Raw genomic sequence first — 56,512 nt, forward strand, 5'->3', positions numbered from 1 at the left:
GAGGTGAGCGGACAGGCCGGCTTCACCGAGCTGCTGGCCAAGGCCAAGGACAGTGACCTGCAGGCGTTCGCGCACGCGGACATTCCGTTCGAGCGGCTCGTCGAGCTGCTCAACCCGGAGCGGTCCACCGCGCGGCACCCGCTGTTCCAGGTGGCGCTGTCGTTCGAGAACCTGCCCGACAGCTCCTTCGAACTGCCCGCGCTGCGGGCCGCGGCGGTCGACTTCGAGAACGAGATCGCGAAGTTCGACCTCATGCTCACCCTGACCGAGGCCCCGGCCGACGCGGACGCGGGCATGTACGCCGAATTCGGTTACGCCCGTGACCTGTTCGACCAGGCCACCGTCGAGGGCTTCGCGGAGCGGTTCCTCCGCCTGCTCGGTGAGATCATCACCGCGCCGCGTACCGCGGTCGGCGACCTGGAGATCCTGGCCGCCGACGAGCGCGCCGATCTGATCTCCCGCACGGGCGGTCCGGCCATCGAACCGCGCGTGCTGCCCCAGCTGCTGGCCGAGGCCGTCGCCAACAACCCGGTCGGCGAGGCGGTCGTGTTCCAGGGCCAGGCCCTGGGCTACGCCGAACTCGATGCGGCCTCCTCGCGCCTGGCGCGCGTGCTGATCGAGCGCGGTGCCGGACCGGAAACCCGTGTCGCCGTGGCCATCCGGCGCTCCTTCGAATCGGTGCTGGCCATCTGGGCCGTCGCCAAGTCGGGTGCGGCCTTCGTGCCGGTCGATCCGTCCTACCCGGCGGACCGCATCGCGCACATGGTCAACGACTCCGGCGCGGTGCTCGGCCTCACGGTCGACGCCGAGCTCGAGGGGCTGCCGCCGGTCAAGAGCCTGGCGGGCTGGATCTCGCTCGACGATCCCATGGTGCAGGCCGAGATCGCCTCGCACTTCGCCGAACCGGTCACCGACGCGGAGCGGTGGGCCCCGGTCCGGCCGGACCACGTGGCCTACGTGATCTACACCTCGGGTACCACGGGCATGCCGAAGGGCGTCGTGGTGACGCACTCCGGCCTCGCCAACTTCGCGACCGAGCAGATCGTGCGCTACCACCTCGACTCCGGTTCGCGGGCACTGCATTTCGCCTCGCCGTCGTTCGACGCGTCGGTGCTGGAGTACCTGCTCGCCATCGGCGCGGGAGGCACCCTCGTGGTGGTCCCGCCGGGCGTCTACGGCGGCGAGGAACTGGCCGAGCTGATCAGGCGCGAGCGGGCCACGCACGCCTTCATCACCCCGGCCGCGCTCGCCACCCTCGACCCGAAGGGTCTGGACTCGCTGCGGGTGCTCGTCGCCGGTGGTGAGGCCGTGCCGGCCGACCTGGTCGAGAAGTGGGCGGTGCCCATCGGAGAGGGAACGCAGCAGAACCGCACGATTCGTGCGTTCCACAACGGCTACGGCCCGACCGAGACCACGATCATGACCAATATCAGCGATGCGCTGGTGCCGGGTGATCTGGTCACCATCGGCGGTCCGATCCGCGGTATGCAGGCCCTCATCCTGGACGCGCGCCTGCGTCCGGTGCCGGTGGGCGTCGCGGGTGAGCTGTACCTGTCGGGTATCCAGCTCTCGCGCGGCTACCACGACCGCCCGGGCCTGTCGGCCGAGCGGTTCGTCGCCAACCCGTTCGCGGCCGGCGAGCGCATGTACCGCTCCGGTGACGTGGTCCGCTGGACCCCCACCGGCGAGGTGGAATACGTGGGCCGCAACGACTTCCAGGTGAAGGTGCGCGGCTTCCGCATCGAGCTCGGTGAGATCGACGCCGCGCTGGCCTCGCACGAGACGGTCGACTTCGCGGTCACCGTCGGCCACAAGACCGAGGCCGGGGCCACCATCCTGGCGGCCTACGTGCTGCCGGTGGCGGGCCGGACCATCGACATCCCGGCGCTGACCGAGCATGTCGCGGGCCGACTGCCGGAATACATGGTGCCGACGGCCATCACGATCCTGGACGCCATCCCGCTGACCCCGGTCGGCAAGCTGGATCGCCGGGCGCTGCCCGAGCCGGTGTTCACCGCGCGGGACTTCCGCGCCCCGGTCACCGAACTGGAAGCCGCCATCGCCGAGGTCTTCGCCGACGTGCTCGGCGTCGAACAGGTCGGTGCGGACGACTCGTTCTTCGCACTCGGCGGCGACTCGATTCTGTCCATCCAGCTCGTCTCGCGGGCCAAGGCGCGCGGCATCGTGTTCTCGCCGCGCGACGTGTTCGAGAAGCGAACCGTCGCGGGGCTGGCCGAGGTCGCCACGCTGGGCGGGGACACGGCGCAGGAGAAGCTGGCGGAACTGCCGGGCGGCGGGGTCGGCGACATTCCGCTGACGCCGATCATGCACGCGATCCTGTCGAGTGGGTCGTCCTACGAACGGTTCTCGCAGACCATGCCGTTGCGACTGCCGGACGGCATCACGCGGGCGGTGCTGGTCGGGGCCATCGGTGCGCTGTTCGACCACCACGATGTGCTGCGGTCGCGGCTCCGTGGCAGTGCCCATCCGAAGAATGCTTCGGAGGGATTCGAATTCGAGGCGCTGCCGCGCGGGGCCGTCGACGTCGACGCGCTGGTGCACCGGGTCGAGCTGGCCGCCGACATCTCCGACGAGGAGCTGACCCGGGTCGGCAGCATCGAATTCGATGCGGCGCTGGGACGTCTGGATCCGGCGAATGCCGCCATGGTGCAGTTCGTCTGGTTCGCCTTCGCCCCCGAGGGCTCCGACGAGGCGCGCGTCCGCCGGGACGTGCTGCTCATCGTCGCGCACCACATGGTGGTCGACGGCGTCTCCTGGCGCATCCTGATCCCGGACCTGGGCCTGGCCTGGTCGCAGGTGGCGTTCGAGCAGCCGCTGGCGCTGCCCGAGACCGGCACCTCCATGCGGCGCTGGGCGCACGCCCTGGTCGAGGAGTCGCGTAGCGAGGCGCGGGTCGCGGAACTGCCGTTCTGGCAGCGGATTACCGAGACTCCGGATCCGCTGCTCGGGGCGCGGGCGTTCGACCCGAAGGTCGACACCTTCGCCACCGTCGAGCGGATCGAGGTCACGGTGCCGGCATCGGTCACCGAGGCCGTGCTCACCGCCGTCCCGGGCCTGTACCGGGGTGGCGTCAACGACGGTCTGCTGTCGGCGCTGGCCCTGGCGGTCGCGCGCTGGCGCGGGGAGACCACCGGCGGCTCGGCGCTGATCAAGCTCGAGGGCCACGGCCGTGAAGAGGACATCGTTCCGGGCGCGGATCTTTCGCGCACGGTCGGCTGGTTCACCGCCGCCTTCCCGGTGCGACTGGACCTGAACGACGCGGATCTCGCCGATGCCTTCGAGGGCGGAAACGCCCTGGGCGACATCGTGAAGTCGGTCAAGGAACAGTTGCTGGAACTGCCCGACAAGGGTCTCGGCTGGGGTCTGCTGCGCTACCTCAACCCCGAAACCGCCACGCAGCTGCGCGATGTCGGCCAGATCAGCTTCAACTACCTGGGCCGGATGTCCGCGGGCGAGGTGCCCGAGGGCATGGCCGAACTGGGCTGGGTGCCGGTCGACGACCTGGGCCGCCTCGACGGCGACATGGACGCCGACATGCCCGCCAACGCCACCCTCGACATCAACGCCATCGTCACCGACGGCGCGGACGGCCCGCAGCTGGGCGCGGCCTTCTCCTACCCGCGCGGGCTGCTCGAGCGCGAACGGGTACAGGAGTTCGCCGACCTGTTCGTGGCGGCGCTGACCGCGCTGGCCGCACACGCCAAGCGGCCGGAGGCGGGCGGCTTCACGCCGTCCGACCTGCCGCTGGTGCGGGTGGAGCAGTCCGATATCGAGGTGTGGGAGCGGACGTACCCGGCGCTGTCCGACGTGTGGCCGCTCTCGCCGCTGCAGTCGGGTCTGCTGTTCCACGCGCTGCTCACCCAGAACACGGTGGACGTCTACACCATTCAGACCGTGCTCGACCTGAGCGGCGTGGTGGACGTGGATCGGCTGAAGGTGGCCGCGCAGGCCATTCTGGACCGGTACCCGAGCCTGCGGACCGCGTTCGTCACCGACGCGGACGGCCAGGCGCACCAGGTGGTGCTGGACCACGTCGAAGCGCCGTTCACCGTCATCGATCTCACGGATCTGCCTGAGGCCGAACGCAATCCGCGCATGCGGGAGATGATCGAGGCCGATCGCGCCGATCACTTCGATCTGTCCGCGGCGCCGCTCATGCGGTTCAACGTGTTCCGGATCAGCGACGACCTGGTGCACCTGGTCATCACCACCCACCACATCCTGGTGGACGGCTGGTCCATGCCGCTGCTCATGCAGGACCTGCTGGTGCTGTACGCGGTGCGCGGCGACATGTCGGTGCTGCCGCGGGTGGCGTCGTTCCGGAACTACCTGGCCTGGCTGGCCGGACGGAACCGGGACGAATCGCTCGCCGCCTGGCAGCGCGCCCTCGCCGGGGTGAGCGAGCCGACCCAGCTCGCGCCCGCCGCGACCCGCGACGAGAACTATGAAATCGGCCGCTACACACTGGATATCGACGCCGACCGCACCCGCGCGCTCACCAAGCGCGCCGGGGAACTCAATGTCACGCTGAACACGCTGATCCAGACCTCCTGGGCGGTGCTGATCGGCCGCCTGACCGGGCGCAGTGACGTGGTGTTCGGCGCGACCGTCTCCGGTCGCCCGGGTGATCTACCCGGTGTCGAGTCCATGGTGGGTCTGTTCATCAACACGGTGCCGGTGCGCATCCGGGTCGATGACCGGTTGACCATCGCGGGGCTGCTGCAGCGGGTTCAGCACGATCAGGCCGATCTGCTCGAACACCACCACATCGGGCTCACCGAGATTCAGCGATTGGCCGGCGCCGGAGCGGAATTCGACACCATCATGGCGTTCGAGTCCTACCCGGTGGACAAGGATGCCATCGCCGCGGCCAGCTCCATCGACGGCATGTCCGTCAGCGGTGTGGGCATCAACGACAACACCCACTACCCGATGAGCCTGGTCATCATGGCGGGCGAGACCATCGACATCTCCATGCGCTACCTGGGCAGCCGGTTCACCGCCGACGAGGTCGCCATCCTCGCCGCGCGCTTCAACCGCATCCTGGACGCGCTCGTCGGAGACGCCGAGGGTCTGGTCGGCGACATCGACATCCTCGATGCCACCGAACGCGCCCGCATCCTCGCCGAAAGCGCCGTCACCCCCGCCGATTCCGCGGTGGACGCGGCGCGCGTCGGCACCGCGACCGTGGCCAATGTGCTGGCCGAGGTCGTCGAAGAGGACCCGCAGGCCCCCGCCCTGCTGTCCGATGGCCAGGAGATCGCATACGCAGTCCTGGACCGCCGCAGCTCCCAGCTGGCCCGCCTGCTCATCGAGCGCGGCGCTGGCCCCGGCGACGTCGTCGCCGTGGCCCTCCCGCACACGGTCGACGCGGTGGTCGCGGTCTGGGCCATCCACAAGGCCGGTGCCGCGGTGCTCTTTGCCGACGCCCTCTCCTTCGGCGACATCCTCGCCGCCGGAGCCGGTTTCGGCATCGCCCAGGAACCGGCCGCCAGCTCGGTCCGCTGGCTGGTCCCGTCGGACCCGAGTATCCAGTCCGACCTGGCCACCCGCCCCGCGCACCCGGTCTCCTACACCGACCGCGTCCGCCCCCTGTCCGAATCCGACCCCGCCTTCGTCTACCGCGACGCCGACACCTGGGCCACCCTCACCCAGTCCGAGGCCCTCGATCGCGCAGCCACCCTGCGCGCCGACAACGACGTCGACTACGAGTCCACGACGTACACCACCGCCTCCACCGGCCGGCCCGCGATCAACGAATTCCTCGCCTCCGCCACCGCAGGCGCCCTCTCCGTCCTCCCCAGCGGCAACACCCCCGCCGACCTGGAAGACGGCGAGGTCACCCACTGGTTCACAACCCCGGGCGACCCGAGAGACGAAGCAGGCGAAGATATCCGCCTCATCGACTGACCCGGCCCCGCCGGTGACGAACGCCCCGTTCGTCACCGGCGTCGGCGCCCAACACGGCGACGTCTATATCTCCCTCACCCGCAACCCCACCCCCGCATACAAACGCGTCCCCGAAACCCGGTTCGACCAGCCGGTCAGCTGAACGCCGGTGTGGCGGTGCGGCCGCTCTTCGCCATCTCGACCGCGGTGAGCAGCAGGATGAAGGCCAGAACGGCTGCGGCAGTGCGAATGTCGTGGAACGTCTCCCAACGGTTCAGCTGGTCTTCGTAATTGGCGGGCAGCGAGCCGATGTGCCAGGTCTTGATGCGCTCGTTGATGGGTACATTGCCGAAACGGGTGACCAGGAGGCTGGTGAGTGCGGCGCCCCCGGCGATGGCCGCGACGATTCGCGCCCGTCCCCGTCCGGTGTAGGCGAAGACGAGGCTGGTGACCGCTCCCAGTCCCATGAGGGCCTGCATGAACGGCGCGTTCATGGCCATCAGCGCGACGCGGAAGGTCAGGTGCACATCCATCGGCACGGCTCGGAAGGTCGGGGACACAGCGACGCGCGCATAGGTGAAGGCTCCGGCGAGGATTCCCGTGCTGACCAGGGCGGTATTGCGAACGAGCACGGTGGTGACGGTGGAGCGGGACATAACGTTCCTCCAATTAGATTCATTTGAATCAGTTGCAAATGAATCTATCATAGGGTGGGTGGTATGCAACCGCCTCAGTCGCCAGCGAACCTCGCCCAGCTCGGCCTGCTGCTGCGGCAGGCTCACCGGCGCGCGTCCGCCGAGTTGGCGGCCGCGCTGGCCCCGATGTCGTTGTCCGGCAGGCATTTCGGTGTGCTGCTCATGCTGGAGCGGCATGGCGTATCCACACAGAAGGACCTGATCGCGGCGCTGGGCAGCGACAAGGCGGGAATGGTCCGAACGGTCGACGACCTGGACCGGCGCGGATTCGTGGAACGCTCGCAGTCGGCCACCGACCGCCGCGTCTATGACTTGACGCTCACGCCCGAGGGCAAGGCGGCGCTGGCCGAAGCGAAGAAATTGTCCGGGGTCGCGACCCGTACGGTCTTCGGTGACCTGGACGCGCAACAGGTCAACGAGCTGTCGGGCCTGCTGTCCCGAATCATCAACGCGCCCTAGGGGACTCGAACCGCTTCGGACCGCCCAGTATGCGGTGAGGATCCGAGCATTCAATTGTGGGACACGCCGAGCGTCGGGCACGCGGGCGAAACGGACAGTTCACTGGAACTCGAAATACGCACTCGGGCAGGGCGATACGTTGCTGCAGTGCCGTCCATCCGCCATGAGGTTCCGCTGCAATTGCTGCGTCACAGACCCGAGGTGGCACCCCGGATCGCCCGCAACGTGCTCGTCGAACGGATCGCCGGCAAGGTCGCCACACCCGTCGAAACCGGGCATCCCGATTTCGTGTTCCGAGCACGAACCTACTGGCCCGGCATGTTACCGGCGATCACCACAGTCGCCGAAGCGGACCAATGGCCGGAGTTGGCGCTGCTGTCGGCACCGGGTCACCTCGGCGACACCGAGCGCCGCCGCGTCCTCGCCATGGCACTCGAGGCCATGCAACACCTCGAGCCCGACCTGCGCGTCCACTACCATGACTACATCAGCAAATGCGTACCTTCCCGGTACCGGAAGGAGTGGGAGGAGCTCGTGGCCATCGCAATCGAGAACTACCACTGGGAGAGCGACTTCGCCCGCGAACACCAGGCCATCGGCCGCGCCGAAGCCTTGGCCGAATCGGTGTTGCGGATTCTCGAGCGGCGTGGGCTATCCATCGACGCCGCCGTTCGCGCGCGCATCGTCGGTTGTTCCGATCCCGATCTGCTGGCGCATTGGCTGGATCGGACGCTCGAAGTGGATTCCGCCGAGCAGATCTTCGACTGAGAATTTCGCGCGGTGCCTCGGCCCTCGGTCGGGCTGGGATCGTATCGGATGATGCTGTCGAGGTCGCTGACTTACCCCGGTCATGCCTCGAATTCGGTGCTGCGAGGCAAGGGTTTTCGATCAAACGTCTTGCGTCGGCCGCTGGTCTCGCAGTGGTCGGTGCAGTGTTCGACGCCGACGATCAGCTTGTGTCGCCCCACCCACCTGTCCAAACATTTGTCAAGAACTGCGGCGGGCGGGCTCGCCGACCCGGTGCCGAGCCGAGCCCAGGCATCGGATGCGGACCGAGTGGGCGGTCACGGGTCGGTGCGGCCCGAGGAATAACGAATTGTCGTGATGTGGAGGACCCCTCTTTATCGGAAAACTCGATGTCATGAGCGACACCGACATCCGCCCCTTCCGCATCGACATCCCGCAGGCCGACCTCGACGACCTGAACCAGCGCCTGACTCGCACCCGGTGGATCGACGAGGTCCCGGGCACGGGCTGGGAACGCGGCGTCCCCAACTCCTACCTGCGTGAACTCGCCACCTACTGGGCCGAGAAGTTCGACTGGCGCGCCACCGAAGCCACGCTGAACGCCTACCCGCAGTTCTCCACCATCGTCGACGGGCAGCACCTGCACTTCCTCCACATCCGCTCCGAACGGGAGGACGCCACCCCGCTGCTGCTCATCCACGGCTGGCCCGGCACCCCCGCCGACTTCCTGGACATGATCGGCCCGCTGACCGATCCGGCCGCCCACGGCGAGGCCGGCGCCCCGGCCTTCCACCTGGTCATCCCGACCCTGCCCGGGCACGGCTTCTCCGGTCCGCTGACCGAAACCGGTTGGAACGATGGGAAAGTCGCCGCCGCGCTGGCCGAGCTCATGACCCGGCTCGGGTATGAGCGGTTCGGGGTGCACGGCGGCGACCACGGCGCATTCGTGGCGCCGCGCGTGGCCCGCGATTTCAGCGACCGGGTGATCGGGGTGCACGTCAACGCGCTGGTCACGTTCCCCACCGGCGACCCGGCCGACATGGCCGCGCTCACCGAGGCGGAACAGCAGCGATTGGCGGCGATGAAGCAGTTCCAGGACGACGGCTCCGCCTACATGAACCTGGCCGGGTCGCGGCCGGACACGATCGCGCAGCTGCTCGCGGATTCGCCTGCGGGACAGCTGGGTTGGATCGTGGAGAAGTACAAGGAATGGACCGACGCCGGCCGCGAGCTGCCCGAGGACGCGATCGACCGGGACAAGATCCTGACCACCGTCGCGATCTACTGGCTCACCGACACCGCCCGCAGCGTCGCCAACTACTACTACGAACGCTTTCACGACTACACGATGTTCGCCCCGAAGCCCAAGGGCACGGTCCCGACCGGCGTCGCGGTGTTCACCACCGCCGACTTCGCCATCCGCCGCTTCGCGGAGAAGGCCCACAACATCGTGCACTGGTCGGAGTTCTACTCCGGCGGCCACTTCCCCGCCCTGGAAGTCCCCGACCTGCTCACCGGCGACATCCGAGAATTCTTCGCCGCCCTCACCCGCTGATCGGAGCGCGCCCACAACTCGCCGGTAACGAACGAACAAATGCTCGCCACCGGCGAGTCGCCGTCGGGATATGGATCGCCGGATGAAACCGGACCTCTACGCCGACGGCGGGATCCCGAACTTCTGGCGGATCGAGACCAATCGCTTCGAGGGGCAGTTGTCCAGCGAAGAACTCCCGGTCCTGCTCGCGTACGCGCTCACCGAAAGCGGCGAATACGAGTTGGTCGCTCGTTGCCCGGCCGGCCGGGTTGCCGCTCTGAACCTCCCTTTCGACATCGCCTTCGACCCCGCGTCGCTCCGGCCGTAGCACACCGTAATGCGCGAGCGCCCGATTCGAGCGCCCGGTTGCGGTGTCGTGCGGGTTGAGCGATATGTCTGGCAGAGCAGCATGCTTATCGTGGAAGGGCGGTAGGCGGGGGCTCCGAGGAGGGCATATGACTGTCGATGGGCGACCGGCGCTCGAGCTGGACGGGCTCTACAAGAAGTTCGGTGGGCCCTGGGTGGTCGAGGGGGTGAGTCTGGCGGTGCCGCCCGGGTCGTTCTTCGGGTTGGTGGGGCCGAACGGGGCGGGGAAGACGACGACCTTGTCGATGGCTGTGGGGTTGTTGCGGCCGGATCATGGGGCTGCCCGGATTTTCGGGCATGAAGTGTGGGCCGATCCGGTGCAAGCGAAGACCGTGGTGGGGGTGCTGCCGGATGGGTTGGCGTTGCCGGAGCGGCTCACCGGGCGGGAGTTGTTGAACTTCACCGGGTTGCTGCGCGGGATCGACAAGGCGACCGTGGTCGGGCGGGCGGACGAGCTGCTGCACGTGCTCGAGCTGGACGGCGCGGAAAACACCGTGGTGGTCGATTATTCGGCGGGTATGCGGAAGAAGATCGGCCTCGCCACCGCTCTGCTGCACGCACCGAAACTGCTGGTGCTGGACGAGCCGTTCGAGGCGGTGGATCCGGTGTCGGCGGGGACCATTCGAACGATCCTGCATCGGTTCGTGGCCGCGGGCGGATCGGTGGTGCTGTCGAGTCATGTGATGGCACTGGTGGAGTCGATCTGCGACCGGATCGCCGTGATCAACCGGGGGCGGGTGGTGGCGGGCGGGACACTCACCGAGGTGCGGGGCGAGGGCACGCTGGAGGAGGCCTTCGTGCGGCTGGTGGGCGGACACGTGGGCGGCGAGGACGGGTTGTCGTGGTTGGCGTCCTGATCCGCATGCGGTTGCGCATCACCGCGCGGCACATGCGGGAAGGCCGTGCGGCGCTGAACTTCTGGACCGGCAGCATCTTCGGCCTGGTCGCCGCGGCGGCCACCGCGCTGATCATCGCCAGGGCGCACGAGACCGTGCACGGGGGAGTGACGGTGGCGGCGGCGATCTTTGCGGCCTGGACCCTCGGCTGGATCTGCGGCCCGGTGCTCACCGGCAGCAGCGACGAGACCCTGCAACCCGAGCAATTCCGCCTGCTGCCCTTGACAACTCGGCAACTGGCCTACGGGCTCGGCGCGGCGGCCTTCGTCGGGCCCGCCCCCATCGTCAACCTGATCGCCTTCGGCGGTCTGGTCCTGCTCGCTGCACCGATCGGCCTGGGCGCCACCGCGATCGCGGCTCTTGGCGCGGTCCTGCAACTGGTGTTCGTGGTCCTGCTGTCGCGGGTCGTGGTGGCCTGGCTCGGCGCGGCCATGCGGTCCCGGCGCGGCAAGGATCTGGGTGTGCTCCTCGCCGCCCTCATCGGCCTGGCGTATTACCCGCTGAACCTGCTGGTTTCGGCCGTCGGCCCGAAACTGGAGGGCGACCGCAGCGGCCTGTCGGTGACGCTGCGCGCGGTCCCGTCGGGCTGGGCACCCTACGCCGTCGAGGCCGCGGCCCGCGGCAATTACCCGCTCGCCCTGCTGTCCCTGCTCGGCCTGGCGCTGCTGTCGCTGATCCTGTGGCAGTCCTGGGCGGTCCTGCTGGAACGCCGCCTCACCACCCCCGCCGCACCCGCCGGCCAGGTGGTCGACACCGGCGGCGGTCTGCTCGACCGTTTCATCCCCGCCAATGCGATCGGCGCCGTGGTCGCCAAGGAACTGCGCACCTGGTGGCGCGACGGCCGTCGCCGCGCCGCCCTGCTGCCGCTGCTGCTCGTCGGTTTCGTGCTGCCGATCTTCCTGTCGCTCCGCACCGGCGGTAGCGGAACCATCCCGTTCTCGGGCGCTTTCGTGGTGTGGCTGGCCACCATGTCCAGCGCCAACCTGTACGGATTCGACGGCACCGCGATCTGGCAAACGCTGGTGACGCCCGGCGCGCCACGCGCGGATGTGCGCGGCCGCGCCTACGCCTGGCTGCTCCTGGTCACCCCGCCGTCGCTGCTCGCCACCCTCATCCTGCCCGGCGCGCTCGGCCGGCCGTACCTGTACGTCTGGGCGCTGTCGACGCTGCCGGTGCTGGTCGGCGTCGGTGTCGGGGCCGTGGTGTTCCTGTCCACGCATGCCGCCTTCGCCCTGCCGCCACAGCGCGGCAACCCGTTCGCGGGCTCGGGCAATCCCGGTTGCCTGAAGCTCCTCATGCAGCTCGCGGTGGGCCTGGTGCAGTTGCTGACGGCCGCCCCGGTGCTCGCGATACTGGGAATCGGTGTGGCACTCCACAACTCGCTGGTTCAGTGGGCGGCACTGCCGATCGGCGTACTGCTCGGCGGGGTGGTCGCCGTACTCGGAATCCGCTGGGCGACCACCCGGTTGGAGGCCCGTGGACCCGAGCTGCTCGCGGCGGTAAAACCGCGCTGAACAGCGCATTCGTCTCTCCCGAAGACCATTCGACCCGGCCGTGCTCCGACGCGCCACTCGCGTGGTGCTCGAACTATTCGGGAGACGGCGAAAGTGGATCGAATCCTGTATTGGAACGCGGTGGCACTGGAGTCGGACCGCATGGCGCACACCGAGATCAGTGCGGAATATTGCGTCAGCAACAAGATATCGAAAATGTTCCGCGTGTCAACTATCCGCACTGAAAACGTCTGGTCTAGGCTGCTCACCGTGGACCCCAAGCATCTCTTCGATGACCCCCGGCTGACCGCGGTCGGCCTGCTGTACGAGGCTCACGACGGCCTCATCGCCCGGCTCGAGGAGACCTGGAAGCGCAATGGCCTGTCGGGACTCGACCTGAATGCCCTCATGCGCCTGAGCCGTTCACCCGGCCGCAAGCTGCGCATGACGGATCTGGCCACCCAGACCAGCCTGTCCACCTCCGGCGTCACCAGGCTGGTGGATCGCCTGGAGCGCAATGGGTTCGTCCGCCGCGAGGCCGATCCCGCCGACCGGCGCAGCTCCCACGCGGTGCTCACCGCCGCCGGAGCCACCCGCGTGGCGCGCGTGCTGCCCGCGTACCTCGACGGCGTGGACCGCTGGTTCACCGGCCTGCTCGGCCCCGAGCAACTCGACCAGCTCACCGCGAGCCTGCGCATCATTCGCGACGCCACCAATCCCGACGCGACGTACGTCTCGGAATGAGCGTGGAAATAGAGGCCATCGCCGCCGTTCTGCCCGCCTAGCCGGTAGTTTTCGTACCGCAGGGTGTCTTTTTCAGCGGGTAGGAAGTGAGAGCGGGTATGACGACGGAACGTGCGCTGGTCCTCGGCGGCGGCGGGGTGGCCGGAATCTCCTGGGCCATCGGCATTCTCGCCGGGCTGGCAGATGCGGGCGCCGACGTGACCGGGGCGGATCTGCTGCTCGGCACCTCCGCCGGGTCCAATGTGGCCGCCCAGGTGGGCAGCGGGGTCGAACTCGCGGAACTGGTGCGGCGGCAGGTGGATCCGGCGGTGCAGAGCCGCGAGATCGTGCCCTCGATGGAGAAGTTCGCCGGGCTCTGGGGGACGCTGGCCGCCATCATCGAGGAACTGCAGGTGGATTCGGTCGAACGCCGGCAGCGCATCGGCGCGCTCGCGCTGCGGGCGGAGTCGGTCCCGGAGCCGGAACGGCGGGCCGTCATCGAGACCCGGCTGCCCGTGCACGAATGGTCCGACAGGGATGTCCGGATCACCGCGGTGAACGCCGAGACGGGCGAGCTGCGGATCTTCGACAAGGATTCCGGTGTCGCACTGGTCGACGCGGTGACCGCCAGCTCCGCGGTGCCCATGGTGTGGCCCTGCGCCACCGTCGACGGCGCGCGCTACACCGATGGCGGCGTCCGGACGTCGGTGAACGCCGATCTCGCCACCGGCTACGCCCGGGTGCTGGTGATCGCGCCCATGCCGGACGCGGAACTCGAGGCCCAGGTGGCGGGCCTGGTCGCGGCCGGCGCCCGGGTCGAGGTGATCGCCCCGGACGAGGCGGCCACCGCGGCCTTCGGCCTCAACCCGCTCGACACCGCCACCCGCGTCCCGTCACTGGAAGCCGGTCGCGCGCAGGGCAAGGCGGACGCGGACCGCGTCCTGGCGCTCTGGCGGAACTGACGGACCGTCAGCTCACGGCGCCGGCCGCCAGCGCCGCCCGCCAGCCGCCGTATTCGCTGATGTCCTCGGCGGATTCGGCGGCAGCGCCGGTGCAGCCGAACCCGGTGTGCCAGGTGCCGTCGGCGAGTTCGACGGCACCCAGCTGCATGGGGGCGGGCAAGGCCGCGAGGAAGCGGCCCAGGGCCGCGGGCGAGAGCAGCCAGCGTTCCCCCGCCACCGCGACACCGGATTCCCTTGCGGGGACTCGGGTTACGGCCGGTTTGGGCGGCACCGTGTCCAGTGCGCCCAGGCGATAGTGCGGAGCGGTCTCGACCGGGCCGCACCACCGCGCGCCCAGGTCGGTCAGCTGAGCTTCGAGAGGCTGGCCGCGCAGGTGCGCGCCGAAGACGACCAGATCGTGCGCGGCCGCGACCATCGCCGGCCAGCACGACTCGCCGGGGTCGAGTGGGGCGCCGGTGATCAGGGCGGCGATATCGAGCGCGACGGCGTCTTCGAAGGCGCGGGCCAGCACGGTCACGCCGAAATGCGGCTCGTCCGTGGGGATCGCGACCGCGCAGAGGTCGAAGAGATTGCAGAAGTTGGTGTAGGTGCCGAGCCGGGCATTGACGGCGATGGGATCGGCGGCGACCTCGGCCATGGTCGGGTGGGCCGGTGCGGTCGGGGTCAGCAGCGCGTCCGCGCCCGCGAGGCTCGCCATGGCGGTGGCGCGCAGGTGCTCGAGCGCGGCCAGATCGGTGACCAGCCGATGCGCGGGTAGCTCGCGGGCGGCACCGATGATGGATCCGACCATGGGATCGGCCGATTCGGGATGGGCGTCGATGAATTCGCCTACCGCCGCATAGCGTTCGGCGACCAGCGCGCCGTCGTACAGCAGTCTGGCGGCGGCCAGGAAAGGCTCCGGATCGACTTCCACGATGGTCGCGCCCCGATCGCGCAGTGCCGCGACGGTCCGCTCGAAGGCGCTGTGCCACTGCGGATCCAGATCCGGCAGCGCACTGAACACCGCGATCACCGGCTGCGGCGGCGCAGCCAGCCGGGCGTCGGCGGGCCACGGCCGGCCCGGCGCACCCGCGGCCATGACGCCCATCGCCCGATTGGCCAGGCGCAGATCGGCGGCGAAGATCGTCACACAGTCATAGGAGCGACAGGCGGGGACGATGCCCTCGGTGGAGATCACGCCGACGGTGGGCTTGATACCGGCCAGGCCGTGGAACGCGGCCGGCACGCGCCCGGACCCGGCCGTATCGGTGCCGATGGCGATCTCCGCCTCCCCGGTCGCGACCGCGACCGCCGACCCGGAACTCGAACCGCCCGAAACATATCCGGGCCGCAGCGCGTTCTCGACGACGCCGTAGGGCGAGCGGGTACCGACCAATCCGGTGGCGAACTGGTCGAGATTGGTCTTCCCGACCACGACCGCACCGGCCGCGCGCAACGCGGCGACCGCGGGCGCGTCCCGATCCGGCGTATACGCGAAGTCGGGACAGGCGGCGGTCGTCGGCAGGCCCGCGACATCCACATTGTCCTTGACGGCGAGCCGCAGTCCAGCCAGACCGCCTGCGGCGGTGGCGAGTTCGGCGTCCACGTCGGCGTCTCGGCGGCGGTGGATCCACACGGTCATGGGGTCTCCTGGATCTGGATGGGGCGAACGGGCCTCGGGCTCAGGGTGCTTCGGCGAGTTCGCCCGCCTCGCGCCAGGAATTGCGTTCGGCGGCGAAGGCATCGGCCTGCCGGGCGCGGAACTCGTCGATGGATGCGGCATTGTCCGACAGGAACTTCCGATAGTCGACGAGACGGAACTCGCCGTCCTCGGCCAGCAGCTCGCCGCGGCCCGCAGCGGTGTCGGCGCGCAGGTCGAGGAGTTCCGCGGCGCTCACGGGATACCAGCTGATGCGGTCGAAATACCGCAGCAGCCATGGGTCTTCGCCGATGCCGCTGGAGCGGTGGTTCCATACCTGCGTGGTCCGCCCGACGAGCTGATAGCCGCCGGGACCCTCCATGCCGTAGATGCAGAGATAGGCGCCGCCGATGCCGACCGCGTTCTCCGGCGTCCAGGTGCGGGCCGGGTTGTATTTGGTGGTGACCAGCCGATGCCGTGGATCGGTCGGGGTGGCCACGGGCGCGCCCAGGTACACGTCGCCCAGGCCGAGGACCAGGTATTCGGCCGCGAACACGGTGTCGAAAACCGCCTCCACGGAGGCCAGTCCATTCATCCGGCGGATGAACTCGATATTCCACGGGCACCACGGGGCATCTGCGCGGACGCCGTGCGTATAGCGGGTGATGGCCTCGCGGGTGGACGGATCGTCCCAGGACAGTGGGAGCCGCACGGTGCGGCTGGGGACCACCAGCTCATCGGCGGGCGGCAGCTCGGCCTCCACCTCGGCGAGCAGCCCCAGCAGGGTGCGGGTGGGCAGTCGGCCGGGATCATGGCGTACCTGCAGGGATCGCACGCCCGGGGTGAGTTCGGTGACCCCCGGTTCGGATCGTTCCAGCAGCGCCTGGTGCAGGGCGTGCACGCGGGCGCGCAGCTCCAGATCCAGTGTCATATCCCCGTATTCGACGAGCAGGCCGTCATTGCCCGCACGCCGATAGGTGACCGCGGCGTCCGCGCCGTCGCGGCGGGCCAGGACACCGTCGTCACCGTCGCCGCCCGTGGACAGCACGACCGGCCAGGCGGCCCGGCGCTCGGCCCCGAGCTCCCGCAGCGAGGCCGCGTGGTCGGCGCGGACCGGGACGAAGCGCACGCGGTCGCCGGGCGTGAGCTGGCCCAGCTTCCAGCGCTCGGCCGCCACCACGGTGACCGGGCAGACGAAGCCGCCCAGGCTGGGCCCGTCCGGGCCGAGCAGGATCGGGGTGTCGCCGGTGAAGTCCAGCGCACCAACGGAATACGCGGTGTCGTGGATGTTGGACGGGTGCAGTCCAGCCTCGCCGCCGTCCCGCCGCGCCCACCGGGGTTTCGGGCCGATGAGCCGCACCCCGGTCCGATCGGAGTTGAAATGCACCTCGTAGTCGGTGCCGATGATGGTGTCGAAATCGTTGCGGGTGAAGAACTCCGGCGCTCCGTGCGGTCCCTCGGTGACCGCCAGCTCCCAGCGCCGGGTCAGCACGGGCTGATCGTCGCCGGTCACCCCGGCCGTCACCCGCCCGGGCGCGCCGAGCGCGAACTCATCGCCCGCCGCCAATGCCCGGCCGGTGCCGCCGCCGAACTTGCCGAGGGTGAAAGTCGCACGGCTGCCCAGGTATTCGGGCACCTCGATACCGCCGGCCACCAGCAGGTAGCACCGCATTCCGGGACCGCGCACCATGCCGATGTCCAGCACGCCGCCCGCCGGAACCAGCACACTGCGCCATTGCCGCACCGCGCGGCCGTTCACGGTCGCGGGCACCGGTGCACCGGTGACGCACACCCAGGTGGCGGCGTCGAAGCGCAGGGCCGGTCCGCCCAGGGTGCACTCCAGCCCGGCCGCGCCCTCCGGATTGCCGAGCGCCCGATTGCCCAGCCGGAACGACAGGTCGTCCATCGGGCCGGACGGCGGCACCCCGACATGCCAGTAGCCCACGCGGCCCGGCCAATCCTGCACGGTCGTCTGCATTCCCGGCCGGATCACCTGGAATGTCGCGGTGGGGGACGAATGCTCGGGTGCGGTGAGGTCCGGCAGCACGGCGGTCATCGGGTCCCTACCATGCGCACCGGCGTGGGATCGAAGCCATTGCAGGGGTTGTTGATCTGCGGGCAGTTGGAGACCAGCACCAGGGTGTCGATCTCGGCGAGCAGCGTGATCTTCTTGCCCGGCGCGGAGAGCCCGTCCACGATGCCGAGCGTGCCGTCCGCCTCGACCGGAACGTTCATGAACCAGTTGATGTTCGAGACCAGATCACGCTTGCCCAGCCCCCACTTCAGGCCCTCGGCCAGGAAGTTCTCCACGCAGGCGTGCTGGTGGCGGGTGTGGTGGCCGTAGCGCAGGGTATTGGACTCCTGCGAGCACGCCCCGGCCACGGTGTCGTGATTGCCGACCTCGTCGGCGACCACCGTCATGAGCGGGGTGCCCGCCTCGGTCAGCAGGACGCTGCCGGTGGTCAGGAAGATATTGCGCTGGGCCGTGATCGTCGCCTGCGCGCTGTACCGATCGGCGTGATCGGCGGCGTTGTAGAGCAGGCAGTCCACCGCCTGATTGCCGTGCAGATCGATGATGTCCAGCTGGTCTCCCGCGCGCACCACGGCCGACCAGGGGGCGCGGGCGGGGACGGTCTCGTCGAGCACGACGGTGCGGGCGGTGGTGATCATGCGCGGGCCTCCGGAGTGCGTGCGTGCCAGTCCTGTTCGGTGTTCTCCACCGCGCGCAGATATTCCGGGCCGGTACCGTGCGCGAGCGCGAGTTCCTCCGGCGCGGACCAGGCCACGAGGTCGAGTTCGGTCGGGGGAGTGGGATCCAGCGGGTGTTCGGCATTGGCGACCAGCAGGGTCACCGGCAGCTGCACGAGGAGATCGACCGCCGCGCCCGCCGCCGCGCCGCCGGTGATCGTCAGCGCGCCATCCGATTCCACGCGCACACCCCGGAAGAACGAGACCGTCGGGCCGATATCCCGCGGCTCGAGCCCCTGCTTGACCCCGGCCAGCCGCAGGCTCGACCGCGCCGCGGGCGACGGACCGCACAGGGTGTCGTGACGGCCGGAGGAGTCCGCGATCACCGTGGCCAGCACCCGCCCCTGATCGGAGAGCAGCGGATGACCGACGCCCAGATACGCCTGCCACGGCACCTTGACGGTGTCGGCGACATTCAGCCGTTCCCAGGGCGATTCGGCCCGCAGCAGCAGCAGATGCGCACACGCCGCGCCGAACGGATCCGACAGCCGCACCCGGGTGCCACGCGCCAGCACCACATTCGCGTATCCGCCCGCCGGAATCCGCTGGGCGAACGTTATTTTCGCGATTTCGACGTCCACGGGGAGCTCGGGCCCGACGCGCTCGGCGGCGGCCGCCTGGGAGCGGGCATGATCCCGCGCGCCTGTGGTATTGGCTGTGGTCATTGCTACTCCGTTTCTCGGGGATCGCCGGAGACCCGGCCGACGGTGCGGCGTTGGCGCCACCTGCGGTACGCGCGGCGCCGCAGGTCGTCGAGCACCATCGCCAGTTCGGGTCGTCCGTGGAGGCGTTGTCCGGGCTCCGGCGATATCATCGGAATGTCCGGTGGATCAGGCGATTTGGGGAATTGGATCGGCGGCGACGCCGCGCGCGGGGGTCATCATCCGGTGCACCACCGCGCCGACCGCCACCGTGAGCAGCACGAACAGCGGTGCGGCCCAGAGCATCCACCAGCCGCCGCCGGTCGGGGTGTAGACCTCGGCACGCGGCCAGGCCAGGTTCACCGCCATCGCGATGCCCCAGATCACGGCCATCGCGTTGATCGCAATGCCGTAGCGGCCCAGCGCGAACAGCTTCGTGCCGGCGGCGTCACCGGCGATATCGGCGGGCCAGCCCTTGATCCGGCGCACCAGCAGCGGCACCGTGACCAGCAGATACGCGAGGTAGAGCATGACGATGCAGACACTGGCCAGGGTCGCGAAGATGGCGGCATTGCCCAGGTTCACCACCAGCAGGCCGACACCCAGCACGCCGATCACCACGGCGGGCCACACCGGAGTGCCGAAGCGCGGATGCACCGTCGACAGCGGCTTGGCGAACGGCAGCCGCCCGTCGCGGGCCATCGAGAACAGCAGGCGCGAACCGGCGGTCTGAATCGCCAAGGTGCACACCGTGATCGCGCACGCCACGCAGGCCAGCACCACCTTGCCGGGAACGCTGGTCAGCTTGGCCTCGATCACGTAGGCCAGCCCGCCACTGGCCAGTGAGTCGTCGGTCAGGCTCGGTGCGGCCATGAGCGCGCCCAGCAGGATGAGCCCGCCGCCCAGCGCGGACACGGCCAGCGCCGACAGAATGGTGCGCGGTGCGACGTGCCGTGGGTTCCTGGTCTCCTCGGAAAGCTCACCGGCGGAATCGAATCCGACCATGACATAGGCGGCCATCAATCCGGAGGCCAGGAAGGCGGCCCAGTACGGCCCGGCCGCGGCCTGATCGGTGTGCGTGACCACGCCCGGCCCGCGGTCGGTGTGGGTGAAGAACACCGCGATCACCGCGATCACGCCGATGATCTCGATGGTCACCCCGAGCGAATTGATGCGCGCCATCCAGTCGATGCCCACCACGTTGATGAGCGTCGTGATCACCAGCAGCACGCTGCCCAGCAGCACCGCGTTCGACGCCCCGTCACGGGAGGTGAGATCGCTGTCCGTGCCGATCAGCTGGAATCCGGACCAGATGGTAGGCAGCACCACCTGCAGCGCGATCGCGGCCGCCGCGGCGGTGACGATCTGGGCGATGATCATCATCCAGCCCGCGAACCAGCCGACGACCTCGCCGGCCAGCCGGCGCGACCACTGATAGATGCAGCCCGAGATCGGGTAGCGGGCGGCCAGTTCCGCGAAGTTCAGTGCCACCAGGAACTGGCCCGCGAACACGATCGGCCAGGTCCAGAAGAAGGCCGTGCCACCGAATGAGTAGCCGAAGCCGAAGAACTGGAAGATCGTGGTCAGGATGGAGACGAAGGAGAATCCGGCCGCGAAGGAGGCGTAGCGGCCGAGCTTGCGGTGCAGCACCGGCTGATAGCCGAAGCGCGCCAGATCGGCGCTGTCCGAGCTGGTTTCGGTGCTGATCCCGGCGGTGGCCGGCGGGGGCTGGGGGATGACGGCGTCGGCGGAGGCAACCATGGCGGTGAGTCTTTCGCGAGGCAAATATCTATCGATTGAAAGTTTTCCGTTCGCGATCGCGGCTCAGGTGACGCCGCTGTATCGGTCGGATGGCCCGCCGTAACTTCTGCATTGCCGGTATTTCTGTCAAATGACAGGAACCTCACTGTTCAGGTCGGCAGAGTGGGCGGGCCGGGCGGCGGCGCGGGTGGGCGGGCCGGCCGTGCGGCCGTGCGGGTCGATGGTGCGGGTAGGACAGAATGGCATGGTGACCCAACTCGGACCCGGCCGTCCTCGCCTCGAACCGCGCCGGCGCGCAGGCCAGACGCCGCGCGCCGAAATCCTCGACGCCGCCGCCGAGTTGTTCACCAGTCACGGCTACGGCAATACCTCCACCCGCGCGGTCGCCGACGCCGTCGGTATCCGGCAGGCGTCGCTGTATCACCACTTTGCGGCCAAGGACGACATTCTCGACGCCCTGCTCGCCGAAACGGTCACCACGCCACTGGAATTGGCGGGCATCCTGGCCGGGCGGCCCGAGTCCGCGGCCGTGCGGTTGTACGCGCTCGCCTGGCACGACGTCAGCCAGCTGTGCGCCAGCCGCTGGAATCTCGGCGCGCTGTACCTGCTGCCGGAACTGCGCAGCGAACGCTTCGCCCGCTTCCGGGAACGCCGCGACGAGCTGCGCGGCCACTACGAAACCCTGTCCGCCGCCGTCATCGCCGCGGCCGGGTCCGTCATCGCCGAGGCCGACGCGGGCGCGGTGGCCGGGGCCGAACTGCTGCCGTTCCGGCTGGTGGAGTCGGTCATCAATATGCGCTCCGACGAGGGCGCGGCGCCGCAGTACGCTGAGCAGCTCATCCCTGACGCCATCCTGCGGCTGCTCTGCTGGCCCGGCTCGCTGACCGAAACCCGGGTCGCCGCACTGGAATTGGCGCGGCGACTCGCTCCGGAGTGATCGGCGTCAGGACTTGCCCTTCAACGTGCCCCACTCGAGACCCCAGCCGTAGACCTGATCCACCGCCGGCTCGCCCTGGAACCGGCGCCGAGGGGGCGTCCACGATCGCCGGTCCCGTCGACACGCGATCCAACGTATCCGATTCGGACATCCGCCGTTCCGAGGTCACCCGTCGGCAAATATTCGGCTGTCCAGTCGCCTCGACATACACTGTTGAACGGACAATCGGCGCATAGGTGGCTAACGGATTATCGGACTCTTCGGACGGCTGTTCAGCGGCGGGAGCGACGAATGACGGAAACGCAGCTCGACCTGGGTCGCAACAAATGGATCACCCTCGGTGTCCTGGCGCTGGGACTGTCCATGGTGGTGCTGGACGGCACCATCGTCGCGGTCTCCTTGCCCGTCATCATCGACCAATTGCAGTTGAATTTCACTCAGGCGCAATGGATCAACAGCATCTACGCGGTCGTGCTGGCCGCGTTGCTGATCACCAGCGGCCGCCTCGGCGACCGGCTCGGGCGGCGCAGGATGTTCGCCCTCGGCGTGGTGATCTTCATGCTCGGCAGCGTGCTCTCGGCACAGGCGCACAGCGCCTGGCCCCTACTCCTCGGACGCACCGTGCAGGGCATCGGCGCGGCCGGTGTCATGCCCGGCACGCTGGCCACCATGAACGCCCTCTTCCGGGGCCGTGACCGGGTGATCGCCTTCGCGGTCTGGGGCTCGGTCGTCTCCGGTGTCGCCGCCATCGGCCCGCTGCTGGGCGGCTGGCTCACCACCTACTTCACCTGGCCGTGGATCTTCCTGGTGAATCTGCCGCTGGGCGCGGTGGTGCTGATCGGGCTGGTGCTGTTCGTCCCGGAGACCCGCATGGGCAAGGCCGCGCCCGGCCTGGATGTGGACGGATTCCTGCTCAGCGCAGCGGGTTTCGCGCTGCTGGTGTTCGCGCTCATCGAGGGCCAGACCTACGGGTGGTGGAAGCCGCTGCGGGAATTCCCGCTCGCCGGGTGGAACTGGCCGGCGAGCGCGCCGGTCTCGCTGATCCCGATCCTGCTGGTGCTCGGGGTGGTGGCGCTGTACCTGTTCATCCGCTGGGAGCAGCACCGCCGTCTGATCGGCCGCTCGGCGCTGCTGGATCCCGCGCTGTTCCGGATCCCCAGCTTCCGCTGGGGCAATATCACCGCGTTCCTGGTGGCGCTGGGCGAATTCGGCCTGCTGTTCGTGCTGCCGCTGTTCATGGTGAACGCGCTCGGGCTGTCCACCCTCGGCGCGGGCTATGTGCTGGCCGCCATGGCCGTCGGCGCGTTCCTGGCCGCGGGGCTCGCCGAGGGGCTGGTGCGCAGGTTCGGGCCGGTGCGGGTGGTGCAGCTGGGCCTCGTGTTCGAGGCCGTCGCCGTGGCGCTGGCAGCGCTGTTCGTCACCCCACACATTTCCGGCTGGTGGCTGGCGGTGCTGCTGATCGGGTACGGCATCGGGCTGGGGATGGCCTCGGCGCAGCTGACCGGGACCGTGCTCGCCGATGTGCCGCCGGAGAATTCGGGCCAGGGATCGGCCACCCAGTCCACGGTGCGGCAGATCGGATCGGCCTTCGGCACCGCGGTCATCGGTGCGCTGCTGTCGGCGGCGCTGGCCCACGATCTGCCCAAACGGCTCGCACGCGTGCCCGATCTGCAGAAGCCTGCCGCCGACACCCTCGCCACCGCGACCCGACAGTCGGCCGGTGGGGCCATCACCGGGTTGCGGGACCACCACGGCGCCGCGGCCATCGTGGACGCGCTGAGCCGGGCCTTCGCCGACTCCACCAGGACCACGCTGCTGGCCGCGGCGCTGTTCCTGCTCGTCGGCCTGGCCTCGGCCGCCCTCATCCCGAACCGGCCGTACACGGCGGCGGACGACGACGAGGACGCTCAGAGCAGCTGACCGTCGAGGCACATTCCGGACGAGCGGGTGGACGTCTTCGGTTGCACCACACCGGGATCGAAGGTCCACTGCGAGACCGGGCCCGCCGACTTCCACAGCAGGCCGCCGCTGGTCGGGACGGCCTCGAAGACGTCCCCGACACCGGGGATGAGCTGATCGCCGACGCAGTAGTCGTCGTAATCGGTGCCGGGCTGGCGCGCCCCCGCGCTGAAGCGGCCCGCCGGATCGGCGTCCGCCCCGGGATTCGGCACGGTGTTCCCGCCCGCAGCGCCGCCCCGGTACCAGTGCGGACCGGCCGCGTCGCTGCCGCAGGTGAAGGCCGAGCCTCCCGCCATCACCTGCGACCCCTGCGGGTGCGTGCCGCCCGCCCACAGGCAGTCGGCGCCGGAGTCGAAACGGGTGTCCGCCACGGTTCCGAAGCCGAGGCCACCGGCGGCCATGACGGCCGTCGCGAGCAGAGTAAGCGGTTTGATCACTGCAATCACCCTTGATTCGGTGCGATCCGGAATCCGGACCGGCGCATCTCGGGGCGCGGATCCGGTTGGCGTAGCTGCCATTCAGAAATAGCGCGGGTGGTTACAGTGCGAGGGTCAGTCGATCAGGTCGAGCGCGCGCAGCCGCCGGAAGACCAGCAGCGAGCCGGGGGCGACCGCGTCCATGGCGGCGTATTCGCCGAGGGTGAACCAGCGCAGTTCGGCGATCTCCCCGGAGGGGCGCGGCTCGTCGCTGAGCTCGCCGAGGAAGCAGGTCATGTGCAGGCGGGTGCCGGGCGCGTGCCCGTAGGCCTCCGCCTCGAACACGCCCAGCTCGCTGACGCCGGTGGCGGCCACCCCGAGTTCCTCGTGAATCTCCCTGTGCAGGGCCATCTCCGGGGTCTCACCCGGATCGATCTTGCCGCCCGCCATATAGAAGACGCCCTTGCCGGTGGATCGGGTCTGCAACATGCGACGGTCCCTGATATGCGCCAGTGCCGCGGTGCGAATCACCCGTCCCACCCTAGCCAGCCCTGGTAGCGCGGGCCGTGCGGGCGTCCTCGCAACCGGCCCGGTGTCAGCAGGCCACGGTCGACAGCCGCGCCCGATCGCCGGCCGCGACGGAGCGCACGGCCGCGGCGATGGCGACCACCGGCGGCACCCAGCGCGCCTCGTGGGGCATGACGCTCCACGCGATCCCGCGGCCCGGCTGCGGCAGCGGGACCCGGTCACCGTCGGTGTGCACGATCGCCCCCGCGGCGCGCAGGCTCTCGATGGCCCGCGCGGCCTTGGCCACGCCGACGACCAGATGGATTTCCCGCCGTTGCGGACCGGGGACCTCGATGACCGGGCCCGAGAGATTGTTTGCGCGCAGGTATCGGCGCACTCCCGCAGCGACGGACCCGGTGAGTTCGATGGCCGCGATCTGCTCGCCGGTGATCAAGTCGACGCCGTCGCCGGTCGTCTCGATCGTCCATCCGTACCGGCGGAAGTCCCCCGCCACAACGCTCAACGCCACGATAATCACCCTCACACCTGCGGCTGTGCATCCGATCCGCCGTGGCTGTGAGGTTCCCGAGAGGACGCTGCGATCACCAGCCACACCAAGGATTCTCGGGCTGTGACCGGGGCGGATGCATCGTCCTGTGGTCGCTCATCGCTCAGGGAGATCCCCCAGGTGTGCGGGCTCAGCGGGTGGGCGGGGAGATCTTCCAGTGCCGCTGCAGGGCGTCGGCGATCTCCGGCAGGATGGTCACCGGGATCCGTCTGTGCCGCAACATGGTTCGAATCTCGTCGACCTGTTCGCGTTTGCGCATGTCGTAGGCGTTGGCGATGGGCCGCTGCACCGGCGGGATGGACAGCAGCACCAGTTCCCGATGCGGCTCGTCGCCGCCGTTGAGATCCAGTGCGAGGGTCCAGCGGCCCTTCTCGTCCAGCGCGAACCGTCCGGCCACCACCCGATCCCACGCCACCGTCGAGGCACCCCACGGGGTCCGCCGCACGATCGCATCCTCGGTCAGCTCCACCCGGTCCCGCCCGAACAGCGCGACCATCATCCCCACCGCGACGGCCGCGCCGAAGAACAGCCCGGTGAACACCCGATTCAGCCCGAACACCACGACGGTCCCCGCGCAGACGACGGCCACCACGAATATCCCCGCGGCCACGTACCCGGCCATGCGCCGCCCCGGCACCACGCCCGCCCGCACCATCGTCATTCCGCCTCTCGAAACCGACTGCCGGTCACCGTACCCGCAGGTGCGCGTCGTCGATGAATTCGACGCGGACGGACCGTCCTCATCCGCATGACGCAATCGACCTTCACCGCGGTCGTCAATATCGCGGTGCCCGTGACCGATCAGGACCGGACCAAGGCGCTGCTCGAGCGGCTCGGGCTGGTGACCCGCATGGACGCCGAACTGCAGCCGGGCTTCCGCTGGATAGAGATGTCGCTACCCGGCGGGACGGCCTCCTTGGCGCTGGTGCGCGCGTCCGCGGGACTGCCCGCGGGCATCGACACCGGGATCCGGCTGGCGACGCCCGATGCCCGCGCCGCCCATGCCACGCTCGCCGGCCTCGGCCTCACCGTCGGCGCGCTGCTGGACTGGGATTCCGCGCCGCTCATGTTCGCCTTCCGAGACCCCGACGAGAACCGCTTCTACGTCATGCAGACGGACTCCTGAGCGGGCCGAAACCGGCCGATTCCCAGCCGATCTCGACATCGACGCCCTTGGCGACCTACCGTGCCTCTACTACCGCTCACCGGTAACCGGTGGTCCCGCATCACCCGAAGGAGCGACTCATGCCGCACGCCGTCGACCTCGCGCGCCGACTGGCCGACTCGATCGAGGAGCACGGAGTCCCCGGCGCGCAAGTCGCGGTGCTGGTCGGCGGCGAGATCACGGCCGCGGCGGCCGGGGTGCTGAACACCGTGACAGGTGTTGCGGCGACCACGGATTCGGTGTTCCAGATCGGCTCGGTCACCAAGGCGTGGACCGCGACGCTCATCATGCAGCTCGCCGACGAGGGGCTGATCGAGCTCGACGCCCCGGTGCGCCGGTACCTGCCCGAGTTCCGGGTGCGCGACGAAGCGGCCGCGGCGGCCATCACCCTCCGGCAGCTGCTCGGCCACACCTCGGGCATCGACGGCGACCTGTTCCTCGACACCGGGCGCGGCGCGGACGCGGTGGAGAAGTTCGTGCCCGCCATCGCGGACGCCGGGCAGGTGCACCCGCCCGGCGTCATGTTCTCCTACTGCAACAGCGGATACGTGCTACTCGGCCGAATACTGGAAGTGTTGCGCGGCAAGCCTTTCGACGCGGTGCTGCGGGAGCGGCTGGTGACCCCGCTCGGGCTGACCCGGGTGGCCACCGACGCCGACGAGGCCATCCTGTTCCGCGCCGCGGTAGGGCATATCGAATCCGCGCCGGGGGTCGGCCCGGAACCCGCGCCGGTTTGGGCGCTCCCGGCCTCCAACGCTCCGGCCGGGGCGCGGCTGGCGATGTCCGCGCGCGATCTGCTGGGATTCGCCCGGCTGCACCTGACCGGCGGTCGCACGGTGGAGGGCGTCCCCGTGCTCTCCGAGACCGCGGTACAGGCGATGACCCGGCCACACGTCGAGGTGCCCGATATCGGCTACGGCACCCACTGGGGTCTGGGCTGGCAGCTGTTCGATCCCGCCGGAACCGGATTGTTCGGGCACGACGGCAGCACCATCGGCCAGAACGCTTTCCTGCGCATCGCGCCCGCCGCAGACGTCGCAATCGCCTTGCTGGCCAACGGAGGTGACGCGTTCGCGCTCTACCAGGATGTCGTCGGAGACCTCCTGTGGGTGCACGCGGGTATCCGATTGCCCGCCCGGCCCGTGCCGCCTGCTCGGCCCGAACCGGTGGATGCGGCGCGGGTCGGCGGGCGTTACCGCTCGGTCATGTACGAGCACGTCATCGATGTCGGCCCCGACGGCCGGGCCTGGCTGTCCACGATTCCCCTGACGGCGGAAGCCGGCCTGGTCTCCGCCCCGGACCGCATGGAACTTCTGCACCTACGCTCCGACGCTCTGATCGCCGCGCGCCCTGTCCGTGGCCGCCACGCCGTCTACGGTCTGATCAACGGCGACGGTGGCCCGGCTGCCCGCTACCTGCACACCAGCCGCGCGATGCCCCGCCAGCCCTGACGCTCGCTGTACCCGGCCGGCCCGAGGATCAGTTCAGCTCGGCGGCGGAGGCCACGACGACACCGTAGAGGTCGGCGATTGTGGCCAGGGCGCTGTCGTGCAGCTGTGCGGCGGTCACCTCGCCGACGGCCGATTTCAGGGGGCGGGTGGCACAGGCGTCGGCCACGACGGTGGCGTGGTTGCCGCGCAGGAAGGCGCCCTCGGTGGTGAAGGTGACGCACATGTGGGTCATGAAGCCGGCGATGATCAGGTTCTCGTTGCCCGCGGCGTCCACGTGGGCGACCAGGTCGGTGTCGTGGAAGGCGTTCGGAACCTGTTTGACGACAACGGGTTCGCCGGCGGCCGGGGCCACGGCGGGGTGGATCGCGCCGATGTCGGCGGTGATGTCGTAGGGGGTGCCGGGGCCGCCGTCGTTGACGATGTGGATGATCGCGGAGCCGGCCCGGCGGGCGCGGGCCAGCAGGTCGGCGGCGGCGTCGAGGGCGGGCCGCCAGCCGGTCAGCTCCATCGCGCCGCGGGTGTAGGTGTTCTGGTAGTCGACGAGGATCAGGGTCGCGTCGGCCAGGGTGGCCGGGGTCTGATCGAAGCCGCCGAGGTCACGCAGGGTCTGTGCGGGCATGGAGATCCTCCTGGGTCGCGCGTCCGGACCGCCCGGTGCGGTGGACGTTTTCCACGCTATGAGCCGGCAGGCGCGTCGGAAATGTCATGTAGCCTGCAGATTCGGACATGGCGAGGGTGGAGGAACGATGAACGCACCTGCGAGATTCGTCGTCATCGTGCTGTTCGACCGGGTCGATCTGCTGGATGTGACCGGGCCGCCCGAGGTTTTCGCGCTGCTCCAGCGAGAGATGAACGGGGACACCGGGTATCAGGTGGCGCTGGCCGCCGAGACCCTCGACCCCGTTACCACCTCCGCCGGAGTCCGAGTGCTGCCCGACATCACCTTCGCCGACCTCGCCGGGCGCGCGATCGACACGCTGGTGGTGCCCGGCTCGGTCGAGGTGGACGGCGCCGGCCGGGTGCGCGCGCTCAGCGACCCGCGGGTGGTGGCGTGGGTGGCGAAGCTGGCCGCCAGCAGCCGCCGCGTCGCCTCGGTCTGCGTGGGAGCGCACATTCTCGCCGACGCCGGGCTGCTGGACGGCAAGCGCGCCACCACCCACTGGTCCACCGCACAGCAGCTCGCGGCGGAGCACCCGGCCATCACCGTGGACGCCGATCCGATCTTCATTCGCGACCAGAACGTCTGGACCGGTGCGGGACTCACCGCCTGCCTGGACCTGTCCCTCGCACTGGTCGCCGACGATTTCGGCGACGCCCTCGCACTGCGCGTGGCGCGGCAGCTGGTCATGTTCCTGAAAAGGCCCGGCGGGCAGAGCCAGTTCAGCGTGTCACTCGAACCCATCTCGACCACGCGCCGGATCGACGACCTGCGGCACTACATCGCCCGGCATCTCGCCGAGCCGCTGACGGTCGCGGATCTGGCCGCGCAGGCCCATGTCAGCGAACGGCAGCTGACCCGCATCTTCAAGACCGATCTCGGCGCCACCCCGGCGGCCTATATCGAGTCCGCCCGAGTCGAATTCGCGCGCAATCAGCTCGAGACGACCGACCACACACTCGAACGGGTGGCGACCCTGAGCGGTTTCAACACCACCGACACCCTCACCCGGGCCTTCCGGCGCGTACTGGACACCACGCCGACGGAGTATCGAAACCGCTTCCGGCTCACCTGGTCTCGCCTCGAATAACCTGGTCAGGCCTCGAGCGGGACCGCCGCCTCGGCCGTGTACACCAGGAACGTCAGGCTCTCCTGGAAGTACAGCTGCACCGTCTCGGCATCGTGCGAGAGATAGCCGATGGACAGATCCTGGCCGATCTGCAGATCGAAATCGCCACCGCGCGTGGACAGGACGAACGCGCCGTCGATGGCCGGCGCCCAGATGATGTCACCGTCGATCAGTCGCTCGATATGGGTGCGGATCGGGTGCCCGTGATCGGAGGTCTCGCTCACCGCGGTGTACAGATCCGCCGACAGCAGCACCGAGTACGGCCCGTCCACACCCGCCAGCCGCAGCTTGCTCAGCGCCTGCGCCACCGCCTCCGGGGCCAGGCGCGGGTCGCCGGGCAGCTTCACCGGCTCGCACGAGGTGGAGGCCCGGACGCCGATGATCCCGGCCGCCGGATAGCCCTCGAAAATGGCGCGGTCCTCGGCGAAGGCGATCTTCTTGGCCGCCGTCTTCACCGGATCCAGATCGGCGTCGTGCGCGCCGCGCTCGATATTGTCCAGCTCCTCACGGGAGAGCGTGAACGGTACCCGCAGCTCCACCAGCGGCAGCACCACGCGCTGGCGGGCCTGCACACCGTCACCGGGGGAGGTGATGGTGGAGGTGCGGCCCAGTCCGGCGGCGGAGTAGTCGGTGCCGTGCGGTCCGGACAGATCGACCACGCGGCGACCGGCGATGTGCCGCTTGAAGGTTCGCGTCGCCTCCTCCTCGATGGCCGACCAGGCCTCCGAGGTGATGGGCGCGAGTTCGCGATGCAGGTTGTTCATGCGTCAGCTCCGTTCGGTTCAACGATTCCGTAGCGGCGGTTCAACGATTGCGTAGCGCCCCGATACCGAGAGATGTTGTGTCCAATTTGCCTCCGCTTCGCTCCGGCTGTCCGCGGCCCTGCAAGCTCGATTCTTCCCTCCTCCGCTCCTCCGCTTCGCTCCCCCGCTCCGTCAGTCCAGAATCGAGCCGGGCCGCGGACGCGGCGGGTGCGTCCGGCAGCGCGTCGAAGAACCCCGCGGGCGGCGCGAAGAACGAGGTGCCGGTGACGGCGGTGGAGAAGTCCAGGATGCGGTCGTAGGCGGCGTCGGCGGTGCCCAGGAACATGCGGACCAGCATGTTCTCGGTGATGGCCGGGTCGTCGGCGTAGGCGATGTAATAGGTGCCGAATTCGCCGTCCTGGACCGAGCCGAACGGCATATTGGCGCGCACGATATTGCCGATCTCGTCCTGGTCGTTCACGGCCACATGCGAATTCGCGGGCTTGTCGGCGTCGGACAGTTCGAAGTCGTCGAGTTTCGTTCGCCCGATGACCTTTTCCTGCTCGGTGGTCGACAGCGCCTTCCACGAGCCCAGATCGTGCAGGTACTTCTGCACGATGACGTAACTGCCACCTTCGAATTCGGGATCCTCGTCGCCGACCAGCGCGGCGGTGGCGGCGAGCTGTCCCTCCGGATTCTCGGTGCCGTCCACGAATCCGAGCAGATCACGCTGCTCGAAATAGCGGAAGCCGACCGTCTGATCCACGATGGTGGCCGCGCCGGACAGCCGCTCGGCGATCTTCATCGCCAATTCGAAACAGGCGTCCTGGGTCTCGGCCTTGAGGTGGAACAGCAGGTCGCCCGGTGTGACCGGGGCCTGGTGCCGCTCACCGATGAAACCCGGGAACTCGTGCAGCTGTGCGGGTTTCGGCCCGGAGAACAGGCGGTCCCAGGCGGCGGACCCGATGCTGGCGATGCACGCGAGGCCGGATCCGGGCACCCGGAATCCGACGGAGCGCCGCAACCCGGGCAGATCTGCGAGCAAATCCCGCGCCACCGTCTCGCCACCCTCGTCGATGGTGACGACGAGGAAGATCGCGGCCGGTGTGAGCGGGTCGAGGATCGGCTGTGGCTCACCCATGGGCACCACCTTATGCGGTGCGGTCGACCGCCGACCCGTCCGGTATGCCCGCGTCCCCCGGACTACTTGGCGACGGTCAGCAGAAATGCCACGTCATCGACGGCTTTCACGCTGTGGCGGGCGTTGGGGATCACAATCAGGTCACCCGCCGAGCCCTTCCACTCGTTGGTGCCGCTGATCACCACCAGCACCCCGCTCAGCACCACGAGGGTCGCCTCGCCCGGATTCTCATGCTCGGCCAGCGTCTGTCCGGCAGTCATCGCGATGACCGTCTGGCGCAGGCTGTGGGTGTGGCCGCCATAGATGGTCAACGAACTGCGCCCGCTCGAGGCGCTGGCCGCCAGCTTCAGTTGCTGGCGGGCAACCGCGGTCAGCGATTTCTTGTCCATGGACTGCCTTTCGCCGGAATATCGCTGAGTATGCCGGACGCAGCCGGGACGATCGGCGGTTTCGAGGCGGTGTGTGCAGGAATTGCCGGACCAGGAATGCAGGCGTTACCGCGAGCCCTGGGAGACGCGGCGATAACGGCGGAAGCGATACCGCAGACCCGTCGAGGACTCGCGCCAGTCGGCGGCATCGGTCTGCCACGCGCGATCGATGGCCGGGGCCAGGGTGTCGCCGGCGATGTCCGCGTCGATCTCGGTGACCATCAGCTCAGTCGCGAAAGGCATTGCGGCACGGTAGATCTCGCCGCCACCCATGATCCACACCGACTTCTCGCCGGTCATGTGCAGGGCCTCGGACAGCGAGCCCGCCCGCTCCGCCCCGGCCTCGGACCAGTCCGCCTGCCGGGTCACGACGATATTGCGGCGACCGTCGAGCGGCCGGAAGCGCACCGGCAGCGAATCCCAGGTCTTGCGGCCCATGATCACCGGATGCCCGAAGGTGACGTCCTTGAAGTGCGCCATGTCCTCCGGCACGCGCCACGGAATCGTGTTGTCCCGCCCGATGATTCCCTCCGGCGTCTGGGCCCAGATCAGCCCGATGGTCCGGTTCACGCTGTGCCCACCAGGTACGAGCCGGGGGCCTCCATGGTTAGGCTCCGCAAGCGCAGGGAGGCGGAGCGGCGCCTCCGGCCCTGACCACTCATACCGCCACCGGCGCCTTGATGGCCGGATGATGGTGGTAGCCCTGGATTTCCACGTCCTCGTACGCGTAGTCGAACAGCGTGGGCGCGGGCCGCAGGTGCAGCTGCGGGAACGGGTACGGCTCGCGGGTCAGCTGCTCGCGCACCTGGGCCACGTGATTGTCGTAGATGTGCACATCGCCACCGGTCCAGATGAAGTCGCCGGGCAGCAGCTCGGTCTGCTGGGCCACCATGTGGGTCAGCAGCGCGTAGCTGGCGATATTGAACGGCACGCCCAGGAACAGATCCGCGCTGCGCTGATACAGCTGGCACGACAGCCTGCCGTCGGCCACGTAGAACTGGAAGAAGGCGTGGCAGGGGGCCAGCGCCATTTTGTTCAGCTCGGCCACGTTCCACGCCGAGACGATGATGCGCCGCGAATCCGGATCGGTGCGCAGCGTCTGCAGCACCTGCGAGATCTGATCGATGTGGGTGCCGTCCGGGGTCGGCCAGGACCGCCACTGCACGCCGTAGACCGGGCCCAATTCGCCCTGCGCGTTGGCCCATTCGTCCCAGATGGTGACGCCGTGCTCCCGTAGCCACCGCACATTGGAGTCACCGCGCAGGAACCACAACAACTCGTAGACGATCGACTTGAGGTGCACCTTCTTGGTGGTGATCAGTGGAAAGCCCTGCGACAGGTCGTAGCGCAGCTGGTGCCCGAAAATGCTGCGGGTGCCGGTTCCGGTCCGGTCCGCCTTGGGGGTGCCGGACTCCAGCACCAGTCGGAGCAGGTCCTCGTACTGGGTATCTCGGGCGCTCTCCACGCCTGGCAAGCTTACGCACCGTGCGGAAGTTGTTTGTGATCGGAATCGGGGCGGGGGACCCGGACCAGGTGACGGTGCAGGCCATCAAGGCCATGTGCCAGGTAAACGTGTTTTTTCTCATCGGCAAGGGGGGCGAGAAGCAGGAACTCACAGATGTGCGTTCGGCCATCCTGGCCGAGTACGCGCGCCAGCCGCACTCGATAGTAGAGATCATCGACCCGCCGCGCGACCGGGGCGTGCCCGTCAGCGGCGCGGACGTCGTCTACCAGGGCGCGGTCGCGGACTGGCACGAGGCGCGGGCCGAGCTGCTGGAGCGGGCCTTCGCCGAAACCGACGGTGTGGGCGGCATTCTCGTGTGGGGCGACCCGTCGCTGTACGACAGCACGCTGCGCATCGTGGAGCGGGTGCTCGAACGCGAGCGCATCCAGTTCGAGTTCGAGGTGATTCCGGGAGTCACCAGCGCGCAGGCGCTGGCCGCCGCGCACCGCATCGTGCTGCACGAGATCGGCGAGCCGCTGCACATCACCACCGGGCGGCGGCTGCGGGAGGAGGGGCTGGTCCCGGGGCAGTCCACGCTGGTGATGCTGGACGGTGAGTGTTCGTTCGCGCAGGTGCCGGGCGACGATGTCTACATCTGGTGGGGCGCGTACCTGGGCATGCCCGACGAGGTGATCGTCGAGGGTCCGCTGCGCGTGGTCGAGGGCCGCATCGTCCGCCGGCGTGCGGCCCTGCGCGCGGCCAAGGGCTGGATCATGGACATCTACCTGCTGCGGCAGGCGGGCGCCGCGCGCTGAACCGGCCGGGTGTCGGGGTGTGCGGTTAGGGTGGACGACGGAGATGGTCGCCCATTGGAGGAGATCCGTTGCCCGAACTACCGGAGATTGTGGCGCTCGAGCAGTTCCTGGCCGAGCATGCGGTGGGGGCGGTGGTCGGGCGGGTCGACGTGGCGGCGCTGAGCGTGCTGAAGACCTTCGATCCGCCGGTGACCGCGCTCTCGGGGCGGGACGTGACCGGGGTGGGGCACTGGGGCAAGCACCTCGGATTGGATTGCGACGGGCTGTGGTTGATCACGCACCTGTCCCGCGGCGGCTGGCTGCGGTGGATCGACGAGCCCGGCGCCAATCCGCCCAAGCCCGGCAAGGGGCCGCTGGCCCTGCGCGTGCACTTCTTCACACCCGAGGGCGCCACTCCCGCCTTCGATCTCACCGAGGCCGGCACCAAGAAGCGGCTGGCCGTGTGGGTTACCGGCGATCCGCTCTCGGTGCCCGGCATCGCGCGGCTGGGGCCCGACGCCCTGGCCGTGAGCGAACCGGAATTCGCCGAGATCCTGCGCGGCACCTCGCAGCGCGTGAAGAACGCGCTCACCGATCAGAGCCTGCTGGCCGGCATCGGCAATGCCTACTCCGACGAAATCCTGCACACGGCAAAGCTTTCGCCGTTCGCCACCTCCGGCACGCTGGACGCTGAACAGGTGGCGCGCCTGCATGCGGCCATGCGCGCCACGCTGTCCGGCGCCATCCTGCGCTCGGTGGGCCAGGACGCCGCCCGCCTCAAGGGCGAGAAGCGGTCCGGTTTCCAAGTGCACGCCCGCACCGGCCTGCCGTGCCCGGTGTGCGGCGACACCGTCCGCGAGGTCTCCTACGCGGACAAGTCGTTCCAGTACTGCCCGACCTGCCAGACCGGCGGCAAGATCCTGGCCGATCGCCGCATGTCCCGGCTGCTGAAGTAGGCCCTAGACCCCGGCCTCCGCATCGGTGCGGCGATCCAGCACATGCGCCGGAATCTCCACTCCCGCTTCCAGATCCGCGGCCGGGATCGGGGCGTCGAAGACCTGCCGCAGCGGCAGGACGCCGGCCCAGACGCCACCGGTATCGATATCGGCCTGCTCGTCGCGCGGGCCGCCGGTGCGGACCTTGACCGAGGCCTCGGTGAGGTCGAGGGCCAGGACCATGGTCGCGGCCATCTCCTTCTCGTTCGGCGAGCGGACCGCGTCCCACGCGCCGGGTGCGGCCTGTTCGACGATGACGTGCAGCGCGTGTATGCGCTCGTCCGGGTCGGTCAGCTCGACCGGCTGGGCGTGGATGACCGCCGAGCGGTAGTTCATGGAGAAGTGCATGGCGGAGCGGGCGTAGACGATGCCGTCCACGTGCGTCACGGTCAGCGAGACGTCGCCGGTCATGGCGGCCCGCATATTGCCCGAGCCGGTGGAGCCGTGCAGGTACAGCGTGTCGCCGTCGCGGCCGTAGATGGTGGGGATGACCACCGGGCTGCCCTTCAGGATCACGCCCAGGTGGCAGATGAGCCCGGCGTCGAGGACCGCGTCCAGTTCGGCGCGGTCGGTGCGGCCCCGCTCCTTGGACCGGGTGAGGCTGCTGCGCGGGGTGGGTGACAATGGGGTCCGGGCCGAAGCTGTCTCACTCATATGATCAGTTTCGAGGGGGAAATGGCATTCCTGAATAGCCAATTCTCCGCAAGATCTACAGACCACTTGGGGGATCCGTGCCGTTCACGCTCGCGCATCCGGCTGCCGTGCTGCCCATGCGGCGGGTGCTGTGGTTTCCGGGACTCGTCGCGGGCAGCATCGCGCCCGACATTCCGTACTACCTGTGGATCGGTGTGGATGGTGAGCTGACGCACTCGCTGCGGGGACTCCCGGTGGACGTGCTGCTGGGCGCGATCCTGGTGGCCATCGGGTGGGCGCTGCGCGGCACCGTCTCGGGCATGATCGGCAAGGAGATCACCGCGAGCAGGCCGGGGCCGGTGACGGCCGTGGTGGCACTGCTCATCGGGGCCCTCACCCACCTCGCCTGGGATGCCTTCACCCACACCGACGGTCCCGCCGTGCGCCACTGGGACGTGTTGCGGGAGTCCGTGATCGGACCGCATCGGGTGTACAACGTGATCGGGTACATCTCCTCGATAGGCGGAATGCTGCTGCTCGCAGGCTGTTTCGCCACCTGGTACCGGCGAGCCCGGCCGGTGGCGCCGGATCCCCGGCGCGCCCCGGTGCTGGCGGCATTGCTCGCGGTGGCGGTGCTCGCCGGTCTCATCGCCCGAACCGATCCGGTGGCGCACGTCAGCCTCTACGACTGCGTGCGGCACATGCTGGTCTACGCAATCACCAGCGCCGCGACGGGTTTCGTGGTGTATGCCCTCGGCTCCACGGTAGCTGCGGCCGTCGGGGGACTTCGCTGAGCGCACTGTCGTGCACGCAGTGGCATTCTGATATCGACCAGTTGTCGAATGATCAGGAGGCCACTTGCGGGCGAATCGGCTGGTCGACGACGATTTGCCGTTCATCGTCGAACGGGACAGCGGCGTGCCGCTGGCCGTTCAGGTGGCCGACGGACTGCGCCGGGCCGCGACCACCGGCGCGTTGCGCGGCGGTGACCGGCTGCCTTCCTCCCGCGAGCTGGCCAATCGGCTCGGGGTGAGCCGGACCGTCGTCACCGCCGCCTACGACCAGTTGCACGCCGAGGGCTGGCTGGACGGGCGGCACGGCTCGGGCACCTACCTCACGGCCGCGCCCGCACCGGTGGGCGTGCAGACCGGCGGGCCCGAACGGCCCGATCCGCTGGCGGGACTGCTGGATCTCGGCGCGGGCGCGCCGTCCATCGAGGCCATCGACCCGGCCGCCTGGCGGCGGGCGTGGCGGGCCGCCTCGGATCGAATGCCGTTGATCCGCAAGGACCGGCGCGGGGAGACCGACTATCGGGAGGCCGTCGCCGAACACCTGCTGCGGCATCGCGGGCTGGGCGCGGGCAGCGGAACCACGGTGCTGGCCACCGCCGGAACCAGCGCGGCCGCAGGCGAACTCGCGGCGGCGCTGCTGCGACCCGGCGACGTGGTGGCCATCGAGGATCCCGGCTATCAGCGGGCGGCCGGGGCGTTCCGGGCGGCGGGCATGCGGCCGGTCCCGGTGCCGGTGGACGCCGAGGGCCTGCGGGTCGAGCTGCTGCCCGAGGACGCCGGCCTGGTGTATTGCACTCCCGCGCACCAGTTTCCGCTCGGCGCGCGCATGCCCGCCGCCCGCAGGGTCGAGCTCATCGAATTCGCCCGCCGCACCGGCGCACTCGTGGTCGAGGACGACTACGACGGCGAATTGCGGTACGACACCGCGCCGCTACCGCTGCTGGCCACCCTTGCCCCCGATGTGGTCGTGCATCTGGGCACCACCAGCAAGATCCTCACGCCCACCCTCGGCATCGGCTGGCTGGTGGCGGATCCGGCGATCGCCGCGGCGGTGCTCGCCCATCGCGAACTCACCGGCACCGGCCCGGCCCCGGCGGGTCAGCAGGTGGTGGCCGAACTGGCCCGGCACGGTGACCTGGCCCGCCATCTGCGCCGCCTGCGCCGCGATATGCCGGCCCGCCGCGCCCTGGTGGTGGACGAGCTGCGCGGCCGCGGCCTGGACGTGCGTGGCGACGACGCCGGATCACACGTCTTCGTCCCACTCGCCACCCCGGAGCAGGAGGACCGCGCGGTGGCCGCCGCCCGCGAGCGCGGCGTCCACCTCGACGCGCTGGCCCGCCACCATCTGGGCGCCCGGCACACCTTCGGCATCGCCCTCGGATATGCCGCGCTACCTGCGGCGGAGCTCCCGGGCGCGGTCCGGTCGGCCGGGGCGGCGCTGGGCCGGGTCGTAGAGTGGTCCGCATGACCGAAAAGGACATCCACGCGCGCATCAAGGAACTCGTGGATCGTGAGCACGAGCTGCGCGCCAAGACCACCGGTGGCGAACTCGATCCGGAGGCCGAGCGCCGCCAGCTGGCCGAGATCGAGGTGCAGCTCGACCAGTGCTGGGACCTGCTGCGTCAGCGCCGCGCCCGCATGGACCAGGGGCGCAACCCCGACGAGGCCCAGGTCAACCCCGCCCGCCAGGTCGAGGGCTACCTGCAGTAATCGCCCATCCGCCGTCCGGCCGTTCCGCCCCGCCCGGCGGGTCGGCCGTTCCCGCCACCTTCGGTGTCCATGGTCCGAGTCCCTGGGAGCCCCCGAGAGTTGGGTCTACCCTTTGTGAATGGTGGCAACGACAGACATCACGACCGCGGACGGTACGGTTCGCGGACTCCGGGGCCGCCGCGTTTCACGCTGGCGGTCCATTCCTTTCGCGGCGGCTCCGGTCGGAGAGTTCCGTTTCCGGGCGCCGCAGCCGGTGCAACCGTGGAGTTGGGTGCGCGACGCCACCGACTTCGGTTATGCCGCAATGCAACATCGCGACGGTGCGCGGATCGGGCCGCGGCAGGCGCAGCCGACCGGCGAGGATTGCCTCACGCTGAACGTGACCGCGCCGAACGCGCCTGCGGCCACGCCCCGCCCGGTCATGATGTTCATCCATGGCGGCGGCTACATGATCGGAACCTCCGCGCTGCGGCTGTACTCCGGCGCCCGGCTGGCGGTCCGTGGTGATGCCGTCGTGGTGTCGGTCAACTACCGGCTCGGCGCCTTCGGCTACGTCGACTTCGGTGAATACTCCACGCCCGACAGCCGATTCGATTCCAACCTGGGCCTGCGCGATCAGGTCGCGGCGCTGGAATGGGTACAGCGCAATATCGCCGCGTTCGGCGGCGACCCGAACAATGTCACCATCTTCGGCGAATCGGCAGGGGCGCACGCGGTGCTGGCCCTCATGGCCACCCCCGCCGCGGCCGGGCTGTTCCACCGCGGCATCGCCCAGAGCGCGCCCGCGGACTGGGCCCCGAGCCAGGCCGAGGCCCGGCTGTTCGCCCGGCGCTGCCTCGACGACCTCGGCATCGCCCCCGGGGATGCCGCCAAGGAACTGCGCATCGCCGGTGCGAACGACATCCGCAAGGCCGTCGATCACACGGTCGCCCGGATCATGCACCAGCAGCCGGGCCTGTTCCCGGTGGCCCCGGTGGTGGACGGCGAATTCCTGCCCGCCGCACCGCTGGCAGCCTTCGCCAATGGCACCGCGCACCGGGTGCCGCTCATCATCGGGACCAACCGGGACGAGGCCACCCTGTTCGTGCGCTTCGACGACACCCTGCCCACCACCCCCGATCGCATGCGCTGGCTGTTGCGCCACGTGGACCAGGCCCTCGACGAGGGCGACGACAGCCCCATCTTCACCAAACTCGGCCAGTCCATGCCGACCTCGCAGGAGCGGCTGCACGAGACGCTGTCCGAGTTCGGTGCGGCCGTCGAATCCCGGGTCACCGCGGCCTATCCCGGTTTTCCGGGCAAGAAGGCCACCGTCCGGATGGGCGGCGACTTCACCTTCTGGCGGCCCTCGGTCCGCGTCATGGAGGCGCACAGCCGCTACGCGCCGACCTACGCGTACCGCTACGACTTCGCCCCGCGCGCAATCCATTTGAGCGGTTTCGGCGCCACGCACGCCCTGGATCTGATCCCCGTCTTCGGTGCGGTCGATTCGTCCTTCGGCCGCGCCATGACCGCGCTCGGTGGCCACCGCGCCTTTCGTGAGGTGTCGAGCCAGTTCCAGGACAACTGGCTGGCCTTCGCCCGCACCGGAACTCCGCTGCCGGCCTGGCCCGCCTACACCGAGGAACAGCGCGCGACGCTGATCATCGATTCGCCCGGCCGCGTCGAACTCGACCCGGACCGCACCAAACGCCTGGCGTGGCAGGGAGTTCGGATTCCCGCCCTCACCTGAGCGGCGGTCACCACGTCGAGCAGGGCAGGCCGAGTGCGGACAGTTCCGTCTCGGCCAGCGCGGTGAGCGCGTCCCCGGTCGGGATGGCGTCCGGATCCAGGCCGATCAGCGACAGCGTGTAGGTGTCGGCGATCCGGGTCAGGTACCCCGAGAGCCGGGTTCGGGGCAGAGCATCGGGCCGGAGCCCGGGGTGGATGGCGCGGGCCGCCACCCCGGTGCAGGAGTGCGGGCCCAGCGCCAGCAGCGACTCGGGCAGGTTGCCGATATTGGAGCACAGGACGTCTCGCTCGCCCGCGCCCCTCGCCAGCCGATACGCGCACCGGTCGGGCAGGACCTGGAGGATCTCCTCGGGGATGGCGCCCGGACTGGTCATGCGGTGCTCGTAGGCCGCACGGGCCTTGCGGCGCAGGGTCGCCGGGGTGTCGTCACGGGTGATGGCGACCTCGGTCATGGACATGTCGTTGTCCACGCGCGGTTCGTCGCGGGTGTCGACCGGGAGGCTGGCGGCGATGGTGTCGGCGGGAAAACCGCTGGACCACAGCATCTTCGCGATCAGATGGACGAACAGGCTGTTGGCGGTGCCCGCGTGCGCGACGGCGACGCGGTTCCAGTCCCGGGCAGGGATCTCGAGCACCGTCCCGCAGGTGGTGGACGTTCCGGGTCTTGCCAAGGCATTCTCGTTGCCCGGCAACACCTTCCGAGATTCGGGTGCGGCCGGGCGTTCGGGAATGCCGCGCCGCAGCGCGCGGGCGGTCCCACCCAGGACGGTGGCCCACATGCGCCGGGCGTCGGCCCAATCCGAATGCCCCGCAAGGGGTGCCGCGAGCGGGACACCGGACAGTGCGTTGTCGATGGCCAGGGTCAGCGCGCGGCCGTCGGCCAACGCATGCGAACAGGTCAGCGCGACCAGGCAGCCGCCGTCGTCCAGCCGCGCCGCCGACAGCCGCCAGCCCGGCCCGGCCTCGGGATCGAGGTCCGCGCCCTGGCGGTCGGCCCAATCCAGTGCGGCCGCGCGCGGAATCGGCTCCGGCGTCATGGTGAACGGGTATGCGGTCTCGTTCGGCTGCCAGCGTGGCCGCGCCCCGGGCACCCGTGAGCGCACCACCCGGCGGCCGAGCGGCCCGGTGCGTAGATCGCGGTGCACCCGCCAGAGCAGGGCCGGATGCACCGGTTCGGCGGTACGCCAGAGTCCCTGCAGGACGATCGGGGTGCCCATGCCCCGATGCGACCGCAGGAAGATCTCGTCCAGCACGCTCAGCCGATCCATCGAACGGCTAGCGTACCGATCGGTTCCATGGTGTGCTGCCGCGCGTATTCGGGGCTTTCGCGCGACCGGTCGACCCCGGGTCCGATCAGGCCGGGCGACCGTGGCGGCCCTCGCCCGAGGCGAAGCGCTGCGCCCCGTCCAGTGCACCGTCCATCAGGGCCTTCATGCCGTGGCGCAGCTCGTTGGCGATGGCCTCGGACTCCTCCAGGCCGTTCTGCTCCAGCACCGACATGCGGTCCGAGCGCAGGCAGGTCTGCGGCAGCGTGGCCAGTTCGCGCGCGAGTTCCTCGGCGGCGCGGCGGGATTCGCCGTTCGGCACCACCCGGTTGACCAGTCCGATCTGCAGCGCCTCGGTGGCGCCGACGGCCCGGCCGGTGAGAATCAGGTCCATGGCGCGGCCCTCGCCGATGATGCGGGGCAGTCGCACGGTGCCGCCGTCGATGAGCGGCACACCCCAGCGGCGGCAGAACACGCCGAAGGTGCTGTCCTGCTCCGCGATTCGCAGATCGCACCAGAGCGCCAGCTCGATGCCGCCCGCGACCGCGTACCCGGAGACCGCGGCGATGACGGGCTTGGACAGTTTCATGCGGGTCGGGCCCATGGGTCCGTCGCCGTCCTCGGTGACCTGGTTGGAGCGTTCGGTGCCGAGCGCCTTGAGGTCGGCGCCGGCGCAGAAGGTGCCGCCGTCGCCCCACAGCACGGCGACCGCGGCGGTGGGGTCCGCGTCGAAGTCGCGGAAGGCGTCGGCCAGGGCTTTCGCGGTGGGGCCGTCGACCGCGTTGCGGGCTTCGGGGCGGTGCAGGATCACGGTGTAGACGGGGCCGTTGCGCTCGACTCGTACTGTCACGCGGCCGACAGTACGCCGGAAGTGGATTCTGCACAGCGGCGCGGAGCGCCGCGGTCGAGGGTGGTGGTGGGCGACGGGTGGGCTTGCGCGAAGAAATGAATTGGTGGTTCACTTCTTGTGTGGCCTATCGCAGAACCCCCGCTGTCCAGGCTCGCCTGGATGCTCAGGCGGGGTCGATCGTCCGGGCGGCCATGACCGTGCTGTCCCGCGACGGGTTCGCCGGACTGTCCATGGCCGCGGTCGCCGCCGAGGCCGGGGTCGCCACCGGGACGGTGTACAAGAACTTCAGCGGCAAGGCCGAACTCGTCACCGCCGTCTTCCGTGAGGTCGTCACCCGTGAGGTCGACGCCGTCGCCGAGGCCGGCGCGGCGGGGGAGGGGCGCACCGCCCCGGACCGGGTCACCGCCGCCGTCGAGACCTTCGCCGGCCGTGCCCTCAAGAACCCCAAACTCGCCTATGTGCTGCTGGCCGAACCCGTGGACACCGCCGTCGACGCCGAACGCCTGCGCTTCCGCAGGGCCTTCGCCGAGACCTACGTGTCCGCGATCTCCGACGGCATCGCCACCGGTCAACTGCCGCCGCAGGATCCGCGCACCTCCGCGACCGCGCTGGTCGGGGCGATCGGCGAGGTGCTCGTAGGCCCGCTCTCCGAACAACTCCAGAGCGAATCGGTGCTGCCGGAACTGGTCGCCTTCGCCCTGCGCGCCCTCGGTGTCCAGCCGGACGCCTCCGGCGACCACCCCGAATCCCGCGGCGTCCCACACGAATAGGAGCCACCCGCCATGCACACGCACGACGTCTTCAACCAGGTGCCGCCCATCGTCCCCTTCGACAATTCGCGCAATCCCGCGCTGCTCGAGGGCCTGCACCGGGAGGGTGCGGGCTGGGCCGAGGCCGAGGTGCGGGAGCTGGGCGTGCTCGCGGGCGGCGCGGCCGCGCAGGAGTGGGGCCGGCTGGCCAACGAGAACCCGCCGATCCTGCACACCCACGACCGCTACGGCAACCGCATCGACGAGGTGGAGTTCCACCCGTACTGGCACAACCTCATGGACACCGCGGTGTCGCACGGCCTGCACGGTTCGCCCTGGCAGGACGACCGGTCCGGCGCGCACGCGGCCCGCGCCGCCAAGTTCTTCACCTGGGGCCTGGCCGACGCCGGGCACATGTGCCCGATCTCCATGACCTACGCCGTGGTGCCGGCGCTGCGCCACAATCCCGAACTGGCCGCGAAGTTCGAGCCGCTGCTGGCCTCCCGCGTCTATGACTTCGGCTTGCGCGAGCCGTCCAGCAAGGCCGGTCTCATCGCGGGCATGTCCATGACCGAGAAGCAGGGCGGCTCCGACGTCCGCGCCAACACCACCACGGCCACCCCGCTCGCCGACGGCACCTACCGCATCGTCGGCCACAAGTGGTTCACCTCGCACCCCATGGGCGACATGTTCCTGACCCTGGCCCAGGCGCCGGGCGGCCTGTCCTGTTTCCTGCTGCCCCGGGTGCTGCCCGACGGCACCCGCAACGCGCTGCGCATCCAGCGGCTCAAGGACAAGCTGGGCAACAAGTCCAATGCCTCCTCGGAACTGGAGTACGAGAACGCCATCGGCTGGCTGGTCGGCGCGGAGGGCGCGGGCGTGAAGACCATTATCGAGATGGTCAACATGACCCGGCTGGACTGTGTGATCGGCTCGGCCACCGGCATGCGCGCCGGGGCCGTCTACGCCACCCATCACGCCCGGCATCGCCAGGTGTTCGGCAAGTACCTCGTCGACCAGCCCGCCATGCGGAATGTGCTGGCGGACCTGGTGATCGAATCCGATGCCGCGACCACCATCATGATGCGCCTGGCCGGAGCCACCGACCGCGCCGACTCCGATCCCGCCGAGGCGGCACTGCGCCGCATCGCGCTGGCGGTCACCAAGTACTGGGTGTGCAAGCGCGCCCCCGCGCACGCGGCCGAGGCGCTGGAATGCTTCGGCGGCAACGGTTATGCCGAGGAGTCCGGCATGCCGCGGCTGTACCGCGAGGCACCGCTCATGTCCATCTGGGAGGGCTCGGGCAATGTGGCCGCGCTGGACGCGCTGCGCGCCATGGGGCGGCAGCCGGAGACGGTCGAGGCATTCTTCACCGAGGTGAACCTGGCCCGCGGCGCCAACCGCCACCTGGACGAGGCCATCGACCGAATCGGCAAGGAGCTCACCGACTTCGCCGATATCGAGTACCGCGCGCGCCGGGTGGTCGAGCTGATGGCGCTGGTGCTGCAGGGCGCACAGCTGGTGCGGCACGGCCACCAAGCCGTCGCGGACGCCTTCTGCGCCACCAGGTTCGGCGGCGACTGGGGCATCGCCTTCGGCACGCTGCCGACCGGCGTGGACACCGAGGCGATCATTCAACGCGCCTACGTCGACTGAGCCAGCTCCGGCTGCCGGATCCGGCCGACACCCGTCGCATCCGTAGCGAAGTCGTAGCGGCGGTGTAGTCAATCTCGTATCGTGGATATATGACGAGTCCAGCGGAGCTTCCGGAGATCCCCCAGCGGGAACTGCGGAACGACGCGAGCCGCGTACTTCGTGAGGTCCGCGCCGGGCGTTCGTACACCATCACGGTCGATGGAACCCCTGTCGCGGATCTTGTTCCACACCGAAATCCGAGGCGTCGTTCGGCGGTCCCGCTCGCCGAAGCTGTTGCCGCGTTCAGTGGATTGTCAAGTACTGCAACGATATCGGCCGGAAATTCGGAGGCGTCCATCGACGATTCGCTGTACGACCCGTACGACCGCGCCTATCGCCGTGGGGAATTCGCCGACCGGCGCGACGAATGACGCCGGCACGAGACCGGGGGCTCGTCGATACCAACGTGCTCATCCTGCTCGAGTCTCTCGATGCGGATGAGCTGCCCGGCGAGCTGCTCGTGTGCGCGGTGATCATGGCCGAACTGGCGGCGGGACCGCATTTCGCGACCGATCCGGGCGAACGGGCCCGGCGGATCGAGCGCCTCCAGAATGTAGAGGCCCTGTTCGAGCCGCTGCCGTTCGACGCCCGCGCCGCGCGGCGATTCGGGCACATCGTCGCGTCAGTGCTCGCATCCGGTCGGAACCCGAAGCCACGCCGGGTGGATCTGATGATCGCGGCCATCGCGTCGGTACACGGATTGCCGTTGTTCACGGTCAATCCCGACGACTTCTCCGGCCTGACCGGATTGGTGGAGGTCCAGAAGGTCGCCCGCCCGGACAATCGTTGACCCTGGATTTCCTCCCCGACAAGGTCATGGCTGGGGGCGGCGGTCGATAGCCGCCCCTGGCATCAGTCGAACCAGTAGTCGAGCCAGACCTGCGCGCCCTCACCGAGATTGGCCTTGAACCCGCCCTCGCCGCGCAGTCCGGTCAGGTCGCCGGTGCCGGAGCCGGGGACCACGAACCACTCGCCGCTGACGATATTGTCCGCGACCGTGCCCGCGTCCTGCAGGAGGAAGGTGCCGGACTTGCCGTCCACCGAGCCGGTGATCCGCTCGATGCCAACGAAACTGGCGGCGCCGTCGGGGGTGGAGGACTGGAGGAATTCCACCACACCGTCGCCCTCGATGCCGCCGGAGAAGCTCTCCTCCACGTGAATTCGGGTGAGTACCGGACCCTGCTCGGGCTCGTCGTAGGGAACCGGCTCGTATTTGTGCACCGTGATGGTGCCTTCGACGCGAATCTTCTCGCTCATCACATGCCTCTGTTCCTCGGAATGCGCCCGCGGCGCGCGACTGTCGTCCTCCACCTTCAGGCGGTGCGGGGACGTTCATCAAGTGGCGAATCGGGGTGGATCGAGAAGTCTCGTTAATCGATGCCCGAATTGTGAAACACGCGAATTCGCGGTGGTGTCAAGGGGTTCCGATGCTCTAGTGTCGATCATCATGAACGTGCGTAGTGTTATCGGCAGTGCGATGGCAGCGGTCGCGCTCACAATCCTCGGCACCGGCGCCGCCTCGGCGGACTCGGGTGTGATCGAGGCGGACAACTCGGATTTCCTGGTGGGCGACACCCTGTATTTCAATGAATTCGCCACCCAGTGCGCCATTCACGCGAATGGCGATGTCGCCTGCGATCTCGGCCAGGGCAACAAATTGTGGGGCCTGATTCCCATCTCCGACATCGTGATCGACGGCTCCTTCCTGCCCGCCCACCCGACCTTCGGCCTCGGCGGCCAGCACGGCAATCCGAATGCCCGCCAGCTCTGGGACGTGCCGCGCCCGCCCGGAAACGTGTACGCCGGCACCCAGTTCGACTACGCGGGCGCGACCTGCCTCGGCGGGCGTCCGCACGGTAACGGCATGACCTGCACCTCGCACGGCCATACCTTCACCCTCGGCACCCAGACCAGCATCGGCTGACACCCGCCCGACGACACCGCGCGGGCTGCGACCAAGACCACGCTTCCCGCCGCAGCCCGCCGGTAATAGCGTCGGAAATATGCCTCGTACAACGACGTACACCCAGTGGATCGCCGTCCCGCCGCAGCAGCTGTGGGCCGTGCTCGGCGATCCCGCCCGCTGGCCCGAGTGGAATCCCGCCATCACCGCGGTGACGCTGCACGGTACACCCGCGGCGGGCGTCACCGGCGACTATCTGCCGCGCGGGCGCGTCACCGAGACCGTGCACGGGCGGCTCGCGAAACCGTTCGTCGTCTCCACCTTCGTACCTGACCGCGAAATCACCCTGGAACAACCCGAACCCGCGGGCACCATGCGACTGCGCTGGGTGCTGACCCCGCGTGACGGTGGCACCGAACTCCGCCAGCAGCTCACCTTCACCGGCGCCTCGGCCGCGGTCATGCGCAAGGTCGTCGGGGACCTGCTGCAGACCGACACCCACACCTGCTTCACCCGCCTGGCCCAGCTGGCCGGACTGCGGCCCGCCGCGGACGCGCTCACCGTCGTGATCGCCGGCGGCACCGGCGCCCTCGGCCGCACCCTGGCCGCCGACCTCACCTGCCGGGGCCAGCGGGTCGTCGTCCTCACCCGGCGCGCCGCGCTGGAACTGCCCTACCCGCAATACGAGTGGGACGGCCGCACCGTCGGCGCGTGGGCCGACGCCCTCCGCAATCCGGGCCGCACCGCGGTGATCAACCTCGCCGGCAAGCTCGTCGACTGCCGCCCGACCGCCCGCAATATCGCCGAATTGCGCCGCAGCCGCGTCGATTCCACCCGCGCGCTGGTGGAGGCGTCCAAGACACTGGATCGGCCCGTCGACTACTGGATCCAGGCGAGCACCACCGCCATCTGGGGCGACGCCGGAGAACTCCGCTGCACCGAGGGCACACCCCTGCCCGAGCCCGGCCTGCCCCAGATGACCGGCGTGGCCGCACCCTGGGAAGCGGCCTTCGAGGGCGCCAATGCCACGCACTGGACCATCCTGCGCACCTCCATCGTGCTGGACCCGGACGCCCCCGCGCTGCGGCGACTGGTGGGCCTGACCAAGACGGGCCTGGGCGGCAGTGTCGGCAGCGGCCGGCAGTGGTTCAGCTGGATCCACGTCGAGGACTGGCTGGCCATCGTGCGCGCCGGGCTGGGCCTGGACCCGCGAGTCGGCCTGCCCACCGGCGTGGTGGTCGCGGCCACTGACTTCCCGGTGCGCAACAAGGAGCTCATGGCCACCCTGCGCAGGCAGTTGCGCCGCCCGTGGTCGCCGCCCACCCCCGCGGCCGCCCTCACCGTGGGCGCGGTCTTCCTGCGCACCGATCCGGCGCTCGGGCTGACCGGCCGGCACGCCACCTCGGAGGTGCTGCGGCACAGCGGGTTCCGCTTCCGCTACCCGACCCTCGACGAGGCGCTGTCGGACCTGCTGCCGCGCTGACCCGGCGGCCCCGAGATGTGATCTGGGACAATCACTCGATCCGGGTGTCACGTTTCGGCCCGCTCCGGCGTCTCATGTTCATGAACGCCACCGCGAACCGCGCCGATGCCGCCGACCAGCGGTATCACCTCGCCGCGGGCCTGAAACGCTCCATCAACAAGGTCTTCCCGACCCACTGGTCGTTCCTGCTCGGGGAGATCGCGCTGTACAGCTTCATCATCCTGCTGCTGTCCGGGGTCTACCTGACGCTCTACTTCGAGCCGTCCATGACCGAGGTGACCTACAACGGCAGCTACCAGCCACTGCGGGGCGTCCAGATGTCGGCCGCCTACCGCAGCGTCCTGGACATCTCCTTCGACGTGCGCGGCGGGCTGTTCGTACGGCAGGTCCACCACTGGGCCGCCCTGCTGTTCGCGGCGTCGATCATCATCCACATGTTCCGGGTGTTCTTCACCGGCGCCTTCCGCAAACCCCGCGAGGCCACCTGGGTGATCGGCGCGGTCCTGCTGATCCTGGCCATGTTCGAGGGCTACTTCGGCTACTCACTGCCCGACGATCTGCTCTCCGGCACCGGCCTGCGGTCACCGCTGGGCGGCATCACCATGGCGGTCCCGGTGGTGGGCACCTGGATCCACTTCTTCCTCTTCGGCGGGGAATTCCCCGGGACCGTCCTGATCCCACGGCTCTACATCACCCACGTGCTGCTGTTCCCGGGAATCATGCTGGCGCTCATCGGCGCTCACATCGCACTCGTCTGGTACCAGAAGCACACCCAGTTCCCCGGCCCCGCCCGTACCGAGCGAAATGTGGTGGGCGCGCGCATCGTTCCGGTGTTCTCCCTGGACCAGGGCGCGTTCTTCGCGTTCACCCTGGCCACCGTCGCGCTCATGGGTGGGCTGTTCCAGATCAACCCGATCTGGAATCTGGGGCCCTACAACCCCGCCCAGGTGTCGGCCGGATCCCAGCCCGACTTCTACATGATGTGGACCGACGGCCTGGCCCGGCTCATGCCGCCCTGGGAGATCTACCTGGGCCGCTACACCATTCCCGCGCCCTTCTGGGTGGCGGTGGTGATGGGCATCGTGCTGGCGGTGATCCCCCTGTACCCGTGGATCGAGAAGCGGCTGACCAAGGACACCGCGCACCACAATCTGCTGCAGCGGCCGCGAGATGTGCCGGTGCGCACCGCGATCGGAGCCATGGCCATCGCCTTCTATCTGGTGCTCACCTTCGCCTGCGTGAACGACATCATCGCGCTGAAGTTCGACGTCTCCCTCAACGCGACCACCTGGTTCTTCCGGATCGCGCTGCTGACCTTGCCGCCGCTGGCCTACGCCGTGGCCTACCGGTTCTGCCTGGGCCTGCAGCGCAGCGATCGGGCGGTGCTCGAGCACGGTATCGAGACCGGCATCATCAAGCGGCTGCCGCACGGCGAGTACATCGAGGTGCACCAATCGCTCGGGCCGGTGGACCGGCACGGCCATCCGATTCCCCTGGAGTACCAGGGCGCGGCCGTCCCGAAGAAGATGAGCAAGCTCGGCTCCGCGGGCAAACCGGGACCCGGCGGGTTCCTCACCGCCGACCCACCCGACGAGCGCGCGCTCCTCACCGCCCAGCATCATGATGAGGAACAGGCACAGCTCACCATGCTGAAAGCCAAGCAGGACAACGGGAGTCGAGGATGAAACTCCGGACACGCACCGACGACGAGGAATACGGGCTGCTGGTGCCAGCCGCCACCGTCTACGACATGCAGTCCGCGCGCGCCGTCCGGCAGCTGCTGCACAGCCACGGGGTGCGCGCCACCATGGGCCGGGCGAGCATCCACCGCTGGCGAAACATCAGGGACCGCTTCCGAATCCTGGTCTTTCCCGAGGACGCCGTACGCGCCTACGACGTCCTCAGCCGCCACACCAGCTGATCAGAGCTTGGTCAGGGTCCGGCTGTACTGCGGGATCAGCCGGATCTTGCCGGCCGTGCCGAAGTCGATGGTGACCGTCGCCAGCGAGCCGAAGCCCTCGGCGGCGATCACCCGGCCCAGGCCGTACTTGTCGTCGTTGACGCGGTCGCCGACGGCCAGCACCAGCCCGGTGTTGTTGCGCTTGACCCCCGAGGCGGCCGGCGCGGGCCGCCGCTCGCCGCGATCGCGCAGACCGGGGCGGGGCTCCGACCAGCCGTCACCGCGGGTCCAATCCCGTTCCAGCCCTTCGTCTTCGCCGCGCCGGCGCAACCCGCGCGAAGTCTGCGAGGGGGCGGGCTCCAGCCGCCGCCAATCCATGAGATGACCCGGAATCTCTTGCAGGAAGCGGGATTCCGGATTGGACACCGGCTGCCCCCAGCCCGAACGGACCACGGCCCGGGTCAGATATAGGCGCTTGCGGGCGCGCGTGATGCCCACATACGCCAGTCGGCGCTCCTCCTGTAGCTCCGTCGGATCGCCCAGGGCGCGCATGTGCGGGAACTGGCCGTCCTCCCAGCCGGTCACGAACACGACCGGGAACTCCAGGCCCTTGGCGGTGTGCAGGGTCATCAACGTGACCACGCCCGAACCCTCTTCGGGAATCTGGTCCGCATCGGCCACCAGCGAGACCCGCTCCAGGAACGCCGCCAGCGAACCCGGCTCCGGTTCGCCCTCGGCCTGCTCGGGCAGGATGCCCTCGGCCCTCGCGGCCTCCACATTGTTGCGCGCCTCGGAACTGAATTCGCGTGCGACGCTGACCAATTCGTTGAGGTTGTCCAGGCGCGCGCCGTCCTGCGGATCGTCGGAGGCCTCCAGCTCGGCGCGATAGCCGGTGCGGTCCAGCACCGCTTCCACCACCGAACCCACATCCGGGAAGTCCATGTCTGCCTGCGCGCCCGCCGCCCGGATCTCCTCCAGCAGCTCCAGGAATCCGGCGATGGCCCGCTGCGAGCGGCTGTTGAGCAGGGCCACCTTGCCCGCGGCGGCGTCCCGGAGCGCCTGCGCGAAGCCGATATTCCGCTGCTCGGCGTGCACGGCCACGCAGGCCTCCGCGCGGTCGCCGATGCCGCGGCGCGGGGTGTTGAGCACCCGCCGCAGGCTCACCGCGTCATCCGGGTTCTCCAGGACACGCAGGTAGGCCACGATGTCGCGAACCTCCTTGCGCTCATAGAAGCGCACCCCGCCGACCACCTTGTAGGGCAGCCCCATGCGGATGAAGATCTCCTCCAGCGCCCGCGAATTGTTGTTGGTGCGGTAGAAGACCGCCACATCCGCGTAGTTGGCGTCGCCCTGATCCACCAGCCTGTCGATCTCGCGGGCCACGAACGAGGCCTCGTCGTGCTCGTTGTCGGCCACATAGCCGACGATCAGATCGCCGTCGCCCTGATCGGTCCACAGCTTCTTCTCGCGGCGGCCCTCGTTGCGGGCGATCACCGCGTTGGCGGCGGTCAGAATGTACTGGGTGGAGCGGTAGTTCTGTTCCAGCAGAATGGTTTCCGCATCCGGGAAGTCGCGCTCGAACTCCTCGATATTGCGGATGGTGGCGCCTCGGAAGGCATAGATGGACTGGTCCGCGTCACCCACCACGCACAGCTCCGAGGGCGGCACCCGATCCTCGGAAGCGGCATCGTCACCCCGCCCGCCCCGATGGTGGCCCACCAGTTCACGCACCAGCACGTACTGCGCGTGGTTGGTGTCCTGGTACTCGTCGACCAGCACGTGCCGGAAGCGCCGCCGGTAGTACTCGGCGACCTGCGGATGCCGCTGCAGCAGCGACACCGTCTCACCGATCAGATCGTCGAAGTCGAGGGCATTGGCCGCGCGCAGCCGCCGCTGGTACTCGTCGTAGACCCGGGCCACGATGCGCGGCAGCTCGCTGTCCTCGGTCTCGGCGTCGGCCGCGGCCTGCGGCGGGTCGATGAGCTCGTTCTTGAGATTCGAGATGGCGGTGGCCAGCAGGCGCGGCGAGTACTTCTTCGCGTCGATCTCGAAGTCGCGAATGATCATGCCCAGCAGCCGCCGGGAATCGTCCGCGTCGTAGATGGAGAAGTTGGAGTTCAGCCCCGCCAGCAGCGACGCCTGGGTGCGCAGGATGCGCACGCAGCTGGAGTGGAAGGTGGATACCCACATGCCGGCCGCGCGCGGGCCGACCAGCCCGGCCACCCGCTCGCGCATCTCAGCGGCGGCCTTGTTGGTGAAGGTGATGGCCAGCACCTCGCCGGGCCGCACCCCGCGGGCGTCGAGCAGATAGGCGATGCGACGGGTGAGGACCGCGGTCTTTCCCGACCCGGCCCCGGCCACGATCAGCAGCGGGGTGCCGGTGTGCATCACCGCGGCGCGCTGTTGCAGGTTCAATCCCTCGAGCAGCGCTTCGCCTCCCCGCGCTTGCTCGGTGTTCTGCTTGTCCTGTGCCACCGTCGTATTCATCGCCCATCCACGCTACCGGCGCGCACCGACAGGCGGCGGGGCGGATCGCACAGGTGTCCGATAAGTGCCGGTCCGGCGAACATCCGGTGAACCGCACCTGGTCGGGAAACTCAGGAGATTCACAAACGTACCTGTTTTGCATAGGTCCCTATGCGTGGCACACTCGTCCCATGACCGGCTCCAAGGCGACGCATTGCACCTGAGCCCGATCCCGGGGGGACAATGTTGTGCAGTCCCAAGGGACAATGTATGGCCAACAGGTCTGATTCTTGGTGAAGAACCGATCGGTAACAGGTTGGGTCCACCCGCCGATCGACGTTCTGGACCACGAGGAGTTGAAGAATGAGCATCTCGACGACGGGACATTCCGAGTCTGCCACCGGCTCGGACTCCGCCCTGCCCTCCGAGGCTGAGATCGACAAGCTGCGCTTGGAAATCGACAAGCTGGACGCCGAAATCCTCGCCGCTATCAAGCGCCGCACCGAGGTCTCGCGCATCATCGGGCGAACGCGCATGGCGAACGGCGGGCCCAAGCTCGTCCACTCCCGCGAGATGAAGGTGCTGGAGCGATTCAGCGAGCTGGGTCAGGAGGGTCACACCCTGGCGATGTTGCTGCTGCGCCTGGGCCGCGGCCGTCTCGGGCACTGACGACTCTCGTAAGACTCTCGGGGACCTGCTGCGCCCCTGAACCCCCGGACCTGCCGCGTTCGGCATGGCCCGTTAACGCCGGGCATCGCATGCTCGATACAACATGCGGTGCGTCGCGAAGTGCGGCACCGCACAGACCGCGCTGCATGCGTGTCACGGATGCAGCTCCCCTAGACCGCCCCGGGTGTTTCGGCCCCGGGGCGGTTTTGTCTTGTTCGGAGCTCAGCCGCCGATGACGAGCAGGCTGGTCGAGGCCGTGGCCACCGTCTTGCCCTCCGCCGAGGCAGCGCGACGCCTCGGCGACACCACCGAATCCGTGGACCGGCGCTGGGCGCTGGCACGGGACTCGGTGCTGAACGGTCTCGCCGTGGCCGTCTAGGGCAGGGCGATGTATTTGGTGTCGAGGTATTCCTCGATGCCCTCGAAGCCGCCCTCACGGCCGAAACCGGATTCCTTCACGCCGCCGAAGGGCGCGGCCGGATCGGAGATGACGCCCCGATTGACCCCGACCATGCCGGTCTCCAGGCCCTCGGCCACTCGCAGCGCCCGGTCCAGACTGCGCGTGTAAACGTATGAGACCAGGCCGAATTCGGTGTTGTTGGCCGCGGCCAGGCCCTGCTCCTCGGTGTCGAAGCCGACAATCGGGGCGACCGGGCCGAACACCTCCTCGCGCAGGATGCGGGCCTGCGCCGGGATATCGGTGAGCACTGTGGCCGGATAGAACCAGCCCGGGCCTCCGGGGGCCTTGCCACCCAGCTTCACCTGCGCGCCCGCCGACACCGCGTCGTCGACCAGCTCGCTCACGGTGTCGAGCTGGTTCTCGTTGATGAGCGGGCCCAGCGTGGTGTCCGGGTCCACGCCATCGCCGAGCTTGTACTCCGCCATGGCCGCCACCAGCTTGCCGGTGAATTCCTGGCGAACCGAATTCTGGACGTGGAAGCGGTTGGCCGCGGTGCACGCCTCACCGCCGTTGCGCAGTTTGGCCAGCAGCGCGCCCTGCACGGCGGCATCCAGGTCGGCATCGTCGAAGACCACGAACGGGGCATTGCCACCGAGCTCCATCGAGGTGCGCAGCAGGCCGTGCGCGGACTGCTCGACCAGCTTCTTGCCGACCGGCGTGGAACCGGTGAAGGTCAGTTTGCGCAGCCGCGGGTCGTTCAGCAGCGGCGCGGTGACCGCGCCCGAGTGCGAGGTGGTGATGACCGACAGCACGCCGTCGGGCAGGCCGGCCTCGCTGCAGAGTTGGGCCAGCAGCAGCATGGTCAGCGGGGTCTCGCCCGCGGGCTTCACGATCATGGTGCAGCCCGCCGCCAGCGCCGGGCCGATCTTGCGGGTGCCCATGGCCAGCGGGAAGTTCCAGGGCGTGATGGCAAGGCACGGGCCGACGGGCTGCTTGTGCACCAGGATTCGCCCGGTCCCGGCCGGGGCGGGCTGGTAGCGGCCGTGAATGCGGACCGCCTCCTCACTGAACCAGCGGAAGAACTCCGCGCCGTAGCGGACCTCATTGCGGCTCTCCGGCAGGGCCTTACCCATTTCGAGGGTCATGAGCAGGGCGAACTCCTCGGCCCGCGCGGTGATCGCCTCGAACACCGCGCGCAGGATCTCCCCGCGCTGCCGGGCCGGGGTCGCGGCCCATTCGGCCTGCACGGCCGCGGCCGCGTCGAGGGCGCGCACCGCGTCCTCGGGCGTCGCGTCGGCGACCCGGGCGATGACCTCACCCGTGGCCGGATTGTGCACGGGGAAGGTCGCGCCGCCGGTGGCCTCCACCGGTCCGCCGATCCAGAGATGCGTGGGAATGGACGAGAGTAGTTCGCTCGCAGACACCATGAAGCCAGCCTAGGACGGACCCCGACCCGCTTGCCTGAATCGGGCCGTGTCTGTTTGCAACCAGCACTCATTCGCTCACCTGAGAGGTTCGCGGCCGTCTCGATTCTGGACTGACGGAGCGGGGGAGCGAAGCGGAGGAGCGGAGGAGGGAAGAATCGAGACCTTCGGGCCGCGAACCCGCCCGGAGCGAAGCGTAGGGCAAAAAGTCACAGGGCCGCGAACCCGCCCGGAGCGAAGCGGAGGGCAAAAAAGTCACAGTGGTTGTAACCTCGGCGATCGTGAGCAGCGACATCACCGCATCGGCGGTCTGGCGGAAACTGCACGATCACCACGCCTCTCTCGCCGGGCGGCATCTGCGTGAGTTCTTCGCCGAGGATCCCGAGCGTGGTCGGGACCTGACCGTGCAGGTCGCCGACCTGCACATCGACTACTCCAAGCATCGGGTGACACGCGAAACCCTGGATCTGCTGGCCGAATTGGCGCAGACCGCCGGGGTGGAGCAGCGGCGCGACGCCATGTTCGCGGGCGAGCGCATCAACACCTCCGAAGACCGCTCGGTCGGGCACGTGTGGTTGCGCCGGCCCGTCGGCCAGCCGCTGACGGTGGACGGCCAGGACGTCGAGACCGACGTGCACGAAGTGCTGCGTCGCATGGGCGAATTCACCGACCAGGTGCGTTCGGGGCAGTGGCGCGGGGCCACCGGGGAGCGTATCGCCACGGTGGTGAACATCGGCATCGGCGGCTCGGATCTGGGCCCGGCCATGGTGACGCTGGGCCTGCGGCACTACGCGGACGCGGGCATCTCGGCGCGGTTCGTCTCGAATGTCGATCCGGCGGATCTGGTGTCGAAGCTGGACGGCCTGAACCCGGCCACCACGCTGTTCATCGTCGCCTCCAAGACCTTCTCCACTCTGGAGACGCTCACCAATGCCACCGCGGCCCGGCGGTGGCTGGTGGCCGCGCTCGGCGAGGACGCTGTCGCAAAGCATTTCGTGGCGGTGTCCACCCACGCGCAGCGGGTGGCGGACTTCGGAATCGACACCGCCAACATGTTCGGCTTCTGGGACTGGGTCGGCGGCCGCTACTCGGTGGACTCGGCCATCGGCCTGTCGGTCATGGCGGTCATCGGCAAGGAGCGCTTCGCCGAGTTCCTGGCCGGAATGCACGCCGTGGACGAGCATTTCGCGAATGCGCCGCTGGCGGAGAACGGCCCGATCCTGCTCGGGCTGCTGGGCGTCTGGTACTCGAACTTCTTCGGCGCGCAGTCCCGCGCGGTGCTGCCGTACTCCAATGACCTGGCCCGTTTCCCGGCCTACCTGCAGCAGCTGACCATGGAGTCCAACGGCAAGTCCGTGCGTGCCGACGGCACCCCGGTCACCACCTCCACCGGCGAGATCTTCTGGGGCGAGCCCGGCACCAACGGCCAGCATGCCTTCTACCAGTTGCTGCACCAGGGCACCCGGCTGGTGCCCGCCGACTTCATCGGATTCGCCCGTCCTGTCAGCGATCTGACCACCATGGACGGCTCGGGCAGCATGCACGACATCCTGATGAGCAACCTCTTCGCCCAGACCAAGGTGCTGGCCTTCGGCAAGACCGCCGAGGAGATCGCGGCCGAGGGCACCGCCCCGAACCTGGTGCCGCACAAGGTGATGCCCGGCAACCGGCCCTCCACGGCCATCCTGGCGCCGCAGCTGACCCCGTCGGTGCTGGGCCAGCTGATCGCCCTCTATGAGCACCAGGTCTTCACCGAGGGCGCGATCTGGGGCATCGACAGCTTCGACCAGTGGGGAGTGGAGCTCGGCAAGCAGCAGGCGCTGGCCCTGGCGCCGCTGCTGACCGCGGCGGAAGAGCCCGCACCGCAATCGGATTCGTCCACCGACGCGCTGATCCGCTGGTACCGCTCCAACCGCGGCTGATCGGGTCCGGACCGCGCTGATCGGGTCTCACCG

Annotated in this window: 54 protein-coding genes; 32 read left to right on the plus strand and 22 right to left on the minus strand. The window is 69.3% G+C overall.

Annotation, left to right across the window (positions count from 1 at the left end):
- Both ACIRRA_RS10710 and ACIRRA_RS10715 read left to right on the plus strand, forming a co-directional pair.
- The coding region (locus tag ACIRRA_RS10710) for an amino acid adenylation domain-containing protein (protein ID WP_402765950.1) at positions 1–5,931 on the plus strand (5,931 nt) is incomplete at its 5' end.
- A gap of 13 nt (positions 5,932–5,944) precedes the next feature.
- Positions 5,945–6,073: a hypothetical protein gene (locus ACIRRA_RS10715; protein WP_402765952.1), complete on the plus strand. Its 129-nt coding sequence runs from the start codon at positions 5,945–5,947 to the stop codon at positions 6,071–6,073.
- On the opposite strand, the gene ACIRRA_RS10720 is transcribed toward ACIRRA_RS10715, so the two are convergent.
- Positions 6,066–6,566: an anthrone oxygenase family protein gene (locus ACIRRA_RS10720; RefSeq protein WP_402765955.1), complete on the minus strand. Its 501-nt coding sequence runs from the start codon at positions 6,564–6,566 to the stop codon at positions 6,066–6,068. The genes ACIRRA_RS10715 and ACIRRA_RS10720 overlap by 8 nt on opposite strands.
- Positions 6,567–6,629: 63 nt before the next feature.
- Between ACIRRA_RS10720 and ACIRRA_RS10725 the strand changes: the two genes are divergently transcribed.
- The 8 genes from ACIRRA_RS10725 (at position 6,630) to ACIRRA_RS10760 (ending at position 13,785) form a co-directional block, all read left to right on the plus strand.
- Complete coding sequence (locus ACIRRA_RS10725; protein ID WP_402765957.1) at positions 6,630–7,064, plus strand: MarR family winged helix-turn-helix transcriptional regulator; 435 nt, start codon at positions 6,630–6,632, stop codon at positions 7,062–7,064.
- A gap of 147 nt (positions 7,065–7,211) precedes the next feature.
- Positions 7,212–7,832, plus strand: coding sequence for a hypothetical protein (locus tag ACIRRA_RS10730; protein ID WP_402765959.1), 621 nt, complete (start codon positions 7,212–7,214; stop codon positions 7,830–7,832).
- A 373-nt stretch (positions 7,833–8,205) separates the two neighbouring features.
- Positions 8,206–9,366, plus strand: coding sequence for an epoxide hydrolase family protein (locus ACIRRA_RS10735; RefSeq protein ID WP_402765962.1), 1,161 nt, complete (start codon positions 8,206–8,208; stop codon positions 9,364–9,366).
- An 82-nt stretch (positions 9,367–9,448) separates the two neighbouring features.
- The gene (locus ACIRRA_RS10740; protein ID WP_402765964.1) at positions 9,449–9,673 is read left to right on the plus strand and encodes a hypothetical protein; all 225 of its coding nucleotides are present in this window, start codon (positions 9,449–9,451) and stop codon (positions 9,671–9,673) included.
- Positions 9,674–9,800: 127 nt separating this feature from the next.
- A complete protein-coding gene (locus ACIRRA_RS10745; RefSeq protein WP_402765967.1) occupies positions 9,801–10,568 on the plus strand; it encodes an ABC transporter ATP-binding protein in 768 nt (255 codons plus the stop codon).
- Positions 10,553–12,121 carry a hypothetical protein gene (locus ACIRRA_RS10750; RefSeq protein WP_402765970.1) on the plus strand — a complete coding sequence of 523 codons (1,569 nt, stop codon included), beginning with the start codon at positions 10,553–10,555 and terminating at the stop codon, positions 12,119–12,121. Before ACIRRA_RS10745 ends, ACIRRA_RS10750 begins: the two co-directional genes overlap by 16 nt.
- Before the next feature lie 249 nt (positions 12,122–12,370).
- Positions 12,371–12,844 carry a MarR family winged helix-turn-helix transcriptional regulator gene (locus tag ACIRRA_RS10755; protein ID WP_402765973.1) on the plus strand — a complete coding sequence of 158 codons (474 nt, stop codon included), beginning with the start codon at positions 12,371–12,373 and terminating at the stop codon, positions 12,842–12,844.
- 98 nt (positions 12,845–12,942) lie between these two features.
- On the plus strand, positions 12,943–13,785 hold the full coding sequence (locus ACIRRA_RS10760) for a patatin-like phospholipase family protein (RefSeq protein WP_402765976.1): 843 nt from the start codon (positions 12,943–12,945) through the stop codon (positions 13,783–13,785).
- A 7-nt stretch (positions 13,786–13,792) separates the two neighbouring features.
- Here ACIRRA_RS10760 and atzF read toward each other — a convergent pair whose 3' ends face one another.
- The 5 genes from atzF to ACIRRA_RS10785 all read right to left on the minus strand — a co-directional run bounded on the left by atzF (position 13,793) and on the right by ACIRRA_RS10785 (position 20,553).
- Positions 13,793–15,406 carry an allophanate hydrolase gene (gene atzF / locus ACIRRA_RS10765; protein WP_402765979.1) on the minus strand — a complete coding sequence of 538 codons (1,614 nt, stop codon included), beginning with the start codon at positions 15,404–15,406 and terminating at the stop codon, positions 13,793–13,795.
- Between the two features lie 40 nt (positions 15,407–15,446).
- Entirely contained in the window at positions 15,447–17,381 is a 1,935-nt protein-coding gene (locus tag ACIRRA_RS10770) for a 5-oxoprolinase/urea amidolyase family protein (protein ID WP_402766583.1), read from the minus strand.
- Between the two features lie 74 nt (positions 17,382–17,455).
- The gene (locus ACIRRA_RS10775) at positions 17,456–18,073 is read right to left on the minus strand and encodes an urea amidolyase associated protein UAAP2 (RefSeq protein WP_402765982.1); all 618 of its coding nucleotides are present in this window, start codon (positions 18,071–18,073) and stop codon (positions 17,456–17,458) included.
- Positions 18,070–18,816 (minus strand): DUF1989 domain-containing protein, encoded by a 747-nt coding sequence (locus ACIRRA_RS10780; RefSeq protein ID WP_402765985.1) that lies wholly within the window; start codon positions 18,814–18,816, stop codon positions 18,070–18,072. The genes ACIRRA_RS10775 and ACIRRA_RS10780 overlap by 4 nt, the downstream gene beginning before the upstream one ends.
- Positions 18,817–18,981: 165 nt before the next feature.
- Complete coding sequence (locus tag ACIRRA_RS10785; protein WP_402765988.1) at positions 18,982–20,553, minus strand: amino acid permease; 1,572 nt, start codon at positions 20,551–20,553, stop codon at positions 18,982–18,984.
- A gap of 244 nt (positions 20,554–20,797) precedes the next feature.
- On the opposite strand from ACIRRA_RS10785, the gene ACIRRA_RS10790 reads away from it, so the two are divergent.
- Both ACIRRA_RS10790 and ACIRRA_RS10795 read left to right on the plus strand, forming a co-directional pair.
- Entirely contained in the window at positions 20,798–21,490 is a 693-nt protein-coding gene (locus ACIRRA_RS10790) for a helix-turn-helix domain-containing protein (RefSeq protein WP_402765991.1), read from the plus strand.
- A 291-nt stretch (positions 21,491–21,781) separates the two neighbouring features.
- Positions 21,782–23,410, plus strand: a complete 1,629-nt coding sequence (locus ACIRRA_RS10795) for an MFS transporter (RefSeq protein ID WP_402765994.1) — start codon at positions 21,782–21,784, stop codon at positions 23,408–23,410.
- On the opposite strand, the gene ACIRRA_RS10800 is transcribed toward ACIRRA_RS10795, so the two are convergent.
- From ACIRRA_RS10800 to ACIRRA_RS10815, 4 genes are all read right to left on the minus strand, one after another.
- Positions 23,398–23,886, minus strand: coding sequence for a hypothetical protein (locus ACIRRA_RS10800; RefSeq protein ID WP_402765997.1), 489 nt, complete (start codon positions 23,884–23,886; stop codon positions 23,398–23,400). The two genes, ACIRRA_RS10795 and ACIRRA_RS10800, sit on opposite strands and share 13 nt — an antisense overlap.
- Positions 23,887–24,000: 114 nt before the next feature.
- On the minus strand, positions 24,001–24,396 hold the full coding sequence (locus tag ACIRRA_RS10805; RefSeq protein ID WP_402766000.1) for an NUDIX domain-containing protein: 396 nt from the start codon (positions 24,394–24,396) through the stop codon (positions 24,001–24,003).
- A gap of 64 nt (positions 24,397–24,460) precedes the next feature.
- Complete coding sequence (locus ACIRRA_RS10810) at positions 24,461–24,901, minus strand: hypothetical protein (RefSeq protein ID WP_402766002.1); 441 nt, start codon at positions 24,899–24,901, stop codon at positions 24,461–24,463.
- A 169-nt stretch (positions 24,902–25,070) separates the two neighbouring features.
- Complete coding sequence (locus tag ACIRRA_RS10815) at positions 25,071–25,601, minus strand: hypothetical protein (protein ID WP_402766005.1); 531 nt, start codon at positions 25,599–25,601, stop codon at positions 25,071–25,073.
- Positions 25,602–25,688: 87 nt separating this feature from the next.
- Between ACIRRA_RS10815 and ACIRRA_RS10820 the strand changes: the two genes are divergently transcribed.
- Both ACIRRA_RS10820 and ACIRRA_RS10825 read left to right on the plus strand, forming a co-directional pair.
- The gene (locus ACIRRA_RS10820; protein WP_402766008.1) at positions 25,689–26,066 is read left to right on the plus strand and encodes a glyoxalase; all 378 of its coding nucleotides are present in this window, start codon (positions 25,689–25,691) and stop codon (positions 26,064–26,066) included.
- Between the two features lie 119 nt (positions 26,067–26,185).
- Positions 26,186–27,556, plus strand: coding sequence for a serine hydrolase domain-containing protein (locus ACIRRA_RS10825; RefSeq protein ID WP_402766011.1), 1,371 nt, complete (start codon positions 26,186–26,188; stop codon positions 27,554–27,556).
- 28 nt (positions 27,557–27,584) lie between these two features.
- On the opposite strand, the gene ACIRRA_RS10830 is transcribed toward ACIRRA_RS10825, so the two are convergent.
- Positions 27,585–28,175, minus strand: coding sequence for an isochorismatase family protein (locus ACIRRA_RS10830; protein WP_402766014.1), 591 nt, complete (start codon positions 28,173–28,175; stop codon positions 27,585–27,587).
- Positions 28,176–28,302: 127 nt separating this feature from the next.
- Between ACIRRA_RS10830 and ACIRRA_RS10835 the strand changes: the two genes are divergently transcribed.
- The gene (locus ACIRRA_RS10835) at positions 28,303–29,304 is read left to right on the plus strand and encodes a GlxA family transcriptional regulator (protein WP_402766017.1); all 1,002 of its coding nucleotides are present in this window, start codon (positions 28,303–28,305) and stop codon (positions 29,302–29,304) included.
- Between the two features lie 5 nt (positions 29,305–29,309).
- Here ACIRRA_RS10835 and ACIRRA_RS10840 read toward each other — a convergent pair whose 3' ends face one another.
- The 5 genes from ACIRRA_RS10840 to ACIRRA_RS10860 all read right to left on the minus strand — a co-directional run bounded on the left by ACIRRA_RS10840 (position 29,310) and on the right by ACIRRA_RS10860 (position 33,120).
- Complete coding sequence (locus ACIRRA_RS10840; RefSeq protein ID WP_354836349.1) at positions 29,310–30,107, minus strand: family 1 encapsulin nanocompartment shell protein; 798 nt, start codon at positions 30,105–30,107, stop codon at positions 29,310–29,312.
- Between the two features lie 40 nt (positions 30,108–30,147).
- Entirely contained in the window at positions 30,148–31,227 is a 1,080-nt protein-coding gene (locus ACIRRA_RS10845; RefSeq protein WP_402766020.1) for a Dyp-type peroxidase, read from the minus strand.
- Positions 31,228–31,289: 62 nt separating this feature from the next.
- Entirely contained in the window at positions 31,290–31,616 is a 327-nt protein-coding gene (locus ACIRRA_RS10850) for a cupin domain-containing protein (protein WP_402766023.1), read from the minus strand.
- Between the two features lie 105 nt (positions 31,617–31,721).
- Positions 31,722–32,225, minus strand: coding sequence for a dihydrofolate reductase (locus ACIRRA_RS10855; RefSeq protein WP_402766026.1), 504 nt, complete (start codon positions 32,223–32,225; stop codon positions 31,722–31,724).
- A gap of 88 nt (positions 32,226–32,313) precedes the next feature.
- Positions 32,314–33,120: a thymidylate synthase gene (locus ACIRRA_RS10860; protein WP_402766029.1), complete on the minus strand. Its 807-nt coding sequence runs from the start codon at positions 33,118–33,120 to the stop codon at positions 32,314–32,316.
- A gap of 20 nt (positions 33,121–33,140) precedes the next feature.
- Here ACIRRA_RS10860 and cobF point away from each other — a divergent pair, with 20 nt between their 5' ends.
- Positions 33,141–33,914, plus strand: a complete 774-nt coding sequence (cobF, locus tag ACIRRA_RS10865; RefSeq protein WP_402766032.1) for a precorrin-6A synthase (deacetylating) — start codon at positions 33,141–33,143, stop codon at positions 33,912–33,914.
- A gap of 68 nt (positions 33,915–33,982) precedes the next feature.
- The gene (locus ACIRRA_RS10870; protein ID WP_402766035.1) at positions 33,983–34,849 is read left to right on the plus strand and encodes an Fpg/Nei family DNA glycosylase; all 867 of its coding nucleotides are present in this window, start codon (positions 33,983–33,985) and stop codon (positions 34,847–34,849) included.
- A 3-nt stretch (positions 34,850–34,852) separates the two neighbouring features.
- On the opposite strand, the gene ACIRRA_RS10875 is transcribed toward ACIRRA_RS10870, so the two are convergent.
- Positions 34,853–35,542, minus strand: coding sequence for a pyridoxamine 5'-phosphate oxidase family protein (locus tag ACIRRA_RS10875; RefSeq protein WP_402766038.1), 690 nt, complete (start codon positions 35,540–35,542; stop codon positions 34,853–34,855).
- 77 nt (positions 35,543–35,619) lie between these two features.
- Here ACIRRA_RS10875 and ACIRRA_RS10880 point away from each other — a divergent pair, with 77 nt between their 5' ends.
- From ACIRRA_RS10880 to ACIRRA_RS10895, 4 genes are all read left to right on the plus strand, one after another.
- Positions 35,620–36,315 carry a DUF4184 family protein gene (locus ACIRRA_RS10880; protein WP_402766041.1) on the plus strand — a complete coding sequence of 232 codons (696 nt, stop codon included), beginning with the start codon at positions 35,620–35,622 and terminating at the stop codon, positions 36,313–36,315.
- A gap of 64 nt (positions 36,316–36,379) precedes the next feature.
- Positions 36,380–37,780 (plus strand): PLP-dependent aminotransferase family protein, encoded by a 1,401-nt coding sequence (locus ACIRRA_RS10885; RefSeq protein ID WP_402766044.1) that lies wholly within the window; start codon positions 36,380–36,382, stop codon positions 37,778–37,780.
- Positions 37,777–38,022: a DUF2630 family protein gene (locus tag ACIRRA_RS10890; protein ID WP_354836333.1), complete on the plus strand. Its 246-nt coding sequence runs from the start codon at positions 37,777–37,779 to the stop codon at positions 38,020–38,022. Before ACIRRA_RS10885 ends, ACIRRA_RS10890 begins: the two co-directional genes overlap by 4 nt.
- Before the next feature lie 118 nt (positions 38,023–38,140).
- Positions 38,141–39,754, plus strand: a complete 1,614-nt coding sequence (locus ACIRRA_RS10895; protein WP_402766047.1) for a carboxylesterase/lipase family protein — start codon at positions 38,141–38,143, stop codon at positions 39,752–39,754.
- A 7-nt stretch (positions 39,755–39,761) separates the two neighbouring features.
- Here the strand turns inward: ACIRRA_RS10895 and ACIRRA_RS10900 are convergent, their stop codons facing one another.
- Positions 39,762–41,021: a hypothetical protein gene (locus ACIRRA_RS10900; protein WP_402766050.1), complete on the minus strand. Its 1,260-nt coding sequence runs from the start codon at positions 41,019–41,021 to the stop codon at positions 39,762–39,764.
- Positions 41,022–41,106: 85 nt separating this feature from the next.
- Complete coding sequence (locus ACIRRA_RS10905; RefSeq protein WP_402766052.1) at positions 41,107–41,868, minus strand: crotonase/enoyl-CoA hydratase family protein; 762 nt, start codon at positions 41,866–41,868, stop codon at positions 41,107–41,109.
- Positions 41,869–41,987: 119 nt separating this feature from the next.
- Between ACIRRA_RS10905 and ACIRRA_RS10910 the strand changes: the two genes are divergently transcribed.
- The 4 genes from ACIRRA_RS10910 to ACIRRA_RS10925 all read left to right on the plus strand — a co-directional run bounded on the left by ACIRRA_RS10910 (position 41,988) and on the right by ACIRRA_RS10925 (position 45,102).
- Positions 41,988–42,638 carry a TetR/AcrR family transcriptional regulator gene (locus tag ACIRRA_RS10910; protein WP_402766055.1) on the plus strand — a complete coding sequence of 217 codons (651 nt, stop codon included), beginning with the start codon at positions 41,988–41,990 and terminating at the stop codon, positions 42,636–42,638.
- 12 nt (positions 42,639–42,650) lie between these two features.
- A complete protein-coding gene (locus tag ACIRRA_RS10915) occupies positions 42,651–44,273 on the plus strand; it encodes an acyl-CoA dehydrogenase family protein (RefSeq protein ID WP_402766058.1) in 1,623 nt (540 codons plus the stop codon).
- Positions 44,274–44,362: 89 nt separating this feature from the next.
- Positions 44,363–44,683 carry a type II toxin-antitoxin system Phd/YefM family antitoxin gene (locus tag ACIRRA_RS10920; RefSeq protein WP_402766061.1) on the plus strand — a complete coding sequence of 107 codons (321 nt, stop codon included), beginning with the start codon at positions 44,363–44,365 and terminating at the stop codon, positions 44,681–44,683.
- Complete coding sequence (locus ACIRRA_RS10925) at positions 44,680–45,102, plus strand: type II toxin-antitoxin system VapC family toxin (protein ID WP_402766063.1); 423 nt, start codon at positions 44,680–44,682, stop codon at positions 45,100–45,102. Before ACIRRA_RS10920 ends, ACIRRA_RS10925 begins: the two co-directional genes overlap by 4 nt.
- A 62-nt stretch (positions 45,103–45,164) precedes the next feature.
- Here the strand turns inward: ACIRRA_RS10925 and ACIRRA_RS10930 are convergent, their stop codons facing one another.
- Positions 45,165–45,569, minus strand: a complete 405-nt coding sequence (locus ACIRRA_RS10930) for a DUF3224 domain-containing protein (RefSeq protein ID WP_402766066.1) — start codon at positions 45,567–45,569, stop codon at positions 45,165–45,167.
- Positions 45,570–45,759: 190 nt separating this feature from the next.
- Here ACIRRA_RS10930 and ACIRRA_RS10935 point away from each other — a divergent pair, with 190 nt between their 5' ends.
- The 4 genes from ACIRRA_RS10935 to ACIRRA_RS10950 all read left to right on the plus strand — a co-directional run bounded on the left by ACIRRA_RS10935 (position 45,760) and on the right by ACIRRA_RS10950 (position 49,619).
- Complete coding sequence (locus tag ACIRRA_RS10935) at positions 45,760–46,236, plus strand: hypothetical protein (protein WP_356995361.1); 477 nt, start codon at positions 45,760–45,762, stop codon at positions 46,234–46,236.
- A gap of 79 nt (positions 46,237–46,315) precedes the next feature.
- A complete protein-coding gene (locus ACIRRA_RS10940) occupies positions 46,316–47,698 on the plus strand; it encodes a DUF1731 domain-containing protein (protein ID WP_402766069.1) in 1,383 nt (460 codons plus the stop codon).
- A gap of 80 nt (positions 47,699–47,778) precedes the next feature.
- Positions 47,779–49,383 (plus strand): cytochrome bc complex cytochrome b subunit, encoded by a 1,605-nt coding sequence (locus tag ACIRRA_RS10945; RefSeq protein ID WP_402766072.1) that lies wholly within the window; start codon positions 47,779–47,781, stop codon positions 49,381–49,383.
- The gene (locus ACIRRA_RS10950) at positions 49,380–49,619 is read left to right on the plus strand and encodes a hypothetical protein (protein WP_402766074.1); all 240 of its coding nucleotides are present in this window, start codon (positions 49,380–49,382) and stop codon (positions 49,617–49,619) included. Before ACIRRA_RS10945 ends, ACIRRA_RS10950 begins: the two co-directional genes overlap by 4 nt.
- Here ACIRRA_RS10950 and pcrA read toward each other — a convergent pair whose 3' ends face one another.
- The gene (gene pcrA / locus ACIRRA_RS10955; RefSeq protein ID WP_402766076.1) at positions 49,620–52,085 is read right to left on the minus strand and encodes a DNA helicase PcrA; all 2,466 of its coding nucleotides are present in this window, start codon (positions 52,083–52,085) and stop codon (positions 49,620–49,622) included.
- Between the two features lie 342 nt (positions 52,086–52,427).
- On the opposite strand from pcrA, the gene ACIRRA_RS10960 reads away from it, so the two are divergent.
- Positions 52,428–52,733 carry a chorismate mutase gene (locus ACIRRA_RS10960; protein ID WP_354836317.1) on the plus strand — a complete coding sequence of 102 codons (306 nt, stop codon included), beginning with the start codon at positions 52,428–52,430 and terminating at the stop codon, positions 52,731–52,733.
- 232 nt (positions 52,734–52,965) lie between these two features.
- Positions 52,966–53,112 (plus strand): hypothetical protein, encoded by a 147-nt coding sequence (locus tag ACIRRA_RS10965; RefSeq protein WP_402766079.1) that lies wholly within the window; start codon positions 52,966–52,968, stop codon positions 53,110–53,112.
- Here ACIRRA_RS10965 and ACIRRA_RS10970 read toward each other — a convergent pair.
- Positions 53,109–54,560, minus strand: a complete 1,452-nt coding sequence (locus tag ACIRRA_RS10970) for an NAD-dependent succinate-semialdehyde dehydrogenase (RefSeq protein ID WP_402766082.1) — start codon at positions 54,558–54,560, stop codon at positions 53,109–53,111. The genes ACIRRA_RS10965 and ACIRRA_RS10970 overlap by 4 nt on opposite strands.
- A 278-nt stretch (positions 54,561–54,838) precedes the next feature.
- On the opposite strand from ACIRRA_RS10970, the gene pgi reads away from it, so the two are divergent.
- Complete coding sequence (gene pgi / locus ACIRRA_RS10975; protein ID WP_402766084.1) at positions 54,839–56,479, plus strand: glucose-6-phosphate isomerase; 1,641 nt, start codon at positions 54,839–54,841, stop codon at positions 56,477–56,479.
- Positions 56,480–56,512 lie beyond the last annotated feature (33 nt).

Source organism: Nocardia sp. NPDC101769, assembly GCF_044766925.1.
Taxonomy (GTDB): Bacteria; Actinomycetota; Actinomycetes; order Mycobacteriales; family Mycobacteriaceae; genus Nocardia.

Excerpts from the sequence above, each read along its gene's own strand:
- ACIRRA_RS10930 (WP_402766066.1), bottom strand. The coding sequence starts at position 45,569 with ATGAGCGAGAAGATTCGCGTCGAAGGCACCATCACGGTGCACAAATAC.
- ACIRRA_RS10900 (WP_402766050.1), bottom strand. The coding sequence starts at position 41,021 with ATGGATCGGCTGAGCGTGCTGGACGAGATCTTCCTGCGGTCGCATCGG.
- ACIRRA_RS10945 (WP_402766072.1), top strand. The coding sequence starts at position 47,779 with ATGAACGCCACCGCGAACCGCGCCGATGCCGCCGACCAGCGGTATCAC.
- ACIRRA_RS10950 (WP_402766074.1), top strand. The coding sequence starts at position 49,380 with ATGAAACTCCGGACACGCACCGACGACGAGGAATACGGGCTGCTGGTG.
- ACIRRA_RS10970 (WP_402766082.1), bottom strand. The coding sequence starts at position 54,560 with ATGGTGTCTGCGAGCGAACTACTCTCGTCCATTCCCACGCATCTCTGG.
- ACIRRA_RS10845 (WP_402766020.1), bottom strand. The coding sequence starts at position 31,227 with ATGGGTGAGCCACAGCCGATCCTCGACCCGCTCACACCGGCCGCGATC.
- ACIRRA_RS10820 (WP_402766008.1), top strand. The coding sequence starts at position 25,689 with ATGACGCAATCGACCTTCACCGCGGTCGTCAATATCGCGGTGCCCGTG.
- ACIRRA_RS10935 (WP_356995361.1), top strand. The coding sequence starts at position 45,760 with ATGAACGTGCGTAGTGTTATCGGCAGTGCGATGGCAGCGGTCGCGCTC.
- ACIRRA_RS10850 (WP_402766023.1), bottom strand. The coding sequence starts at position 31,616 with ATGGACAAGAAATCGCTGACCGCGGTTGCCCGCCAGCAACTGAAGCTG.
- ACIRRA_RS10785 (WP_402765988.1), bottom strand. The coding sequence starts at position 20,553 with ATGGTTGCCTCCGCCGACGCCGTCATCCCCCAGCCCCCGCCGGCCACC.
- ACIRRA_RS10835 (WP_402766017.1), top strand. The coding sequence starts at position 28,303 with ATGAACGCACCTGCGAGATTCGTCGTCATCGTGCTGTTCGACCGGGTC.
- ACIRRA_RS10960 (WP_354836317.1), top strand. The coding sequence starts at position 52,428 with ATGAGCATCTCGACGACGGGACATTCCGAGTCTGCCACCGGCTCGGAC.
- ACIRRA_RS10780 (WP_402765985.1), bottom strand. The coding sequence starts at position 18,816 with ATGACCACAGCCAATACCACAGGCGCGCGGGATCATGCCCGCTCCCAG.
- ACIRRA_RS10725 (WP_402765957.1), top strand. The coding sequence starts at position 6,630 with ATGCAACCGCCTCAGTCGCCAGCGAACCTCGCCCAGCTCGGCCTGCTG.
- ACIRRA_RS10965 (WP_402766079.1), top strand. The coding sequence starts at position 52,966 with ATGACGAGCAGGCTGGTCGAGGCCGTGGCCACCGTCTTGCCCTCCGCC.
- ACIRRA_RS10890 (WP_354836333.1), top strand. The coding sequence starts at position 37,777 with ATGACCGAAAAGGACATCCACGCGCGCATCAAGGAACTCGTGGATCGT.
- ACIRRA_RS10840 (WP_354836349.1), bottom strand. The coding sequence starts at position 30,107 with ATGAACAACCTGCATCGCGAACTCGCGCCCATCACCTCGGAGGCCTGG.
- ACIRRA_RS10760 (WP_402765976.1), top strand. The coding sequence starts at position 12,943 with ATGACGACGGAACGTGCGCTGGTCCTCGGCGGCGGCGGGGTGGCCGGA.
- ACIRRA_RS10735 (WP_402765962.1), top strand. The coding sequence starts at position 8,206 with ATGAGCGACACCGACATCCGCCCCTTCCGCATCGACATCCCGCAGGCC.
- pcrA (WP_402766076.1), bottom strand. The coding sequence starts at position 52,085 with ATGAATACGACGGTGGCACAGGACAAGCAGAACACCGAGCAAGCGCGG.
- ACIRRA_RS10920 (WP_402766061.1), top strand. The coding sequence starts at position 44,363 with ATGACGAGTCCAGCGGAGCTTCCGGAGATCCCCCAGCGGGAACTGCGG.
- ACIRRA_RS10825 (WP_402766011.1), top strand. The coding sequence starts at position 26,186 with ATGCCGCACGCCGTCGACCTCGCGCGCCGACTGGCCGACTCGATCGAG.
- ACIRRA_RS10775 (WP_402765982.1), bottom strand. The coding sequence starts at position 18,073 with ATGATCACCACCGCCCGCACCGTCGTGCTCGACGAGACCGTCCCCGCC.
- ACIRRA_RS10915 (WP_402766058.1), top strand. The coding sequence starts at position 42,651 with ATGCACACGCACGACGTCTTCAACCAGGTGCCGCCCATCGTCCCCTTC.
- ACIRRA_RS10895 (WP_402766047.1), top strand. The coding sequence starts at position 38,141 with ATGGTGGCAACGACAGACATCACGACCGCGGACGGTACGGTTCGCGGA.
- atzF (WP_402765979.1), bottom strand. The coding sequence starts at position 15,406 with ATGACCGTGTGGATCCACCGCCGCCGAGACGCCGACGTGGACGCCGAA.
- ACIRRA_RS10790 (WP_402765991.1), top strand. The coding sequence starts at position 20,798 with ATGGTGACCCAACTCGGACCCGGCCGTCCTCGCCTCGAACCGCGCCGG.
- ACIRRA_RS10925 (WP_402766063.1), top strand. The coding sequence starts at position 44,680 with ATGACGCCGGCACGAGACCGGGGGCTCGTCGATACCAACGTGCTCATC.
- ACIRRA_RS10745 (WP_402765967.1), top strand. The coding sequence starts at position 9,801 with ATGACTGTCGATGGGCGACCGGCGCTCGAGCTGGACGGGCTCTACAAG.
- ACIRRA_RS10795 (WP_402765994.1), top strand. The coding sequence starts at position 21,782 with ATGACGGAAACGCAGCTCGACCTGGGTCGCAACAAATGGATCACCCTC.
- ACIRRA_RS10740 (WP_402765964.1), top strand. The coding sequence starts at position 9,449 with ATGAAACCGGACCTCTACGCCGACGGCGGGATCCCGAACTTCTGGCGG.
- ACIRRA_RS10875 (WP_402766038.1), bottom strand. The coding sequence starts at position 35,542 with ATGAGTGAGACAGCTTCGGCCCGGACCCCATTGTCACCCACCCCGCGC.
- ACIRRA_RS10815 (WP_402766005.1), bottom strand. The coding sequence starts at position 25,601 with ATGACGATGGTGCGGGCGGGCGTGGTGCCGGGGCGGCGCATGGCCGGG.
- ACIRRA_RS10720 (WP_402765955.1), bottom strand. The coding sequence starts at position 6,566 with ATGTCCCGCTCCACCGTCACCACCGTGCTCGTTCGCAATACCGCCCTG.
- ACIRRA_RS10830 (WP_402766014.1), bottom strand. The coding sequence starts at position 28,175 with ATGCCCGCACAGACCCTGCGTGACCTCGGCGGCTTCGATCAGACCCCG.
- ACIRRA_RS10770 (WP_402766583.1), bottom strand. The coding sequence starts at position 17,381 with ATGCAGACGACCGTGCAGGATTGGCCGGGCCGCGTGGGCTACTGGCAT.
- ACIRRA_RS10940 (WP_402766069.1), top strand. The coding sequence starts at position 46,316 with ATGCCTCGTACAACGACGTACACCCAGTGGATCGCCGTCCCGCCGCAG.